The sequence below is a fragment of the Comamonas testosteroni ATCC 11996 genome, from assembly GCF_000241525.1.
Classification (GTDB): Bacteria; Pseudomonadota; Gammaproteobacteria; order Burkholderiales; family Burkholderiaceae_C; genus Comamonas; species Comamonas testosteroni.
The window spans coordinates 57672-102954 of the sequence record NZ_AHIL01000008.1; the positions used below are offsets into that span (position 1 = coordinate 57672).

The following is a 45283-nucleotide window of genomic DNA, read 5'->3' on the forward strand; positions in this document are numbered from 1 at the left end:
CCAGCGTTGCCGTGGTCTGGATCCACGAGGTGTAAGCACCGCGCTTGCCATGCGGCGCATGCTCGGCCACATAGGTGGCAGCGCCGCCGTACTCACCGCCCAGGGCCAGACCTTGCAGCATGCGCAGCGCGATCAGGATGACGGGGGCGGCCACGCCAATGCTGGCGTAGTTGGGCAAGATGCCAACGATGAAGGTGGACAGGCCCATGATCAGGATCGTCACCAGGAAGGTGTACTTGCGCCCGATCATGTCGCCCAGGCGGCCGAACACCAGCGCGCCGAAGGGGCGCACGATGAAGCCTGCCGCAAAGGCCAGCAACGCGAAAATGAAGGCCGATCCTGCATCCAGACCGCTGAAGAACTGCTTGGCGATGATGGCTGCCAGAGATCCGTACAGATAGAAGTCATACCACTCGAAAACGGTTCCGAGTGAAGACGCAAAGATGACTTTGCGCTCTTCCGGGCTCATCGGCCTTGGGGCCGATTTACCTCCCATATGTGCTGTCGCATTGATGGCCATGTTTGTCTCCTAGGTTTTGGAATTTCAGGCGCTGCCAACTCACCTGTTTGCCCAATATCAAAGCGACAACTGACCGCTAACTTACAAAAAAAAGCTTCTCAAAAATTCAAGACTGGGCATTACCCGACCCTCTCCGCACTTACCCGGATTCGTTTTTTTTTGATATGAAAAACCGGGGGCAAACACCGATATCGTAAGTAAGGAGGCGGTCAGACGGGCTTCTCAGAATGCATTGCAAGCAAGCCACCGTGCACCGGATGGCAGGCTGGAAAACTTCAAAGGAGACAACGCTGTGCGAGACCCGGTGATAGAGACAATCCAAAGCAACCCCGCCTACCAGCAACTGCGCCGCAAGCGCAACCGCCTGGGCCTGGCGCTGACCGTTCTGATGCTGATCGTGTACTACGGCTATGTCGCGCTGATCGCGTTCGACAAGGAATTCCTGGCCCGGCCCATCGGCGCGGGAGTGACCACGCTGGGCATTCCCATCGGCATGGGCGTCATCATTTTTTCCGTGATCATTACCGGCCTCTATGTGCGCCGCGCCAACAACGAGTTTGATCAGCTCACCCGCGACATCCTCAAAGGCATCAAGCAATGAAGCAGCGCATCTCTTCCCAATGGCTGGCGGGCGCTGTGGCGCTGGCCGCAACAGCTCCTGTGCTGGCCGCCGGCGGCGACGTCGGCAACGCCGCCAAGCAGGCCACCAACTGGACGGCCATCATCATGTTCACCGCCTTTGTGGTGGCAACCCTGTGGATCACCAAATGGGCTGCGGGCCGCACCAAGTCGGCCTCCGACTTCTACACCGCAGGCGGCGGCATCACCGGCTTTCAGAACGGTCTGGCGATTGCGGGCGACTATATGTCCGCCGCTTCCTTCCTCGGTATCTCTGCCTCCGTCATGGCCAGCGGCTATGACGGCCTGATCTACTCCATCGGCTTTCTGGTCGGCTGGCCGATTCTGACTTTTCTGCTGGCGGAACGCCTGCGCAATCTGGGCCGCTTCACCTTTGCCGATGTGGCCGGCTACCGTTTCGAGCAAAAGCCCTTCCGGATTTTTGCCTCCTGCGGCACGCTGGTGGTGGTGGCCTTCTACCTGATTGCCCAGATGGTCGGCGCCGGCCAGCTCATCAAGCTGCTGTTCGGTCTGGACTACTGGATCGCGGTGGTGCTGGTGGGCGCGCTGATGATGATCTATGTGCTGTTCGGCGGCATGACGGCCACCACCTGGGTGCAGATCATCAAGGCCTGCCTGCTGCTGGCTGGCGTGACCTTCATGGGCTTCATGGTGTTGTCCAAATACGGCTTCAGCCCCGAGGCACTGTTTGCCGAAGGCGTGAAGGTACGCACCCAGATCGCCGCGAACGGCGGCGCAGAGCCTTCCGTGGCAGAAAAGCTCGGCCTGGCCATCATGGGACCGGGCGGCTTCATCAAGGACCCGATCTCCGCCATCAGCTTCGGCATGGCGCTGATGTTCGGCACCCTGGGCCTGCCCCACATCCTGATGCGCTTCTTCACCGTGCCTGATGCCAAGGAAGCGCGCAAGAGCGTGTTCTGGGCCACGACCTGGATCGGCTACTTCTATGTGCTGATCTTCATCATCGGCTTCGGCGCCATCACCCTGGTGCTCACCAACCCCGAAATGGCGGACACGGCCAAGGGCGTGATCCACGGCGGCGCGGGCACGGCCAATATGGCAGCCGTTCTGGTGGCCAAGAGCGTGGGCGGCGATGTGTTCTACGGCTTCATCTCGGCCGTAGCCTTTGCCACGATTCTGGCTGTGGTCGCAGGTCTGACCCTGTCCGGCGCATCGGCCGTCTCGCACGATCTGTACGCCACCGTGATCAAGAAGGGCAAGGCCGACAGCGCCTCCGAACTGCGGGTTTCGCGCATCACCACGCTGTGCCTGGGCTTTGTCGCCGTGCTGCTGGGCATTGTGTTCGAGAAGCAGAACATCGCCTTCATGGTTTCGCTGGCCTTTGCCGTGGCGGCTTCGGCCAACTTCCCGCCGCTGCTGCTGTCCGTGCTGTGGAAAGACTGCACCACCAAGGGCGCCGTCATCGGCGGCTTCATGGGCCTGGTCTCCTCCGTGGGTCTGACCATCGTCTCGCCCTCGGTATGGGAAGGCACCTTGGGCAACCCGGCCGGCTCGGCATGGTTCCCCTACGCCTCGCCTGCACTGTTCTCCATGGCGATCGGCTTCTTTGGCGTGTGGCTGTTCTCCGTGCTCGACAAGAGCGCTCAGGCTGCCAAGGAGCGCTCCGTGTTCCCTGCGCAGCAAGTGCGTTCGGAAACCGGTCTGGGTGCTGCAGGCGCATCCGGCCACTGATGATCTGAATGGCCCGGCGTCATGCCGGGCCCTGGCAGGAATCTGCCCTCACCTCGGCCCGCAGAGACCGCCACGGTTTTCTGCGGGCCTTGTTCATTCCACGTCCAGCCCGCCGGCCTGCGCCAGCTCGAACAGCAACTCACGCGCCCACTGGTGTCCGGGAGAGCGATGGGTGCGCGCATGCCAGGCAGCCGTCTTGGTGAAGCCCGGAATCTCCAGCGGCGGCTCCAGCACCACCAGTCCCGAGTCGGGCTTGACCAGCCGCCGCGGCACGACGGCAATCAGATCGCAGCTGCGCAGGATTTCGGGCAGCACCAGAAAGCTGGTCACGGACAGCGCCACGCGCCGGCGCAGCCCCAGGCGCTCCAGTGCCTCGTCCGTCACACCATGGAAACTGCCTCCGTCATAGGACACCAGCGCATGATCCAGCGCGCAGAAGCGCTCCAGCGACAGGCCACGCCGGCGCGCATCGGGATGGCCCTGGCGCATCACGCAGACATAGCGCTCGTCGAACAGGCGGCGCGCATGCAGATCGGGGGCCGTGCGCTCCGGCGTGACCAGCGCCAGATCGATATCGCCGCGCTCCAATCGCTCGTGCAGCGGCAGATGCTGGGCCGGCACCACGGCCACACACAGACCGGGCGCGCGCTGGCGCAACACGGCCAGAAACGGCAACACCACCGCCTGCAGCGCGTAATCCGTGGCGGCAATGCGCAGCGTCATATGCGCCGTGGCCGGATCAAAGGCCTGGGGACGCAGCAGCGCTTCGGCATTGCACAGCAATTCCTTGAGCGGCCCTGCCAGTGCGAGCGCGCGCAACGTGGGGGCGATGCCGCGCTGCGTGCGCACGAACAGGGGATCGTCGAAGCTCTCGCGCAGCCGCGTAAGCATGCCGCTGACCGCGGGCTGGGTCAGCGCCAGACGCTCGGCAGCGCGCGTCACGCTGCGCTCGTCCAGCAGCGCATCCAGGGCCTTGAGCAGATTCAGATCCAGGCTCTTGATATCAGTCGGCATGATTTCACAAATCAGAAATATCGATTGGATTTATTTCAACACAGACCCCATCATTTCCCCATTCCCTTCGACAGAAGCCCTGCATGCACAGCATTCAATGGCCCGCCGACTACATGCCGGGCACCACCGAACACTTCGTCTCCAGCGAGCTCATTGCCCAGGGCCTGTATTCACCGCTTTCCGAGCCTCACTGCCCTTGATTTTTTGATAGCTGTCAGCACTTTCATTAATTGAATTTCAGATTGTTTTCATACTGAAAACTAGCAATGAAAGTCGATAGGCGCTATCAAACTATTTGCATCCTGCCCTGCCGCAGGACTGCCGACTTCTTCCATTCGCACCACCGATACTCCGCATGTCTGCACTCTTTACCCCTTTCACTCTCAAAAGCCTGACCCTGCGCAACCGCATCGCCATTCCGCCGATGTGCCAGTACAGCGCCGTGGACGGTCTCACCAATGACTGGCACCAGGTTCACTACGCCTCCATGGCGCGCGGCGGCGCGGGGCTGGTGATCGTCGAAGCCACGGGCGTGTCGCCCGAGGGCCGCATCTCGCCCGATTGCACCGGCCTGTGGAACGACGCCCAGATCGACGGCATGTCGCGCATTGCCTCCGGCATCAAGGCCGCAGGCGCCGTGCCCGGCATCCAGATCGGCCATGCCGGGCGCAAGGCCAGCGCCAACAATCCCTGGGAAGGCGACGACCATATTGCCGAAGGCGATGCCCGCGGCTGGCAGCCGATTGCGCCATCGGCCATCGCCTTTGGCGGCGGTCTGCCGCGCGTGCCCCGCGCCATGACGCTTGCGGACATCGCCCGCGTGCAGGCCGACTTTGTCGCGGCAGCCCGCCGCGCCCTTGCTGCCGGCTTTGAATGGCTGGAGCTGCACTTTGCCCACGGCTATCTGGCGCAGAGCTTTTTCTCGCCCCACAGCAACCAGCGCGACGATGCCTATGGCGGCAGCTTCAGCAACCGCGCCCGCTTTCTGCTGGAGACCGTGGCCAAGGTGCGCGAGGTCTGGCCCGAGCATCTGCCGCTGACAGCGCGTTTCGGCGTCATCGAGTACGACGGCCGCGATGAAGAAACGCTGGAGGAATCCATCGCCGTCACGCGCCAGATGCGCGAGCGCGGCCTGGACCTGCTCAATGTCAGCGTCAACTTCGTGATTCCCGATGTGAAGATCCCCTGGGGCACGCCCGCCTTCCTCGCTCCCATTGCCCAGCGCGTGAGCCGCAGCGCCGGCCTGCCCGTGGCATCGAGCTGGGGCATGGATGAACCACAGATTGCCGAGCGCATCGTGGCCGACGGCCAGGTCGATCTGGTGATGATCGGCCGCGCCCATCTGGCCAATCCGCACTACGCCTACCAGCTGGCGCAAAGCCTGGGCGTTGCCCGTCCCGACTGGACCCTGCCCGCTCCCTATGCCCACTGGCTGGAGCGCTATCGCGGCGCCGCCAAGCAGGCCGCAGCCTGAGTCGGCCGTCGCCCCCTCAACGCGCCAAAGATCTCGATCGCAAGGAGGCCGGCTGCCTGCGCTCCTGCGCCATGCAGCCGGGCACGGTTTTCACCGGCGGACCCGCCCTTGCGTGACAGGCGCCGGCTCAGGAGACGCTGGCGCGCTCCAGCACCGCCAGCACGTTGCGCGCCGCTCCCACGCCCATGTTCACATAGGCATCCGAGGTCACGCCGCCGATGTGCGGGCTGAGGATGAAACCCGGCTGATGCAGGAACGGGTGGCCGGCCGCCATGGGCTCGACGGCGAAGCTGTCCAGGCCTGCGGCGCTGACCTGGCCTTGCTGCACGGCGGCCAGCAGCGCGGCCTCGTCGATGAGTCCGCCGCGCGCGGTGTTGACCACAATCACGCCGCGCCTGCAGCACGACAGGGTTGCGGCGTTGAGCAGGTCGCGGTTGTCGTCGGTCAGCGGGCAGTGCAGCGAGATCGCATCGCTTTCGCGCCACAGCGTATCCAGGTCTACGGCCTGCACGTAGCTGGGCAGCTGGCCCGCAAAGGGATCGAAACCGATCACGCGCATGCCCAGTGCATCGGCCATCTTCGCAAAGCGCAGGCCTATGGCGCCCAGGCCGACCAGGCCCACGGTGCGCCCGGCCAGCTCCAGGCTTTTGTGCGTGGGCTTGTCCCAATGGCCGGAGTGCATGCGCGAGTCCAGCTGCACCACCGACTTGGCGCAGGCCAGCAGCAGGGCCAGAGCCTGTTCGGCCACAGCCGCCGCGTTGGCCCCGACCGCCGCCACGACCTCGATGCCGCGCTGCGCGGCCGCGGCCTTGTCTATGGTGTCCGTGCCGCTGCCGTGCTTGGAGATCACCTTGAGCGAAGGTCCGGCGTCCATGACCGCAGCCCCCACCTTGCCGTAGCGCACGATGATGGCGACGGGATCATGCCGGCGGCACAGGGCCACCAGGTCTTGCTCGGTGGGCGTCTTGCCCGCGTAGACGATGTCGTAGCCTTGCAGCAGATCCAGGGCCTGCTGCGCCAGGTCAGCGCCCGTGACGATGATGGTGCTCACAGCGTCTCTCCTTCCTTGAGCACGCCGGCCGCGCGCAGTGCGGCGGGCAGCCACTTCGAGGCCGTGTCGCCACGGGCGATGGCCTCTATGCGCGCGGCCTCGTCGGCCACTTTCCTGTCGGCCAGCGCCAGCATGGCGGGCGCCTTGGCGCGCTCGATCACGACCACGCCGTCGGCGTCGCCCACCACCAGGTCGCCTGGGTTCACCATCGCACCGCCGCAGGAGATGGGGTGATTGATGCGGCCGGGCACGAACTTGGTCGGTCCTGCGGGATTGAAGCCGGCGCTGAACACCGCAAAACCCAGCTCCAGCAGCTCCAGCTTGTCGCGGATCGCGCCATCCACGATCACGCCGCCAAGGCCTTTCTTCTTGCAGGCGCTGAGCATCAGCGTACCCATCAGGGCCGCAGTCTGGTCTCCCTTGCCGTCGATGACCAGGATATCGCCGGGCTTCGCGAGGGCGATGGCGGCGTGGATCATCAGGTTGTCTCCGGGGCGCACCTCGACGGTGAAGGCCGGGCCGGCGAGCTTCATGTCCTGGTGCACGGGTGCCACGCGTGCGTTCATGGTGCCGCGGCGGCCTGCCACGTCGGCCAGGATGGCGGCCTGAAAGCTCGAGGCCTTCTGGACGACCTCGGCGCTGACGCGCTCGAAGTCACGGATGATTTCTGAAAGTTGGCTCATGATGGTTAGGTCCGCGGTTCGGTCCGGTTGCAGAGGTGAAAGTGACGAAGGAGCACGAGTGGCAGGGCGCACCGCGTCCTGCCCGCAAGGGCACATGCCAGGGATGTGCGTCAGACATATGCCTGGCATGTGCGCCAGGCATGGCGCGGCAGGTGTACTGGTTGGGAGCTTTGTCGGCGCGGTGGCGCGGTGGAGTGATCGGCCTCAGTCCAGGCTGGCGCCCGAGTCCTTGACGATGCGGCCCCAGCGCGGCACCTCGGTGCGCAGCAGCTGGGCAAAGGCCTGGGGCGTGCCGCCCAGCACGTCGCCGCCCTCGGAGCGCAGCTTCTCGGCCACATCGGGCTGCTTCAGGGCCAGGTTGATGGCCTTGTTGAGCTGCTGCACGATGGCCTCGGGCGTGCCCGCGGGCGCCAGCACGCCGTACCAGGAGCTGGCCTCGAAGTCCTTGTAGCCGAGCTCGGCCAGCGTGGGCGTGTCGGGCAGCTGGCTGGAGCGCGCCAGCGAGGTCACGACAATGGGCCGCAGCTTGCCGTTGCGCACCTGGCCCAGCAGTGTGGGAATGGCGGACATGTACAGATCGATCTGTCCGCCCACCAGGTCCGTCATGGCCTGGCCTGCTCCCTTGTAGGGCACATGGCGCAGGCTCATGCCCGAGATCTTCTGGGCCTGCTCGCCCGCCAGATGGGCCACGGTGCCGTTACCCGAATAGCCCAGGGTGATGCCGTCGGGCCTGGCCTTGGCCGCCGTAACCAGATCGGCAAAGGTCTTGTAGGGCGTGTTGGCGGGAGCGGCCATGACGATGGGCGCCGAGGACACCAGGGCCACGGGCGCCAGGCTCTTGATCGGGTCGTAGGGCAGCTTGGCGTAGAGCCAGGGGTTGATGGCGAGATTGCTGGTCTGGCCCATGACCAGGGTGTAGCCATCGGGTGCGGCCTTGGCCGCAGCGTCCACGCCCAGGTTGCCGCCCGCGCCGGGGCGGTTGTCCACCACCACGCTCCACTTGTTCTGCTCGGCCATCTTCTGGGCCACGGTGCGCGCAATCATGTCCGTGCCGCCGCCGGGCGGGAACGGCACGATCAGGCGGATCGGCTTGGCCGGATAGGCGGGCTGCGCCAGCGCGCCAGCGAAGGGGGTGACTACGGCCACGAAGCCGAGCACGGCGGCATGCAGGGCGCGCGAAAGCGGGCGAAAGTTCATCTGTTGTCTCCTGTTGGTCGCTTTGAAGCGTGTTCTGATGCGTGCGGCCGGAATCCCCAACCGCTGGAGGCGACTTTAGGCAAACGTTTCAACCCATACAATGCTGTTTCGCACAATGAAACGCATTGCACCATGAGCAACCCCACCCAATCCGCACAGAAGACCGGCGACGGCGTCATTGCCGTCACCCGCGCACTGCAGCTGCTCGAGGCCTTTGCGCTGGGCGAATCGCATCTTTCGCTGGCCGAACTCAGCCGGCGCTGCGGCCTGCACAAGACCACGGTGCTGCGGCTGGCGCGCACGCTGGCCCGGTCGGGCTACATGGTGCAGCGCGAGGACGGGGAATGGCGGCTGGGCCCTTCCTCGGGCTGGCTGGGCGCGCGCTACCAGGCGGGCTTCGATGTGCAGAACGTGCTGGAGCCCGCGCTGCGCGAGCTCACCCAACTCAGCGGCGAAAGCGCCGCCTTCTACGTGCGCGAGGGCCATGTGCGTACCTGCCTGGTACGCGTGGAAGGGCCGCAGGCCCTGCGCCACCATGCGCGCATGGGCGAGGGCTTGCCTCTGGACAAGGGCTCGCCGGGCCGCGTCATCCTGGCGTTCTCGGGCGAGCCCGGCGAGATCTACGAGCAGATCCGCCAAAAAGGCTACCACTGCTCCATCGGCGAGCGCGAGCTGGGTGTGGCGACGGTCTCGGCGCCAGTGTTCGGCATGCACTGGCGGCTCATGGGATCAGTCTGCATCTCGGGCCCTGCATCGCGCCTGCCCGAGGCCAGACTCGAAGCCCTGGCCCGGACCGTGATCGCCGCAGCCAACAAGCTGTCCTATGCGCTGGCCGGCAACTCCGCCACGCCGGCCGCCAGCCCTGTGCGCGCCACGCAGTGGCATCCCTGAAGGCAGGGAACCGGCCCCGAGAGGATTCATTCTTGTCGGAATGAAGATTCAAAAACAATAGCTTTTACCGCTTATTGGAATTGAATTTCAGATACTTTTATATCTGAGTTACTTATCCATCAACCGGTAGAAGCTATCTTTTTATGCATTGGATGTGCTCGGGTGAGCTCAGCGCGCCCAGGCGCAGCCGCCGTCCACAACCAGGGTGGAGCCCACCACATAGTCGCCGGCGCGCGAGGCCAGGAAGATGGCCGCGCCGGCCATATCCTCGGGCTCGCCGATACGGCCCAGAGGCACGCGCCCCGCGGCCTCGTCCGCATGGTCGCGCGCGTCCTTGTTCATCTCCGAGGCGAACGGACCGGGCGCGATGGCGCTGACCACGATGCGCTCGGGCGCCAGGCGCAGGGCCATGCGCTTGGTCAGGTGGATCAGGCCGGCCTTGCTGGCCGCGTAGGAGTAGGTCTCCCAGGGGTTGACCGAGACGCCGTCAATGGAGGCAATGTTGATGACCTTGGCCAGCTGCGCGCCCGCGGCCGACTTGCGTAGCATGGGCGTGAGCGCCTGGGTCAGGAAGAAGGGCGACTTCATGTTCAGGTCCACGACCTTGTCCCAGCCGCTTTCGGGAAATTCGTCATAGGGCGCACCCCAGGCCGCGCCCGCATTGTTGACGAGGATGCCCAGCTCGCCTTCGTGCGCCGCATAGGCATCGACCAGCGACTTCACGCCGTCCATGGTGGACACGTCGGCGGGCAGCGAAACGCAGTGGCCCAGCTGCGACAGCTCGCGCGCCGTCTGGTCGCAGGCCTCGGCCTTGCGCGCCGAGATGTACACGCGCGCGCCCTGGCGCACAAAGCCTTCGGCGATCATGCGGCCGATGCCGCGCGAACCACCGGTGACAAGAGCCGTGCGGCCCTTGAGCGAAAACATCTGCTGGGTATCCATGGTGCGGTCTCCTTGATGGCCATAAAAAACCGCTCCAGCTTATGCAAGGCCTGCCACGCCCGGCGTCGCCTAGGCGCCATGGCCGATGCCAGGGAGAAAGTACCGTCCTACGCCTCGATCCCGGCTCCGGCTCCACACCTGCCGCCCTACACCTGCCGACCTACACCTGCCGCCCTACTCCAGCCCCCAGGGCACGCCGGCCGCGGCCTCCCACTGCTGCGCAAACCAGTCGTCGCCACGCAGATAGGCCTGCAGCATGGGCAGGCCGTCCAGGCCCCAGAACACATGGCCGTCCACCACCCAGGCCGGCACGCCGAATACGCCGGCCTGCTGCGCCTGCTCCGTATTGCTGCGCAGCCATTGCTTGACCTCGGCACCGTCCTCCTCATGGCGCAGCTGCTCCTTCAACTTCTCGCGCAGCTCCTGCAGGCGCTGCGCATCATTGGCCTCACGGCCGCCCTGCCAGACATGCTGCATCACCGCCTGCGCCACAAAGCGGTTGATGCTGCCTTCACGTCCATGGGCCAGCGCCAGCCGCAGCAGCGGCAACGGCTTGAACGGATGCCGGGCCGGCATCTGCAACTCCACGCCCAGCGCATGGCCGAGCCAGCTCACATGTCTGTAGGTCCACAGTCTCTTGGCCGGAATCCCGGCCGGTCCGGGGTTGGCATTGCCTTGCAGCAAGGCCCCCAGCAGCACCGGGCGGTAATCCACGTGATAGCTGAGCCCTTGCAGCGCCTTGGGCATCTGCTCCAGCGCCAGCCACGCATAGGGCGACACAAAGTCCAGATAACAGGTGATGTGCTTCATGTCGGCTCTCCTCAAAGGGTGATCAGATCTCGGCTTTGCGCGGGTCCTCGAGACCTGCACGCTGCAGCAGCTGGCTCCAGATTTGCAGACGCAGCTCGGAATCGCCCTTGGACCAGGCGCGAATCTCGTCAATGGTTCTGAAGCAGCCCTGGCAATGGCTGCGGTCCTGCGTCATGCGGCAGACGTTGATGCAGGGCGAAGCCACGGGCTGGTCGGCCTCGGCCCAGACCAGGGCCACCTCGGCCTTGGCAGCCAGTTGCGCCAGCTGCTGAGCCTGCTGTGCCTGCTGTTCCTGAAGAAGTTCGGTACTCATGCCTGCTCCACCACGTCCGACCAGGGGGCGGCAGTCAGCGCCTGCAGCTGTGCAGGCGATGCGGGAAACACACCGTGCGGATGGCCTGCTGCGGCCCACACGGTCTCGAAGCGTTGCAGCTCGGCATCCATCAAGGTGACGACCTTGGTTGCATGGGCCACGGGGCTGACGCCGCCGATCGAAAAGCCGGTGCTGGACTTGACGAAATCCGCGTCGGCGCGACCGACCTTGCCCACCAGTTGCGTCACTTTCGTTTCATCGACCCGCTTGTCGCCCGAGGTCACGACCAGCACGGCCGCGCCATCGCTCCTGCGCTTGAAGATGATGCTCTTGGCCACCTGCCCGACCAGAATGCTGAGCTGATCGGCTGCCTCCTGTGCAGTGCGGGCTGCGCCATCCAGCATCTGCGGCGCATGCGGATGACCGGCATCCTGCAAAAAGCGGCTGACGCGCTGCACGCCTTCAGGCAGCGCGTGAAGTTCTGATCCACACATACAAACTCTCGAAGAAAGAGCGCCCACCGCGCCCCGTGCATCAAGTGTACTGAGTGATGAAGGCGCTGCACGCGCAAGGCGTACAGGCAAAGCCGTAAAGCATGCCGCCGCTGCCCCAGTAATGAGCGTCTGCACCATCAGCCTGCGGAATCTGAGAATCCAGCTGCAGCACAAAGCGCATGCTCTGGCCGCAGCAGGTGCACAGCGGCTGCCAGGGCGATTGAATCCACGCAGGCTCGCCCCCCACGCGGTACAGATTCTCGCGGCCGTTGGACTGGCCCCAATCCTGGCGCTGCCAGCGTGCGGGCGTTTCTGCCAGTGCCACCTCGGTAGCGCGCAAAGGCCCGCACTCCCAATCCGGCTCCTGCAGCTGACCATCTGCGGCCGCGTTCAGGCAATGCGCCTGGCCTGCTTCATCGTGGCGGTAATGCAGCTCGCCCACGCCGCTTTCCATGCAGGACAGGCACAGCTGCAGATGCACGGTTTGGTCAGCAGGCTGATCGCTGCCAAATACCTTGCTGGCCGGCAAGCTGATCAGGTGCTGCAGCGGCTCGCCGCAATGCTGGCAGTTGCCTGCGCCCGCGCCGCCAAAGCGATAGCGTTCAGGGCTGTGCTGCAGATTCCAGCTGGGGTGCCAGTGCCGGGGAATCCAGGCAATTGCGTGATCCAGATAGCGCGCAGGGAATATCAAATGCATAGCTGCTTGCACACTATGCACCTGCGCTTCAGCCTCAAACTGCTCGACATCGCAATCCAGTTCTGCAAGAGGCGCTATCAAAGGCTTGATGAGTTCGGGCTGTTGATAGCTGGCGGCTTCCAGCACCGTGCGCTCTGCCTCGCTCATGCTGCCGCGCGCCTGGGCCGATTGCAGGGCTGCGGCCACCAGCGCCGGCCAGTCGTCGTCGGCCAGCCAGGACAACGTGTCGTGCAGCGTCACATGCCAGCGCGTATTGCCCGCCAGCAGCGCCTGCGCCAGTTGCTTGACCTCGGCCGCTGGCGCCCGCTGCAGCCAGGGCATGAGTGCGCGCGAGATCGACTCCAGCTGCACGGCCTTGACGGATTCGTCGACATCCAGTGCCGTAATGAAATCTGCTGCTGTCTGCATCTGCGGCTGCGCTTACTTGGGCGGCATCTGCGCGAGCTTGAAGCGCAGTTGCAGCAACTCGATATTCAGATCACGCAAGTCTTTCTCCACATATGCAATATGACTGGAGCTGTTCTTGGCACTGCGTGCTTCGCGCAGCTCTTTTTTCTTCATGTCGATGCGTCGCTGCAGCTGGGCCATTTCTTCCTGCATGTCCAGCCGCTCGCGCACCGGGCCATAGCCCTGCAAAAAGGCAGGCTCCACCTGCGCCGGGCAGTAGCCATACGGGTATTTGCGGCCCGTCTCGGCAAAAGCCTTGCCGCTTTCAGCCGTGCAAAAACCCCGCAGCCCCTGCTGCCAGCCCTGCTGATAGGCCCGCACATCCATCTGCACGCCGTTGTCCTTGCAGGTACGGAAATGGCGCTTGGCCCGGGTGGTGATGTCCTGCTTGCCGTCCATGGCGTCCAACTGGCCCAGATAGGCCCAGTCCGTATCCTTGCACTCTTGGGCATCCATGCCGGCGCAGCCGCCCAGCAGGGCAGCTGCCGCCAGACACAGGGCCAGCGAAAAACGTGATCTTGCTTGCATGGCGGCGATGGTAACAACGCCCGTGCCTGCCCTGCCCGTTCCGGGCCGGGTTTGGCCAGGCCCGGCCTCAACCCGCGCGCTTGGTCAGCAAGGCCTTGGCCACGCGCGACTGCGTGGGGCGGCCCAGGTGCTCGCTGATGAACTGGCCCGCATCGATCAGCTTGTCGAGGTCGATGCCGGTCTCTATGCCCATGCCCTGCAACAGATAGACCACGTCTTCGGTGGCCACATTGCCCGTGGCGCCCTTGGCATAGGGGCAGCCGCCCAGACCCGCAACCGAGGACTGGAAGTTCCAGACCCCCAGATCCAGCGCCGCCAGCGTGTTGCTCAGGGCCTGGCCGTAGGTATCGTGGAAATGGCCGGACACCTGGTCGAGATCGAAGTGCGCCAGCGTGGCTTCCAGCGCCTTTTGCACCTTGACGGGCGTGCCCACGCCGATGGTGTCGGCCACGTCCACACGCTGCACGCCGATGTTCTTCATCAGCCCGGCCAGATAGCCCACCTTCTCGGGCGCGATCTCGCCTTCGTAGGGGCAGCCCACTGTGCAGCTCATGGCGCCGCGCACGGCAATGCCGGCCTCAAGCGCCGCCTGCACCACGGGCGCAAAGCGCTCGATGCTCTCGGCAATCGAGCAGTTGATGTTGCGCTGGCTGAAAGCCTCGCTGGCCGCGCCGAACACCACGATCTCGTCAGGCTTGCCGGCCAGCGCGGCTTCAAAGCCCTTGAGATTCGGCGTGAGCACCGAATACAGCACCCCGGCTTTGCGCGCGATGCCCGCCATCACCTCGGCGTTGTCCGCCATCTGCGGCACCCATTTGGGCGACACATAGCTGGTGACCTCGATCTCCTTGAGGCCGGCGTCCTGCAGGCGCTGCACCAGCTCGATCTTGACGGCGGCAGGCACAGGCTGCTTTTCGTTCTGCAGGCCGTCGCGCGGGCCCACATCGATGATCTTGACGCGTGCGGGGTATTTCATTTCGTTCTCCTATCGCTTCTTTACCTGAACCACTGAACAATCCCCCGTCGCAAGAGACGCCCAGCAAGGGCCTGGGCGGCCCCGTCGTCCCGCAGCGTTGGCGTCGTCCCCCTTCCGAAGAGAAAGGGGGAAGCCGCTAAGCCGCCTAGGCGCAACGGCTCAGGGGGTTAATACCCTTTTCTCAGGTCGACCCGACCTGTGACGGGCTCGCCCCGGCTCATGGCAGCGACCTTGCCCACGATCTGGGCAATGCTGTCCGCTGCCAGCGTGCGGGCCGAGGTATGGGGGGTGAGGATGATTCTGGACTGCTTCCAGAACGGGTGATTCTCGGGCAGCGGCTCCTCACGGAATACATCCAGCATGGCGCCGCTGACATGGCCGGACTCGATCTGCGCAATCAGGTCGGCATCGACCACATGGCCGCCGCGCCCCACGTTGATCACATAGGCGCCGGGCTGCAGCAGCGCCAGCGTGCGGGCGTTGATGATGTCGCGGGTTTCGTCGTGCAGAGGCAGCAGATTGACCAGAATGCGCGTCTCGGACAGAAAGCGGTCCAGACTGTCCATGCCGCTGAAGCATTCGACGCCCTGCAGCTCGCGCGGCGAGCGGCTCCAGCCATTGACCGTGAAATCAAACACCGTCAGCGCCCTGGCCACGCGCTCGCCCATCTTGCCCAGGCCCATCACGCCCACGGGATAGTCCACCCGCCTTGGGTTGCGCTGGTGCTGCCACAGGCCCTGCGCCATATCGGCCTCGTACTGATCGAGGCCACGGAAGAAGCGGATCACGGCCTGGGCCACATACTCGGCCATCTGCACGGCCATGCCCGCATCTTCGAGGCGGTAGACGGGCAGCGCGGCGGGAATGCGCAGCGGCAGCAAGGCATCCACGCCCGCGCCGATGTTGAACATGGCCTTCAGGCCGGACGCCTGCTCGTCGAGGAACTGCTGGGGCGGCGCCCAGACCAGTGCGTAGTCGGCCTGGGGCGCGCCCGGCTCCCAGATGGCAATCTCCGCGCCCGGCAGCGCGTCATGCAAACCTTTGAGCCAGGGTTCCGGCCGCGTATCGTCACAGCAAAATAAGACTTTCATGGATGCCAAGCCTAACGCTTTGCCATGCCTGCTGCAGACGCGGATGGCAAATGGACCGCTATCAAAAAAGAAGCTTCTTGCGCTTTACCTGTCTTGATTTCATCATTGAAAGTGACTGAATTCATGGATGGTCCGGCGCAAGCCGCTCATTTGTTAAACAGTTCAACCCTGGCCGGATCAGGCGGCCACCTCGATGCGCAGCAGCTCGGCGCCTTCGCTGACCTGGTCGCCGGGCACATACAGCAGCTCCAGCACCACGCCATCGCCGGGGGCGGCAATCGTGTGCTCCATCTTCATGGCTTCCATCACCGCCAGCGGCTGGCCCTTGCTGACCTTGTCGCCGGCCTTGACCGTGAACGACACCACCTTGCCCGGCATGGGCGCCGTCAGGCGGCCGCCTTCATGGCCGGTATCGCCGGCGTGCGCCAGCTGGTCGACCACGGTGATCTGGGTGCTGCCCGCCTCGGTGAAGATGGACAGCTGGTCGCCCTGTGCATGGACCACAACCACCGTGCGCTTGCCGTCCAGACCCAGTTCCAGCCGCCCGTCGGCCAATGCGCGCCACTGCAGCGCGGCATCGCTGCGGCTCTCTCCCTCGCCAATGCCGAGCTGATAGGTCTGCGCCGCCTGCGTGCCGCGGCCATAGGCCAGGCCGGCCGTGAAGTCCTCGCCGCGATAGGCAAAGCCGAAGGAGCGCACATAGCGGCCCGACATGCGCCAGCCGTCGCGGCGGCTGAAGGGGTCTGCGCCTTGCGCGGCCTGCTCGCCCTGCAACTGCCAGGCCATGGCAGCAGCAACGGCGAGGTCTCGGCCCACGAAATCCTTGCCGAACAAGGCCTCGCGCTCGCGCTCGATCAGCGCGGTATCAAGCAGGGCATTGGAGAAAGCCTGGCTCTTCACCACCTGGCGCAGAAACTGCACATTGGTCGTCAGGCCCACGATATGGGTCTGGGCCAGCGCCGCGTCCAGACGCGCCAGCGCCTGGGCGCGGTCCTCGCCATGGACGATGAGCTTGGCGATCATGGAGTCGTAGAAGGGGCTGATCGCATCGCCCTCGCGCACGCCGTCGTCCACGCGCACGTCGCTGATCTCGAAGCTGCTGCACACGGGCTTGCGATAGACGGCCAGATGGCCGGTGGCGGGCAGGAAGTTGTTCTCGGGGTTCTCGGCGCAGATGCGTGCCTCGATGGCATGGCCCTGGATACGGAGTTCCGACTGCGCCTTGGGCAAAGGCAGCCCCGAAGCCACCAGCAGCTGCCACCGCACCAGGTCCTCGCCGGTGATGGCTTCGGTCACGGGGTGCTCCACCTGCAGCCGGGTGTTCATTTCCATGAAGTAGAACTTCATGGCTTCGGGCTGGTCGTAGCCGCCGGGCTGCTCGACGATGAACTCCACCGTACCCGCGCCCACATAGTTCACGGCCTTGGCGGCGGCCACGGCCGCCTCGCCCATCTTCTGGCGCAACGCGGCAGTCATGCCCGGCGCCGGCGCTTCCTCGAGCACCTTCTGGTGGCGGCGCTGCACCGAGCAGTCTCGCTCGAACAGATAGACGCAATTGCCCTGTGTATCGCCAAACACCTGAATCTCGATATGACGCGGGCGCAGCACGTACTTCTCGATCAGCACGGCATCGTTGCCAAAGCTGTTGATGGCCTCGCGCTTGCAGGACTCCAGCGAGGCTGCAAAGTCCTCGCTCTTTTCCACCAGGCGCATGCCCTTGCCGCCGCCGCCCGCGCTGGCCTTGATGAGCACCGGATAGCCGATGCGATCGGCCTCCTTGTGCAACATGGCAGGGTCCTGTCCTGCGCCGTGGTAGCCGGGCACCAGCGGCACGCCGGCCTTTTCCATCAGCTGCTTGGACTCGGCCTTGAGACCCATGGCGCGGATCGCGCTGGCGGGCGGGCCGATGAAGACCAGGCCGGCCGCTGCGCAGGCGTTGGCAAAGTCTTCGTTCTCGGAGAGAAAGCCATAGCCGGGGTGAATGGCTTCGGCCCCCGTGGCCTGGGCGGCCTCCAGAATGCGCTCCCAGCGCAGATAGCTGTCCTTGGGCGCGCTGCCGCCGATGTGCACGGCCTCGTCGCAGGCCGCGACATGCTTGGCCCGAGCATCGGCATCGGAATACACAGCCACGGTCTTCACACCCATGCGACGGGCGGTGGCGGCCACACGGCAGGCGATTTCACCGCGATTGGCAATCAGAATTTTCTTGAACATATCGTCTCCGTTTATCGGTCAAATCACCGCTCAGCGCATATCCATCAAACGCAAGCAGCTATGTTTTTTGCAATGGATCCTGCGCATCGCCAGTGCCGCGCAGGCGTCGAAAAATCGCCTTGAGAAAGCGCCAAAGCGCCCAGATCACCAGCCACATCGCAATCACCACGACCAGCAGCACGGCGGCAAACACCAGCGGATTGGTCAGCGCCAGCCAGATGGCGCCCAGCGACACTGTGTCTTCAGCCAGACTGGCTCCCACGTTGGAGAACGGTTCGGGCGAGGTGTTGATGAGGGCACGCGTGGTGGTCTTGGCCGCCTGGCTGGTCGCGGCCAGCGTTCCGCCCATCAAGGCGGCAGCCATGGCCATGGTGGTGCTGTCGGCAGCAAAGACCGAGGCCGCCAGCGCCGCCCCGGCGGGAATGCGCAGCACGCTCTGGAACAGGTCCCAGACCGAATCGACCACGGGAATCTTGTCGGCAAAGAACTCCACGAACAGCAGACCGCCGCTGATGACCAGCACCATGGGGTGCTGCAGCACATGCAGACCGCCGGGCAGCGGCATCAGACCAGTTGCACCCAGCAGGCCCACGACAAACACCACGGCATACAGGCGAAAGCCGCTGGCCCAGCCCAGAGCCGCGGCCAGCGCAAGCATCGAGGCCATGTCCATCTGCCCCACGGCTTGCCCGGCCCTGGCGGCCACATCCCCGACCTGGCCAGCAGCATCGCCCACGGCCCTGGCCGTTTCGGGGTCGATATGCAGGCCGATGCGGTGCAGCCAGTCGATGATGGTTTGCCAGATATCCATGGTGTTCATTCCTTATGTCTCGCCCGGACTCCAAAGCGCCCCGGACACAAGGTTTGTCATCTCATCCGGGCAGCCAGTTGGGTTTGCGCTTGTTGAGAAAAGCCTGCACGCCTTCCTTGCCTTCGCTGCTGGCGCGGATGGTGGCAATCGATTCCACGGTCGCCGCAATCAGCTGCTCGCTGATCTCGCGCTCGGCCATGTCCAGGACCAGGCGCTTGCAGGCCCGCACGGCGGCGGGGCCAGCGCTCAGCAAATGCTTGAGCCAGCCGTCGACCACAGCATCCAGCCCGTCGGCATCGACCACTTCGTGCACATAGCCGATGCGATGCGCCTCCTGCGCCGAAAAGCGCTCGCCCGTGAGAAAGTAACGGTGCGCGGCCCTGGCCCCCATGGCGCGGATCACATAGGGGCTGATGGTGGCGGGAATCAGGCCGATCTTGACCTCGCTGAGGCAAAAGCCCGCCGTGTCGGCCGCCACCGCCATATCGCAGCAGGCCACCAGGCCCATGCCGCCCGCATAGACATCGCCCTGCACACGCGCAATCGTGGGTTTGGGGCATTCGTAGATGACGCGCAGCATCTCGGCCAGCAAACCCGCATCGACGCGGTTTTCGTCGCGCGAGTAATCGGCCATGCGGCGCATCCAGTTCAGGTCCGCGCCCGCGCAGAATGCGGGCCCTTCGGCGGCCAGCACCACGGCGCGCACATCGGCACGCTCGCCGACCTGGAGGAAGGCGGCGGTGATCTCGGCAATCGCCGCATCGCTGAAGGCGTTGCGAATGGCGGGCTGAGCCAGCGTGACGCGGGCGATGCCGCCGTCCACGGTCAAAGTCAAAGCAGTCATGGCTTGTCTCCCAGTGAGTTAGGGCTTTGCAGTTGCGCAGCCGCCGTACCCGGCAGCTGCAGCATCAGGAATTCACGGACCTGCGGCAACCATTGCCCGATATTGGCGGCCCGGTCAAAGAACTGGTGTCCCTCCGCGCCGCTGGATGGAGCAAACACCAGTTTCAGGTTCTGGCCTGCGGCCAGATAGCTTTGCGCCATCTTGCGCACCAGCGGCGGGCGAAAGTAGCTATCGTTCTCGGCATAGATCCACAACTGGGGCACACGACTGGTGGCCGCAAAGCCGGCCACGGTCTTGAGCAGTTGCGCCTCGCCGCAAACCGCGGCTTTCTCGCGCATCTGCGGCTGTGAGCCCCGGCCGCCGGCAAAGTTGACGACGCCGCGCAAGCCCGCGGGCTGCTGCGCCGCCAGAGCCAGCGACGCAAAGCCGCCGGCAGACTTGCCCAGCAGCAGCACATGCGAGCCATCGACATAGGGCAGCTTTTGCCCGTAAGTCATGATGGCCGCCACATCGCGCGCTGCCTCCTGGGCCGCATGGGCGTAATCGGGGGCATCACAGCTGCCGTAGCGATCGGCCAGAGGGCCGTCCGATGCGCCATAGCCGCGGCGCAAGCCCGTCACCACCACATAGCCCAGCTCGGCCAGAGCGCGTGCCTGAGGACCGTAGCGATCGGTCATGGTTTCGCGCGCCTCTTTGCCGCTGGGTGTGCCATGGCTGAGCACGATCAGCCCCCAAGGACCCTGCCCATGAGGACGATAGACATGGCCTGCCAACTCGGCACTGTGCGCGGGCGAATCGCCGCTCGCTGGCACCCAGACCGGAATGCGCGCATCGAACTGCTGCACTTCGGCCCTGGCCTGCTCCATCATGGGCATGGCCAGCGCAGCCGACAGCAGGACTGGCGGCAAGCAGGTGAGGAAATGGCGACGCGACATGATTGGCAGCCTCTGCCCGCTTACATGCGGAATACGCCGAAGCGCGTGTCTTCAATCGGCGCATTGCGCGCGGCAGCCAGGCCCAGGGCCAGCACGCGGCGTGTGTCGGCGGGATCGATCACGCCGTCGTCCCACAGACGCGCCGTCGCGTAATAGGGATGGCCCTGGTCTTCATATTGCTGGCGGATGGGCGCCTTGAAGCGATCCTCTTCTTCGGCACTCCAGCTGCCTCCCTTGGCTTCGATGCCGTCGCGCTTGACGGTGGCCAGCACGCTGGCCGCCTGCTCGCCGCCCATGACGCTGATGCGCGCGTTGGGCCACATCCAGAGGAAACGGGGCGAATAGGCGCGGCCGCACATGCCGTAGTTGCCCGCGCCAAAGCTGCCGCCGATGATGATGGTGAACTTGGGCACCGCTGCCGTGGCCACGGCCGTGACCAGCTTGGCGCCGTGGCGGGCAATGCCTTCGTTCTCGTATTTGCGGCCCACCATAAAGCCCGTGATGTTCTGCAGGAACACCAACGGAGTCTTGCGCTGGCAGCACAGCTCGATGAAGTGTGCGCCCTTGACGGCCGACTCGGAAAACAGAATGCCGTTGTTGGCGATGATGCCGACCTGCATGCCCTCGATGCGCGCAAAGCCGCAGACCAGGGTGTTGCCGAAGCGGGCCTTGAACTCGTCGAACTGGCTGCCGTCCACGATGCGGGCAATGATCTCGCGCACATCGAAAGGCTTGCGCGTATCGACGGGAATCACGCCATACAGCTCTTCGCTCTCGAAGAGGGGTGCGGCCGGCGCATGGTCGGTCAGCGACTGGGGCTTGCCCTTGTTCAGGTTCGCCACCGCCTGGCGTGCCAGCGCCAGCGCATGCAGATCGTTCTCGGCCAGATGGTCGGCCACGCCCGACAGGCGCGTGTGCACATCGCCGCCGCCCAGATCCTCGGCACTGACCACCTCGCCGGTGGCAGCCTTAACCAGAGGAGGGCCGCCCAGAAAGATGGTGCCCTGGTTCTTGACGATGATGGACTCGTCGCTCATGGCCGGTACATAGGCGCCGCCTGCCGTGCACGAACCCATGACCACGGCAATCTGGGCAATGCCCTGCGCGCTCATATTGGCCTGGTTGTAGAAGATGCGGCCGAAGTGCTCGCGGTCGGGGAAGACCTCGTCCTGATTGGGCAGGTTGGCACCGCCCGAGTCCACCAGATAGATGCAGGGCAGACGGTTCTGCGCGGCCACCTCCTGAGCGCGCAGATGCTTTTTCACCGTCATCGGGTAGTAGGTTCCGCCCTTCACGGTGGCGTCGTTGCAGACGATCATGCAGTCCACGCCGCTGACGCGGCCCACGCCGACAATCACGCCGGCGCCGGGCGCATCGTTGTTGTACATATTGAGCGCGGCCAGCGGCGACAGTTCCAGAAACGGCGTGCCGGGGTCCAGCAGCCGCTGCACGCGCTCTCGCGGCAGCAGCTTGCCGCGCGCCACATGCTTGGCGCGTGCCGCCTCATTGCCGCCCAGTGCGTTCTGATCGCAGCGTGCGTGCAGCTCATTGACCAGCGCCTGCATGGCGGCAGCGTTGGCCAGGAAATCTGCCGAACGCGGATTCAGTTGTGTACCCAGAATGCTCATCGCTTGCCCTTAAAAAATGATTGCCCCTGAGCGGCTGCGCCGCTTCCCCCTAGGGGGACGACGGCCTCGCGGCGGGGCGGCCCTTGCCGGCCGTCCCGTGCTTGGCACACGCCTGTTTCATGGGTTGCGGCTCGTACTTTGCCGCTTGATAACTGATGTGAGAACTTGGTTTTTTTCTTGCTCGGACACAGCACTGCCACGGCAGTTGAAGAAAATGCCTCATGCACGCTGTTGAAACCGTTTTGCTTGTCTTGCTGCTGGGAGCGCTGACAGGCATTGTGGCCCGCTATATCCGGGCCATCCCCCTGCCTCTGATTCAGATCGCGCTGGGTGCGCTGATTGCCTGGCCGCAAGCCGGTCTGCACATCGCGTTCGACCCGGAGCTGTTCCTGCTGCTCTTCATTCCGCCACTGCTGTTCGCCGACGGCTGGCGCATCCCCAAGCGTGAATTCTTTGCGCTGGCCAAGCCGATCTTGCTGCTGGCCCTGGGCCTGGTGCTGTTCACCGTGCTGGGCCTGGGCTATCTCATCCACTGGATGATTCCCGAGATTCCGCTGACCGTGGCCTTTGCCCTGGCCGCCGTGATCTCGCCCACCGATGCCGTGGCCGTTTCGGCCATCACGCGCAATCTGGGCATGCCCGAGAAGACCATGCATGTGCTGGAGGGCGAGTCGCTGCTCAATGACGCATCGGGCCTGGTGGCGCTGAAATTTGCGATTGCAGCCACGCTGACCGGCATGTTCTCCTGGGGCGAAGTCGCCAAGGAATTCACCTGGATGGCCGTCGGCGGCCTGGGTGTGGGAGCGCTGATAGGCTGGGGCTTCAGCCATGCGCGCGGCACCATCACGCGCCGTCTGGGCGATGTCGCTGCCACGCAGATGGTGTTGCTGCTGGTGCTGCTGCCCTTTGCCGCCTATATCGTGGGCGAAAAAATCGGTGTCTCCGGCATTCTGGCTGCCGTGGCCGCCGGCATCGCCACCAATTTCGCCGACCTGGAGCGCAGCAGCTACATCAGCGAACGCCTGCAGACCGAAGGCACCTGGAGCATGGTGGAAGCTGCCTTCAACGGTGCCATTTTCCTGCTGCTGGGCCTGCAGCTGCCATCCATCATCGGCGTGCCGCTGCATCAGGCCGGCCATGACTGGTGGATTTTGGTCGGCTATGTGGCTGCCATTTCGTTTGCGCTGCTGCTGATGCGCTGGATCTGGCTGGTACTGGGTGTGCATGGCTCGCTGCTGCGCGCCCACCGCCAGGGCAAGTTGACCGAACGCCCCTCCAAGCTGCTGAACCTGGCCACCACGCTGGCCGGCATTCGCGGCGCGGTCACGCTGGCCGGCGCGCTGTCCGTGCCCATGCTGCTGAACAACGGCCAGCCCTTCCCGGGCCGCGACATGCTGGTCTTTCTTGCCACGGGCACCATTTTGTTCACGCTGGTGATCGGTGCCGTGGGCCTGCCCATCGTGCTGCGCCACCTGCCCCCGCACGAGGAGTCGCCCACCGTGCGCGAGGAGCGCCTGGCCCGCGAACAGGCCTGCATGGCCGCCATGGCCAAGCTCACGCTGAGCGAGGAGGAAATGCAGCGCCGCGACCCCGAATGGGTGGCGATGCGCCAGGAGGTCAACGGCCATCTGACCCAGGAGTACCGCAACCGCATCCAGTTGCTCGACGACGGCAGCGGCGCTGCTCAGAGCATAGAGCTGCTGCGCGAAGCACCCGAAGTCGTGCGCCAGCGCAAGCTGCGCTATGTGATGGAGATCGAGACCCGCATCGAGTGCATTCATGCCGAGCGGGACTTTTACTACGCCGAAAGACAGGCCCATCGCATCAACGACGAATCGCTGCGCAGCCTGGTCAGCGAGCTGGACATGCAGGAAATCGCCATGCGCAAGCGCCTTGCAGTCGCGCGCCGCGCCGCCGGTCTGCCCATGGCCAGCACGCACGCCAATCACTGAGTCAGAGACGCCCGGCAAGAGCCGCCTCGCGGCACGGGCGTCGTCCCCCTTGGGGGGCACCCGGCGCAGGGAAGGTGCGAAGCAGCTCAGGGGGTAGCGCATATTCAGGCCGTCTTGATCACGCGCAGATCCAGCAACTCGATCATCTCGTCGCGAATCCTGAACTTCTGGATCTTGCCCGTCACCGTCATCGGAAAGGCCTGGACAAAGCGGATATAGCGCGGCACCTTGTAGTGCGCAATCTGCCCCTTGCAGAAGTCGCGCACCTCATCCTCGCCGAGTTCCTGGCCGGGCTTGACAATGATCCACGCACACAGCTCCTCGCCATAGCGCACATCGGGCACGCCCACCACCTGCACGTCCTGCACCTTGGGGTGGCGATAGAGGAATTCCTCGATTTCACGCGGGTAGATGTTCTCGCCGCCACGGATCACCATGTCCTTGATGCGGCCCACGATATTCACATAGCCCTCGGCGTCCATGGTGGCCAGATCGCCGGTATGCATCCACTGCTCGGCATCGATGGCCTCGCGGGTTCTGGCCTCGTCTTCCCAGTAGCCGTGCATGACGGAATAACCGCGCGTGCACAGCTCGCCCGACTGACCCGGCGGCATGATCTCGCCCGTGGACGGATCCACAATCTTCACCTCCAGATGCGGCTGCACCTTGCCCACGGTGGCAACACGTTTTTCCAGAGGCGTGTCGGCATCGCTCTGGCAACTCACGGGACTGGTTTCGGTCATGCCGTAGGCGATGGTGATCTCGCTCAGATGCATGTCGCGCACCACACGCTTCATCACCTCGATGGGACAGGGCGAGCCTGCCATGATGCCGGTGCGCAGCGTGGACAGATCGAACTCGGCAAAGCGCGGATGATCGAGCTCGGCAATGAACATGGTGGGCACGCCGTGCAGGCCCGTGCATTTCTCGGCCTGCACCGCTTCCAGCACCGTGAGGGGGTCGAAGCCATCATTGGGATAGACGATGGTCGAGCCATGGGTGAAGCAGGCCAGATTGCCCAGCACCATGCCGAAGCAGTGATACAGCGGCACGGGAATGCAAAGCCGGTCCTCGGGCGTGAGGCGCATGCATTCGCCAATGAAGAAGCCGTTGTTGAGGATGTTTCGGTGCGTCAGCGTCGCCCCCTTGGGAAAGCCCGTGGTGCCGCTGGTGAACTGGATATTGATGGGATCGTGGTTGCTGAGCGTGGCCGCAATGGCATCGATGCGCTCATCCGCACTGGTTCCTTGCGCCATCAGCTGCGAAAAACGCAGCATGCCGGGCTGCTCGGCGTCCAGATCCGCCGCACCTGAGCCGGTCGCACCTGAGCCGGGAGCATCAATCCATACCACGGTGCGCAAGGCCGGCAGGCGCTTGGATTGCAGCTGGCCTGGCGCGCAGCTCGCCAGCTCTGGTGCCAGCTCGCGCAGCATGCCCAGATAGTCGCTGGTCTTGAAGCGCGGCATGGACACCAGCGCCTTGCAACCCACCTTGTTGAGTGCATATTCGACTTCGGCGGTGCGATAGGCAGGGTTGATATTGACCAGCACCAGACCCACCTGAGCCGTGGCCAGCTGCATCAGCACCCACTCGGCGTTGTTATGGCTCCAGATACCCACCCGGTCGCCCTTGACCAGCCCTTGCGACAGCAGCGCGCTGGCCAGCTGGCGCGCGGCCTGATGCAGCTGGGCATAGCTGTAGCGCAGACCCTGATGACGGCTGACCAGCGCGTCACGCGCGCCCTGGCGCTGCGCCATTGCAGCAAAAAAATCGCCAATCGTCTGCTCGATCAGCGGCACATCCGTGCCCCCCTTGGCATAGCTGGCGGTCAGCGCGTTCACTTGCGATGGCATGGTCTTATGTCTCCTTGCGTGCCGGCAGCCACCTGCGAACTGGCTGCACGGCGTCCATTCAGCACCGTTTTCTGCGCCTCAGAATAAGGGCAAGCCCTGTCCAGAAGAGGTCACAAAGGTTGCAATAATTGCCAAATGCTCACCCCCTCTCTGGTCAAGACTCCACTGCCACACCATGCCAGCTCCGTGCTCAAATCGCACCCGGCAATTACCCCCATGGCGTTTGTTCAAGCCATTGTCCGCGCCTATGAAGCAAGGCAGATGTCAGCGCTAGGTGCCCTGGAAAAGGCACAAATCCCGCCAAATCTGATTGACGATGCCGACGAGCGCATCACGGCCCTGCAGATGGAGGCTCTATCCGACGCAGCCATGCGCGAGCTGGACGATGAAGCCCTGGGCTGGTTCGAGCACCGCCTGCCCTGGGGCAGCTACGGCATGCTGGCGCGTGCCAGCATCAGCGCACCACAACTTGGCCTGGCGCTGGCGCGCTGGTGCCGCCATCACGGGCTGATTGCGCAGGACATACAGCTGCAGCTCAGCGAGCAGGCCGGCATTGCCACCCTTACCCTGCATGAAAGCCGCCCACTGGGCGCCATGCGCGAGTTCTGCATGGTATCGGTGCTGCGCAATATCCACGGCTTTGCAAGCTGGCTGATCAACGAACCGATCAGCCTGCTGCATGCCAGCTTTCCGTTTGCCGAGCCCGCGCATGCCGATGTCTACAAGGTGCTGTTCGCACCGGGCAGCATCGCTTTTGATGCCCCCGTCGCCAGTCTGCAGTTTGAAGCACGCTGGCTGCAGGCACCGCTGGCGCGCGACGAGGCGGCCCTCAACCGGATGCTGCAGCGCGCCTTGCCGATCCAGGTGCGCCCCTACCAGCGCGAGAAGACTCTGGTGCAGCGCGTGCGCCATCTGCTGGCCGCCAGCGGGGAGGAACAGCAGACGGCTGAAACGCTGTCCCGCCAGCTGCATCTGTCGCAGCGCAGCCTGCACCGCCAACTCAAGGAAGAAGGTATTTCGCTGCAGGCCCTCAAGGACGATATCCGGCGTGAACGCGCGATTGCGCTGCTGCTGCGCACCAGCCGCCCCATCAAGCGTGTGGCCCAGGCCTGCGGCTTTCTCAACGACAAGAGCTTTATCCGCGCCTTTCGCCTCTGGACAGGGCTGTCCCCTTCGGAATTTCGCAAAACCGCCGGCCAGCGTGCCGTCTGACGCAAGGAACTATCCATGCAGAAATCCTCAGAAAACTGGCAGGCAATCGCTGATGGGGTATGGGCACTCAGCTATCACTTCAGCAATGCGGGACTCAAGGTCAGCACCCGCATGACGGTGATCCGGCTGGCGGACGGCAGCCTGTTCTCGCACTCTGCCGTGCCGCTGACGCAAGTGCAGAAAGCGGCGCTTGACGCCCTGGGACCGCTGCAGCACATCGTCGCACCCAGCGCCATGCATCACTTGTTCGTGGGCAAACTGGCAAGGCTCTATCCACAGGCCCGGATCTATGGCACACAGGGCGTGCTGAGCAAGCGCCCGGACCTGCCGCTTCTGGAGCCCTTGCCACCGGACTCCGAAGCCCCTTGGACAGGCGAGCTGCAATGCCTGCCACTGGACGGCCTTCCCATGCTCGACGAGACGCTGTGGTTCCATCCGGCCAGCGGCAGCCTCATCGCCACCGACGTGCTGCAATGCTGGCAGGGACCGCTGAGCCTGCCGGTACGCATGTATCTGGGCCTGACGGGCGGGCATGAGCGCCTGACCGTGCCGCGCACCGTGCGCCTGCTGGTCAGGGACAGGGCCGCCGTGCGCAGCTGGGTGAAGCGGGTCGAAAGCTGGCCCGTGCAGCGCGTGATCCTGCTGCACAACAGCGTGATCGACGATCAGCCCATGAAGCACCTGCGCGAGGCGCTGTCGATCTGGGGCTGAGCTTTAGCGCAGGTCGTGCTCGTCGTCATCGCCGGTCGAAGCGCTGGCGGCACTCCTGCGCACGGCCTCGAACATGGCGGGCAGATCGCCCATGTCGCCGAACACGCAGGCGGCGCCAGCCTCAAGCAACTGCTCTGCCGAGGCATGGCCCTGATCGGCCGGGAAATAGCCCCAGACGGTGGCACCGGCGGCCACGCCGGCCTGCACGCCGGTCATGGTGTCCTCGATCACCAGGCATTTGGCAGGATCGGCCTTCAGCGCCTTTGCCGCTGCCAGATAGACATCCGGAAAGGGCTTGCTGCGCGGCATTTCATGGCCGCTGTAGACATGACCTTCGAAATAGGGTGCCATGCCCACCTTGGCGAGCTGCATCTCCACCTTGGCACGGTCCGCACCCGAGGCGCAGGCAATGCGGCCGTTGCACAGCGCGTGAATCTGCATGACCGCTTGCTGCGCGCCATCGATGGCCACCAGCTCGGCACGCAGCGCGGCATTGCGGCGCTCGTAGAACTCGGCCATCCAGGCATCGGTCAGCGGCTTGCCGGTATGGGCCTCGATAACGGCCGCCTGGCTGCGCACCGTCTTGCCGATGAAGTCGCGCGTGCACTGCTCCTGGCTGATGGCCCATCCGGATTCGTTGAGCATGGTGCACAGCACGCGATTGGTGATCGATTCGCTGTCCACCAGCACACCATCACAGTCGAAAAGCACAGCGTCAAAAGCAGTCATGGAAACATTACCAGCGCATCAGGGGATGCAAAAAAGGCGCCCAACGGCGCCTAGTATCAAGAAACAGAGGGCGTGATTATGCGCTCACGCCCTTTTTTAGTTCAGGGGAAGGTCACTCCGGCCAGCGGATTGATCATCCACGCACTGTTCTTGACGTAGATGGTGCTGGTCTTGCCGTCTGCAGTCATGATGCCGCTGAAGTAGAAGAAGCCCTTAGCCGCATTGGCATTCATATTGTTCAGCTGGGTCGTGAGCGAGTCACTGCTTGCCGAGGCCTCGACCAGATACTCGATGGCACCATTCTGTGCGGAGCTTTTCTCGAAGACATCCACATAGTTCATGTTCATCGGGTCGCTGCCCAGCCCCTGCGTGCCGCGGATGAACCAGCCATCAGCGCCCTTTGGTGCCAGACGGGTTCTCATCGCTGCAGCATCGGCGGCCGAGAATGAACTGCCGAGCTTGTCGACCTGATAGGTATAGGTGACGCTGTCGTTGCGCTTGGCATACAGGCTGAACAGCTCGTTGTTGATGATCTGGGGACCCAGATAGCGATAGCCTGCGGCCCCTTGCCCGTTGAGCTCCGCGGCAAAGTCTTCGGCGGTCTTGGCCACCGGCGTCACTGTCCGGTAGCTGAACTGGTCGCTGCGGCTGTTGTCCTTGACATAGACGCTGCGGATGTCGCTGACATCGCTGAACACGGCGTCGGACTTGTACATATAGCCGCTGCTGCCCTGCTGGTTCAGCTGAGCCAGAAAAGCGATGCGCGTTGGCTGCGCTGCGGGATTGACATAGCTGAACTTGCGCCCTGCATGCGCGGTATCCGTGAGATAGAAATCGCCGATCTCCGTACTGGTCGGGCTGATCGAGCCTGCCAGGGAGCTGAACAGTGCATAGCCGTCGGCCCCCATGCTGTTGGCGGCATTCAGCATCTGCGCATGGCTGGCGGCGGTCTGGCCGCCCAGCTTATAGGTTCCCGTGACGGCCTGATTGCCGGTGCCGCCACCATTGCCGCCTCCGGTATTGCCTCCGCCGCCTTCGGAGCCACCTCCTCCGCCATTGCTGCCACCGCTGCCGCCATCTCCACCGCCGCCACAGGCGGCCAGGGTGGAAATCAGCAGCAAGGCTGCAGTTCTACGGGTGATTTGCATAAGTGATGGCACGGGCCTGCTCCTCGGTCTTGATGTTGGTTGAAAATGTCCATATCCCGACACTGAGATAAAAAGCAGCGTCGTCTTACAGACATTGTCAGAAGGCTTGCGAGCAGACCACTCCCTACCGAGGAGGGGTCTTTGTTACCAAGCCCCAAAGGAAGGCTCATGCCCGATCTACTGCAAATCCTGAGCACCACTCAACAGGGCGCACAGCCCTATGCGCTGGTGGTGGATGATCACCCGCTGGTCGCGGAAGGTGCAGCCCATGTGCTGATGACCAGCGCCGGTGTGCAGCGGGTGCGCTGTGCGGCACACGGCAATGAGGCTCTGGCCATGATTGCTGCGCTGGGCGAGCCCGTCATCACCGTGATGGACTTCTGGCTGGAGGACGGCGCATCTCTGGAGTTTGTGCACAGCATCCTGGCCTTGGCTCCTGGCACACGCATTCTGGTGACCAGCGGCGACAAGCACCCGGCCATCGCCAGCAAGGCCGCAGCCGCAGGTGTGCATGGCTTTGTGCACAAAAGCAGCCCGTCTCACGAATTTCAGGCGGCAGTGCAAGCCCTGCTGAGCGGCCGCACCTGGTTTGAGGCCCTGCCTCCCATCCCGACCGCCCCACCGGCACCAACCGCGGGCAGCATCCTGCATATGAGCGCCAGAGAGCTCGGCATCACTGCGCGCCAGGCACAGGTGCTGAGCCTGTTGTTGCAGGGCAAGCCCAATCGCGCCATTGCACAGGCACTGAACCTGTCCGAATACACGGTCAAGGAACATGTCACCGCCCTGCTTCAGCGCCTGGGCGCCAACAACCGCGTGGCGCTGATCACGCGTATGCGAGGCATAGAGGTCGACTTGGACTAAGGCTGGCGAATCGCCATGCAGCGCGCCAGCACCGCATGCAGCTGGTCGGGCTGCAACGGCGTCGCCAGGGCCAGATAGCCCTGATCCTGCACCTGCTCCAGCAGCTCCTCATCGCCGCTCATCAAAGCACCGCTGGCTTGCGGACGCTGATCCAGAAGCAGCATCAGACACTCCAGCCCGCTTGCGCCATCCTTCAATCGCTGGTCGCACAACACAAAGTCTGGCCACAATCCATCGGCCAGCAGTTGCTGCGCCTCAACCAAGCTGCGCGCTCTTTGCACCTGCACACCCCAGCTCTGCAAGATCTGCACCAGCACCGGGGCCAGCTGCGCATCGTTTTCCACGACCAGGCAGTGCCCCTGCAGGGGAGCGAACCACTGCGGCTCAGTCAATATCGGCGGTGCCGGCAGCACGGACGATGCCTGCCACTGCTCGGCATCCTTCGGCCAGCGCAGCCAGAAACATGACCCCTTGCCAGGCAGCGACTGAACCCCGCATTCCACACCCAGCCGCTGCGCCGCCAGTGCCACCACGGACAGGCCCAGGCCACGCCCGCGCAATGGCGCCGGCACGCCATCCCTGGCATCGCGCTGCTGGCGTGCAGGGCTGCGATAGTGACGCATGAAGACCTGTGCGCATTCCTGCTCGCTCATGCCACACCCGCTGTCCCACACCTGTAAAAGCCAACGTCCCTGCCTGTGCCTCAGCGCCAGCAGCACTCCGCCCTGGTCGGTGTAGCGCAGCGCGTTTTGCAGCAGATTGAAAACCATCTGCCGCAGCAGTACCGCATCCGTGCACAGTGCCGGCATATGAGCTGGCTGCCTCACGCGCAGACGCAAACCGCGCTGCGCTGCCTCGCGCGCGAACAGGCGCCGGGCTTCGTCCAGCACCGCACTCATGGATACCGCCTGCCATTGCGGTGCGAAGCTGTCGCCCTCAAGTCGCGACAGATCCATCAGGTCGTTGAACATGGAGCCCAGATCGCGCGTGCAGGCCTGCATTTCCTGCAGCAGCTGCGCCAGCTCGTCATCCTGATTGCGCTGATGGGCGGCTTGCAGCATCAGGCCCATGGCATGCAGGGGTTGCCGCAGATCGTGGCTGGCGGCGGAGATAAACCAGTTCTTTTCGGCCAGCGCATTCTCTGCCTGCTCCTTGGCTTCGCGGTAGCGCTCCGCCAGTGCCTGACGCTCCAGCTCGTGCGCCATCTGCTGCTGCACGAAACGCCGCGCCCCCCAGGCGTGGCGAGCAAGTATGGCGCCGTACAGCAGCAGCAGCGGCAACAGATAAGGGCCTTTGTGCGGAAAGTAATGCAGCGTGCACAGCAACATCGGCAAGTAGATGCCCGCCATGAAGGCCGCGAACACCTGCGGCACCGGCGCCAGAAAAGTGGCGGCCGATGCCATCACGCCCAGCAGCACCAGATAGATCAGCAGGCGCAGCTCACTGTGGCTGCCACTCCAGGTAAAGGCCAGCACGCTGACCCAGAGCAAGCCGTTGATCAACGCGGCCAGCGCCAGCTGTCGCTGCCAGGCTGTCAATGCCGCCTGCAGTCGCGATGGCTCCCAGTCGCGCGCCGACCGCCACTGGCGATGCAGGCTGCGGCGAAACAGCAAAAAGCCCAGCGCCATGACGATCATCAGCCCCCACCACCAGGCCAGCCCAGCGCTGACGGCTGGGCTGTTGCGGGTACTGACCCACAGCAGCAGGGCCGGAATCAGCAATGCGGCGATTTCGGAGGAGCCACGCGAAGCCAGTGACTGCAGCAGGCGCAGACCGGCCTGCAGCCGGGTCGACTGCGCCGAATCGACTTCAGAATTGGTCGCCATCGACGTAGAACCAGCGCCCACCCTCGAGCACAAAGCGGCTGCGCTCATGCAGGCGCACGGCACGCCCCGCCAGACGATAGCGGGCGACGAATTCGACCTCTGCAGAAGCATCGCCGGTCGGCTGAAACTGCTTCACATCCAGCCCCAGCCATTTGGTGGCAGCATCGAAATCGAGCTGTGACGGGCGCTGGCTGGCATGCCAGGTGGCTTGCAAATATTCCTGGTTCTCAGACACGAAGGCCGTATAGCGCGAGCGCATCAGCGCCTCGGCATCGGGAGCTGGCCGGGCATCCCAGTGATCGATATAGCGGCCGCAGCAATCGGCATAGGCCAGCAGCCGCCCCTTGGCATTCTTGCGTCCACAGGGACAGTCCCGCTTGTTCTCGGCTTCTTTCACAACTTTGGCAGTCTTGATTGGCAATGCTGCATTGTCGACCAAGTCGAACAACGAGCAAGCCGGCTTGCGCAGTCGGTTGCCTCAGAGCACAGTAGCGGCAGTTCAAAGCTCGCTGCTCAAAGGTTTGCCTATGTTCTCCATGGCTGCTCCCTGGTGGGAGTTCGTGATTCGCGGTGTTAGCGTCTACCTGTTTCTGCTGGTGTTTCTGCGTCTGACCGGCAGGCGCCAGACCGGCCAGTACGCACCTTTCGACCTGGTGCTGCTGCTGATTCTTTCCAACGCAGTACAGAACTCCATGAATGCGGGCGACAACTCGCTGATCGGCGGCCTGATCAGTGCCACCACCTTGCTGGCCTGCCATGCACTGCTCTCCCACTTGAGCTACCGCTTTGCCGGGCTGCGCAAACTGGTCAATGGCAAACCCAAGGTCCTGATTCACCAGGGCATTGTGCAACCCAGTCTGATGACGCAGGAGCAGATCACTGCAGAAGACCTGGCGGCAGCCCTGCGCTCCAATGGCTGCCTCAACGCGCATGAGGTGGAGCGCGCCACGATCGAGACCAACGGCCAGATCACCGTGGTGCTGCGCAAGCGCAGCATGGCCGAACTCGGAGAGGCCTGAGAGCCTCAGAACGTATTTACGCTCTCAGTGCAGGCCATCCAGAAACTGCCTGATGGCCGCATTCACCGGCTCCGGGTGCGTGAGATTGGCCGCATGGCCCGCGCCAGCCACATCCACCCACTGGGCCTGGGGCAGGCCCTTGAACATGGCCCGCGCACGCTCCACGCCGATGGCCGCATCCTTGTCGCCATGAATCACCAGCGCAGGCACCTTGATTTCGGCCAGGCGCGGGCTGATGTCATCGCGCAGCGCCAGCGTCGCAAAGCTCTGCCCCAGGTTGATCGGCGAGGCCTGTTTCCATTTGGCGCGCCACTGCGCAGCCCCGGGCCAGCCCTGGCCCAGAATCGTGTGTTCCACGATGGTGGCCATGTCATCTGACAGACCATGCTCCATCCAGGCCTTGAGCAGCGCCTCGTGGTGGGGCATCTGCTCGGGGTCTTCCAGCATGGCCTGGGTGTCTATCAGCACCAGCGCGCCCACGACATCGGGGTGAATCAGCGCGCAGCGCAGCGACAGATAGCCGCCTTGCGACATGCCCACCAGCACCGCTTTTTCCACACCCAGATATTTGAGCAAAGCCGCCAGATCGTCGGCCGAGTCATAGTAGCTGAACGCTTCGCAATGCTCGGGATCGGCCGTCTGCCCATGGCCCCGCTCGTCCCAGCTGATGCAGCGATACTGCCCCTGCAAAGCCTGAATCTGCGGCTCGAACATGGTGTGGTCCATGAGCAGGCCGTGCGAGAACACAATGGCCGGGCCACGCCCTCCCGTGTCCTCGTAGTAGATATTCTGACCATTGACCTGGGCAAAAGGCATGCCGGACTCCTGCTGCAAATGGTTGAAACCCCTGGGGGAACTCCCCACACTGAGCACATCCTAAGCAGGCCTTGTGACATCGGCAACCGGCCCGTCCCCTGATGTGCCACAGCCTCGTGCGCAGCAGTTGACAACGGCGGGCTTTTGCCGCCAGGTGCAGATCAGGCCAGCGCCCGCTGGATCAATATCTTCTGCACATCGCTGGTGCCTTCGTAGATCTGGCACACGCGCACATCGCGATAGATGCGCTCCACGGGAAAGTCGCTCACCACGCCATAGCCGCCCAGGGTCTGGATGGCGGCGCTGCATACGCGCTCGGCCATCTCGCTGGCAAAGAGCTTGGCCATGGCGGCTTCCTTCAGGCAGGGAAGACCCGCATCACGCAGGCTGGCGGCATGCCATATCAGTTGCCGGGCTGCTTCGATCTGCGTGGCGCATTCGGCGAGCCTGAAGCCCACGGCCTGATGGTTGAAGATAGGCTGGCCAAAGCTCTCGCGCTCCTTGCTGTATTGCAGCGCGCATTCAAAGGCCGCACGCGCCATGCCCACGCTTTGCGCGGCAATGCCGATGCGCCCGCCTTCTAGGGCGGACAGCGCAATCCTGTAGCCCTCGCCCTCGGCCCCGATCAGGTTCGCGGCGGGAATGCGGCAGTTCTCGAAATTGATCTGCGCCGTATCGCTGCTGTGCTGGCCCAGCTTGTCCTCCAGGCGTGCCACCTGGTAGCCGGGATTGCTGGTGGGCACGATGAAGGCACTCATGCCCTTCTTGCCCGCAGCCTTGTCGGTGACGGCGATGACGATGGCTACATCACCATTCTTGCCGCTGGTGATGAACTGCTTGACGCCGTTGATGACGTAGTCCTCGCCGTCGCGCACGGCCGTCGTACGCAGCGCCGAGGCATCGCTGCCCACATGGGGCTCGGTCAGGCAGAAGGCTCCCAGCATCTGGCCCTGCGCCAGCGGACGCAGCCATTGCTCCTGCTGGCCGGCATTGCCGTACTTCATGAGGATGGCATTGACCGGGCAATTGGTCACGCTGATGACGGTACTGGTGCCGCCATCGCCAGCGGCAATTTCCTCGAGCACCAGCGCCAGGCTCACATAGTCCAGGCCCGCACCGCCGAGTTCCTCGGGCACGCAGATGCCATAGGCACCGAGCGCGGCCAGCCCCTGGTGCACGCCCTTGGGGAACTCGTGCTCCTTGTCCCAGCGCGCGGCGTGGGGTGTGATCTGCTCGCGCACAAAATCGCGCAAAGCGTCGCGGATCATTTCCTGGTCCTGATTCAGCAGCATGTTGTCTCCGATATTTATAGCTATATGCCCTTTGTTCAGCCTGGGCTAGGCGTCTAGAAGCTTGATGTATCTGCCGTCGTGGCGCAGCAGCTGACCACGGTCTTCGGGCTTGACCTGCGCCAGGGAATGCATCAGTCCCTGCACGCTTTGAGCGACCGACAGAGGTGCCGCAGCGCCGCCCATCTCGGTCTGCACCCAACCCGGGTCCAGCGCCAGCAGCGTCAGGCCCGGCCATTGGCGGCAGGCCGAGACCACGGCCATATTGAGCGCAGCCTTGCTGACACGGTAAAGCCAGGCGCTCTCGTCCGCATCGCCCAGCAGGGACATGCCGCTGGAGAAGGCGCCGATCACGCCACCAGCCTCCTGCACCATGGGCGCAATCTGCGGCAGAGCCTGCATGAAGCCCAGCACATTGCTGTGCATCACCAGGTCGAACTGCTGCTGGGTAGGCGGCACGCCTGCGTCATGACCGTCCCAGACACCGGCCACGTACAGCGCGATATCGATGCTGGCCCCGTCGAGCTGCCAGGCCAGGCCGCTGACGCTGGCAGGATCTGCCAGATCGACCTGCAGCACCCGGGCGCCCCTTGCCTGCAGCTCGACCATGTCTTCAGCCTTGCGCACGGTGGCAATCACCTGGTGGCCCTGTGCCAGATAGGCCTCGGCCAGGGCTCGCCCAATGCCGCGTGATGCACCTAGAATCAGTATCAAAGCCATAGCTGTTTGCGCCTATAGGTGTTGGGTTTCAGAACGTTTTTCATCGAGAATCCTTTCATGGCAAGCGCTGTCAGCTATCAACTTTTCTTGATCTGCTCGGCGGCAATCATGGCTCCATAGCGGGCCACCATGCTTTCCTGCGACTCTGGCTGGGCGGTCAGTCCCATCTGCGCATGGATGATCTGATTGAGCGTTGGCATGACGTTGCGCGCCACCCTGGCCTCCTCGCTCCACAGGCGCGAGCGCATCAGCGCCTTGGCGCAGTGCAGATAGGCTTCCTGCACATGGACTTCGATCACCAGCTTGGGGCGGAAATGATCGCTGGCAAACAAGGCAGTGTAATGCGCCTCGTCACGCAGCTGGGCCGTTCCATTGACACGCAGGGTTTCATCGAAGCCCGGCACAAGGAACAGCAGGCCCAGGCGCGGGTCGTCGAGCAGATTGCTCAGGCTGTCCAGCCGGTTGTTGCCGCCCGCATCGGGAATGAGCAAGGTGTTGGCGTCCGGTGCCTTGACGAAGCCAGGCTTGCCGCCTCGTGGCGAGGCATCGAACAAGGTGCCGCCCGCACCGCCCGTGGCCATGACCAGAAACGGCGACAGCGCGATGAAGCGCAGGCAGTGCCGATCCAGCTCCCACTGCTGCTTGAGCAGCGCCCGCTCGGCAGGAGGGTCGTACAACTGCAGCAGTTGTTCGCGCGAAGTGATCATGAAGCCAGGACCTCTTTGGGACGGTCGTTGCGATGAATGGCGGCGTACAGAGACAGGAATTCGTTCCAGGAAGGGTCGAAGCTCACGCTGAGCTCGCCCTCCAGCTCCGGCACATGCTGTCTGCCCAGCTGTCCGGCCAGCTGCACCGCATGGGCAGGGTCTTCCACATAGTAGGTGGCAACGCGGGCACTCATGTTTTCCACGCGCGAGAAGGCCAAAATTCCGCGCTGCTCGCGGCTGAGCTGCTCATCCAGCGCATCCTGGGCGTCACGCACGCCGTCCAGCTCTTGCTGGCTGGAGAAGCTGAAGCGCCACTCCATGAAATGCGACAGATCGGCGCGCGTGGCCACGGCATTGGCACCGTCGTGGAAGGTCAGGATGTCGGGCGGTGCATCCTCGTCGGCATCCTGTGCGCGCACTTCCAGCGACAGCCAGCGGTCGCTGTCCTCCTTGGGGAATTCATAGCTGCGGCCCAGTTGCTGGCGGATGAAGCCATCGAACAGCGGCGGGAACTCCGACAGCAGCGCGGAGCCGTAGACATCGGCCGCTGCCTCGGAGGCAAACTCGACCGGGCCCACGCGCACCGAAAAATCCCACTCGCCCAGTACATGGTCCAGCATGATGAAAGCCATGTGCTGCGCATGCTCGGCCATCTCCCTGGCAATGGGCTTCTCGAACGAGAGCTTGAGGCCGATGATGCCGCCCGCATCGTAATAGCCCACCCGGATATCGGAGCAGGCCAGCTCGAAGCCGTCCATGCGCATGCCGAAGTTGCTGCCCAGCGCACGGCTGCGAAACGCCTGCACGCTGTAATGCTCGAAACGCGGCGCCTGACGCACCAGTGCCTGGGCATTCTCGAACTGCGCCGTGTTGCCATGGGCCGAGATCACCAGACGGGAGCCGGCCTCCCCGAGCTTGCCTTCCAGCTCCAGACTCAGGCCCGGCGCATATTGGTGCAGCAGCTCATTGGAGCTTTCCACAAACTCCTGGCGATCGAGCTCCTCCAACTGGCTCAGCTGGTTGGAAAAATCGCCCCAGAAAGCATCAATCTGCTGCGGCTCCAGCGGCTTGATGGTCTCGCTCTCGTCGTGGTGAATGTCTGCGCTCATGAATGATTTCCGCAATGTGAGCTGCACACATTCAGCGCGAATGCGTGCAATCCGTTGAACATGCGTTCACTGTAGAGCAAACTGGTGACGATTCTGAGCAAATAGCGTCAGATCAGCTCAACGGCCATGGCCGTGGCCTCGCCGCCGCCGATACACAGCGTGGCCAGGCCCTTCTTCTTGCCGCGTGTCTTCAGTGCGTGCAGCAGGGTGACCAGAATGCGCGCGCCGCTGGCGCCAATCGGGTGTCCGAGAGCACAGGCGCCGCCGTTCACGTTGACCTTGTCATGCGAAACCTTGAGATCGGCCATCAGCGCCATGGGCACCACGGCAAAGGCTTCGTTGATTTCCCACAGATCCACATCCTCCACGGCCCAGCCGGCCTTCTTGAGTGCCTTTTCGGTGGCGCCCACAGGGGCGGTGGTAAACCACTCGGGAGCCTGTGCAAAGGTCGCGTGCGAGACGATGCGCGCCAGCGGCTTGCAGCCCAGCTGCTTGGCCGTGGACTCGCGCATCAGCACCATGGCGGCAGCGCCGTCGTTGATGCTGGAGCTGGAAGCGGCAGTGATGGTGCCGTCCTTCTTGAAGGCGGGCTTGAGGCTGGAGATTTTGTCCAGCTTGGCCTTGGCCGGGCCTTCATCAACGCTGACGGTCACGTCGCCCTTGCGGGTCTTGACGGTGACGGGCGTGATCTCGGCGTCAAAAGCACCGCTTTGCGCGGCGGCCTGGGCGCGCTGCACGCTGGCAATGGCAAACGCGTCCTGCGCTTCACGCGTGAACTGGTATTTGGCGGCGCAGTCCTCACCGAAGGTGCCCATGGAGCGGCCGGCCTCATAGGCGTCCTCCAGACCGTCGAGCATCATGTGATCGAAGATCTTGTCGTGTCCCATGCGATAGCCGCCACGCCCCTTCTTAAGCAGGTAGGGCGCATTGGTCATGCTCTCCATGCCGCCGGCAATCATCACATCGCGGCTGCCGGCAATGAGCTGGTCGTGCGCCAGGATGGTGGCTTCCATGCCGGCGCCGCACATCTTGGACAGGGTCACGGCGCCTGTGCTTTGCGGCAGGCCGCCCTTGAAGCCGGCCTGGCGAGCCGGAGCCTGGCCCTGGCCGGCCATCAGGCAGTTGCCGAAAAGCACTTCCTCCACCAGCTCGGGCCGGATGCCGGCACGCTCGACTGCGGCCTTGATGGCTGCGCCGCCCAGGTCATGGGCGGCCAGATCGGAAAAATCGCCCTGGAACGCGCCCATGGGGGTGCGGGCGGCGCTGACGATGACTACGGGATCCTGATGCATGGTTTGTCTCCTTCAGAAATGGATGGGTGTGATCTGCCTCTTCAAGCGAGGCTATTGGCGGGAACATCGAAACGCTGCGTGTCCAGTCCTGCGTCGCCGGCATGCAGAAAGCGGCTGCGCTCGTAGGGGAACACGTCCAGGAAATGACCGTCACGGATACGGCTCTGGTGACCGCGCCAGAACTCGGCCTCCAGCAGATCGGCGTGATGGCGCATGAAGATGTCGCGCACGGCCGGATGGCCCAGCAGAAAAGGCCCGAAGGTCTCGGGAAAGACATCCCTGGGGCCGACCGAATACCAGATGTCGCCCGACATCTCCTCTTCCTCGGTTCGCGGCTGCGGCACCTCGCGGAAGTTGCAGTCGGTCAGGTATTCGATCTCGTCATAGTCGTAGAACACCACCTTGCCGCCACGCGTGACGCCAAAGTTCTTCCACAGCATGTCGCCAGGAAAGATATTGGTGGCGACCAGGTCCTTGATGGCATTGCCGTACTCGAGAATCGCCCTCTCCATGGCGGCGCGGCGCTCCGGCTTGGTATCAGCCTCGGCCAGGCACTCCATCAGGAACAGGTTCAGCGGCACCAGGCGGCGCTCGATGTAGAGGTGGCTGATGATGACTTCCATCTGCCCGTCGCCGTCGCGGTCGCTGATCTCGATCTGCTCGGGAGCCTGGGCGTGCAGCTCGGCCAACAGTTCATCGCTGAAACGGTCTCTGGGAAAAGCCACTAGGCTGTACTCCATGGTGTCCGCCATGCGACCGCCACGGTCATGCTTCTTGACCAGCTGGTACTTGGCCTTGACCTGGGGACGTGAGACATCCTTGCTGCTGGCGATACGGTCCTTGATGAGCTTGAACACATAGGGGAAGCTGGGCAGGTCGAACACCAGCATGACCAGGCCCTTGATGCCGGGCGCAATGCGCAGCTGATCGCTGGAATGGCGAAGATGATGCAGAAAGTCGCGGTAGAACAGCGTCTTGCCCTGCTTGGCCAGACCCAGAGCGTTATAGATTTCCGCCTTGGGTTTGCGCGGCATGAGACTGCGCAGAAAGCTCACATAGGCGCTGGGCACTTCCATATCCACCATGAAGTAGGCGCGCGCAAAGCTGAACAGCGCATGCAGGTCGTCCTCGCCGAACAGGGCCGCATGCAGTATGAGCTGCTCCTGCTCTCCATGCAGGATGGGAATCGCCAGCGGCAGCTCGGTATAGCCGGTGATGATCTTGCCGACCAGGTACGCCCCCTTGTTGCGATAGAACAGGCTGGACAGCACCTGAAGCTGAAAGTTGGCCCTGAGCGTCAGGCCCGCCAGCCTCTCGCGTATGCGCTCGGCCAGCAGATGCACGTCGCGCTGCAGGTCTTCAAAGCGGCATTGCAGCTGCAACTGCTCGAACAGAGTCTGCAGCGTGCCTTCAAGCTGGGCAAGGTTGCCGGGGTAGTAGGCCCGGTAGATGGGTACGGCACCCGGCGCGGTGTTTTCCAGGTATTCGGTGCTGACGGCCGCACGTACGAAGATGAAGTCGTTCTGGAAATGGGTGCGGTGCAAAATCTTGGTCGTGACCGAGTTGAAGAAGGTCTCGGCCAGCTCCGGCTGCAGATGATCGACCATCAGGCCGATGTAATGCAGCTTGACCTGCTGCCAGACAGCCATGCTCTGCAGGCTGGCGGCATACTCCTCTTCCAGCCTCTGGATGCAGGCCCGCACCTGCCGGTCGTAGAACTCTATGCGTTCACGCTGAGCCTGCTGCTGGCCCGGCCAGTCCATGGTCTCGAAGCGCTGCTTGGCTCGGGCAGCTTCCGCACTGAACATGCGGTAATGCTGGTTGTAGCCATGCATCAGGGCCTGCGCAATGGCATAGGCCTCGGGGGCGTCCAGTCGTTGCGGAAACATGGCGGGCCAGTCGCTCCAGGTAAGTGAGCAGCACTCTCAGGCGGACAAGCGGCACAGGCCTTGGATCCGCTTGAGGGCACTGCAACTGCGCAGCGGCAGCGATCAGTCGCGCTTGCGCGCAGCGACCTTCTCGACAGCCTTGTTGTAGACATCCTCCAGGCCGCCCACACCAGGTACGGTCATTTCGAGGTTGGTGATGTGGCCGTTGTTGAGGCTGTAGCACCAGCCGTGCAGAGTCACCTTCTGGCCGCGGGCCCAGGCATCCTGCATCACGGTGGACTGGGCCACGTTGACCACCTGCTCGATGGCGTTGAGCTCGCACAGCACATCGTGGCGGAACTGGGTGGAGATGCCTTCCAGCAGCTTGATGTGCTTGTCGCGCACGTCGCGCACGTGGCGGGTCCAGTTATCCACCAGGCCCAGGCGCAGATTGTTCAGCGCCGCATACACGCCACCGCAGCCATAGTGACCCACCACCATCAGGTGCTCGATCTTCAGATGATCGACCGAGTACTGGATGGTGGACAGGCAGTTCAGATCGCTGGGCACCACCACGTTGGCCACGTTGCGGTGCACGAACACCTCGCCAGGCTCCAGACCCGTGATCTGGTTGGCTGGCACGCGGCTGTCCGAGCAGCCGATCCACATGTATTTGGGTTTTTGCTGCGCCATCAGTCCGGTAAAGAAACCAGGACGATCACGCTCCATCTGGTCTGCCCATTCGCGGTTGTGGACAAACAGTTCTTCGATGGAGGTCGTTGTCATGAAGCTATCCTTCTTTTTGTGGTTGAAAGAACGGCGCAGCTCCTGCTTTTTCAGCAGGTTTCAGCAAACAGCTCGCGGCCTATGAGCATGCGGCGAATTTCGCTGGTGCCAGCGCCAATCTCATAGAGTTTCGCATCTCGCCACAGACGACCAAGCGGATACTCGTTGATATACCCATTGCCGCCATAGATTTGCACGCCCTCGCCGGCCATCCAGGTGGCCTTCTCGGCGCACCACAAGATCACGCTGGCGCAGTCCTTGCGAACCTGGCGCACATGATCGGTTCCCAGAAGATCCAGGTTTTTAGCGACCGTATAGGCAAAAGAGCGGCCTGCTTGCAGCACGGTGTACATGTCTGCCACCTTGCCCTGAACCAGCTGAAACTCGCCAATGCTCTGGCCGAACTGCTTGCGGTCGTGGATATAGGGGACGACATTGTCCATGACGGACTGCATGATGCCCAGCGGACCGCCGGTCAGCACCGCACGCTCATAGTCCAGGCCGCTCATCAATACCTTGGCGCCCATGTTCAGGCCGCCAAGAATATTTTCAGCCGGCACCTCCACGTCCTGGAACACCAGCTCGCCCGTATGGCTGCCGCGCATGCCCAGCTTGTCGAGCTTTTGCGCGATCGAGAAGCCCTTCATGCCCTTCTCGATCAGAAAGGCCGTCACGCCGCGCGCACCCATCTCCGGCTCGGTCTTGGCATAGACCACCAGGGTGTCGGCATCGGGCCCGTTGGTGATCCACATCTTGCTGCCATTGAGCAGGTAGTAGCCACCCTTGTCCTCGGCCTTGAGCTTCATGCTGATGACGTCCGAGCCGGCACCGGGCTCGCTCATGGCCAGCGCGCCCACATGCTCGCCAGTGATGAGCTTGGGCAGGTATTTGGCCTTCTGCGCCTCGCTGCCGTTGCGATTGATCTGATTCACGCACAGATTGCTGTGCGCGCCATAGGACAGGCCCACCGAGGCACTGGCGCGCGAGATTTCCTCCATGGCCACCATATGCGCCAGATAGCCCATGTCGGCGCCGCCATACTGCTCGGATACGGTGATGCCGAGCACGCCCAGTTCGCCAAACTTGCGCCACACGTCCATAGGGAACTGGTCGCTTCGGTCGATCTCTGCTGCACGCGGAGCAATCTCGCTCTGGGCAAATTCACGCACCGCGTCGCGCAGCGCATCGATGTCTTCACCGAGCTGGAAGTTCAGTCCTGGCAGATTGGCAAGGCTCATGGTTGTCTCCTGTAGATATGGGTCTGATGAATCGTCTTGTCAGTGCTGTATGCCTTCACGGTTCTGCACACACATCAAAGTGCAGCCCATTGTGGCAATCAGTTTCTCTTTTCCCTGGTCAATGGCAAATGCCTTGCCTTCGGATACGGTGATGGTGCGCCCGGGCTTGATGACCCGGCCCTCCATGCGAAAGCGCTGGCCCTTGGCCGGGGCGAGCAGGTTGATCTTGAATTCGATGGTGAGCACTGCCGCATCGGCCGGCATCAGCGTCAGCCCCGCATAGCCACAGGCCGAGTCGAGAGCAGTGGAGACCATGCCCGCGTGCAAAAAACCATGCTGCTGCGTCAGGCCCGGAGCCCAGTCCAGACAGATATCGACAACGCCTGGCTCCACCAGGGTCAGCTCCGCGCCAATCGTGGCCATGGCGCCTTGCTTCGCAAAGCTCTGCTTCACCCGATGAACAAAATCCAGAGACTCGGCGGCACCAGCAACAGACATGGCAACTCTCCAGCAAAGCTTTGCAATTGACGTTTACGTAAACGTCAATTATGCGCCATTTTTTGCTCTCGCTCCTCTTCAATAGCGTGCGGGCCTCTTTTTCCTGCTCTCGCACCTCATCCAGAGTCACCTGCAGATCGGCCATCTGCGCTTCGAGCTGCTTGCGGTGGATAGCCAGCACATCGAGAAACTTGCGCAACTGCACGCCCGTATCGCGCGGGCTGTCATACATGTCGATGATTTCCTTGGCCTCCGACAGCGACAGTCCCAGGCGCTTGGCCCGCAGCGTCAGGCGCAGACGTGCGCGGTCTCTCGATGAATACACGCGATTGCGACCGCCTGCGCCGGAGCGCTCCGGCTGCAGCAAGCCCATGTCTTCATAAAAACGGATGGCCCGGGTCGTGAGATCGAACTCTTTGGCAAGGTCACTGATGGTGTAGATGGTCGACATGATTCTGTGGGGTTGTAAGTCTTGCATCTCACAGGTGACTGCACGAGGCAGGCCGGTCTCTAAAATGCTTTGACAAAACTGACGTTTACGTTAACGTCAATGCTAAACGAAATACCGCCTCATGACCTCAAGCCAAGAATCCGCACTTCATTACCCCCTCGGCGATACCTTGCCCGGTCCCGCCCAGACTCTGGAAGTGGCACCCGGCCTCAAGTGGATCCGCATGACCCTGCCGTTTGCCCTCGATCACATCAACCTCTGGCTGCTGCGTGATCGCCAGACCGATCGGCATGGCCTGGTACGCGAGGGCTGGACCGTCATCGACTGCTGCGTCAATCGCACCGAGGCGCGCGAGCAATGGGAACAGATCTTCGCCTCTGCGCTTGAAGGCCTGCCTATTTTGCGTGTCATCGTCACCCATATGCACCCCGACCATATCGGTTTGGCCGGCTGGCTCTGCCATCAATGGAATGCGCCCTTGTGGATCAGTGCCACCGATTACAACGTCGCCCGCGTCGCCATGAAAGACAGAGACGGCTTTGGCGGCGAATCCGGTGCGGACTTCTACAGCCTGCACGGACAAAGAGATGAGGAATTTCTGCTCCATGTGCGCGGCCGCGGCAGCTACTACTCTTCCCTGGTAGCCCCCATCCCCGACATCTATCACCGCATCATGGATGGCGACGAGATAGACATCAACGGCCGCACATGGCAATGCATTGCCGGCTATGGTCACGCGCCGGAGCACATGGCGCTTTACTGCCCCGAGCTCGAGACACTGATCAGCGGCGACATGGTGCTGCCCCGTATTTCCGCCAATGTCAGCGTGCATTCTTCCGAGCCCGAAGCCAACCCGCTGCAGCTGTTTCTCACATCTCTGAAACGCTACTTCGCTCTACCTCAGAACACCTTTGTTCTGCCCTCGCATGGCAAACCATTCACGGGATTGCATACCCGTGTCCAGCAACTGCTGGACCATCATCATGAACGCCTGAACGACATCATGCAGGCCTCCCGGCAACAGGGGCTGAGCGCTGCAGACATCCTTCCCATCCTCTTCAAACGCCAGCTGGACACCCACCAGATGACTTTTGCCATGGGCGAAGCTCTGGCCCATCTGCATTACCTCTGGTTCAGCCGGCAACTGACGCGGCGGCTGGATGAAAACGGCATCCTGCGCTTCTACGCTCCCAATATGCAGAAATAAAAAGAGAGCGCCAGGCGCTCTCTTTTTATGGGTTTCCGGTATTTTTGCAGCTGCAATGCTTTAGCAGTCTACGGCAGGCGCTCCTCATTTAGAAGCA

The 45283-nt window shown here is 63.4% G+C and carries 43 protein-coding genes and 1 pseudogene (1 of these 44 running past the window's edge); 10 read left to right on the plus strand and 34 right to left on the minus strand.

What is annotated here, in order from left to right:
* Window positions 1-520: the 5' portion of an MFS transporter gene (locus CTATCC11996_RS03390; RefSeq protein ID WP_003073082.1), read on the minus strand. It extends 1163 nt beyond the left edge of the window; only the first 520 of its 1683 coding nucleotides appear in the window; it begins with the start codon at window positions 518-520; the stop codon falls past the left edge of the window.
* 292 nt (window positions 521-812) lie between these two features.
* Here CTATCC11996_RS03390 and CTATCC11996_RS03395 point away from each other — a divergent pair, with 292 nt between their 5' ends.
* Both CTATCC11996_RS03395 and CTATCC11996_RS03400 read left to right on the plus strand, forming a co-directional pair.
* The gene (locus CTATCC11996_RS03395; RefSeq protein ID WP_003061686.1) at window positions 813-1121 is read left to right on the plus strand and encodes a DUF485 domain-containing protein; all 309 of its coding nucleotides are present in this window, start codon (window positions 813-815) and stop codon (window positions 1119-1121) included.
* The gene (locus CTATCC11996_RS03400) at window positions 1118-2851 is read left to right on the plus strand and encodes a cation acetate symporter (RefSeq protein ID WP_003073085.1); all 1734 of its coding nucleotides are present in this window, start codon (window positions 1118-1120) and stop codon (window positions 2849-2851) included. Before CTATCC11996_RS03395 ends, CTATCC11996_RS03400 begins: the two co-directional genes overlap by 4 nt.
* Before the next feature lie 93 nt (window positions 2852-2944).
* Here the strand turns inward: CTATCC11996_RS03400 and CTATCC11996_RS03405 are convergent, their stop codons facing one another.
* Window positions 2945-3865 carry a LysR family transcriptional regulator gene (locus CTATCC11996_RS03405; RefSeq protein WP_003073087.1) on the minus strand — a complete coding sequence of 307 codons (921 nt, stop codon included), beginning with the start codon at window positions 3863-3865 and terminating at the stop codon, window positions 2945-2947.
* A gap of 355 nt (window positions 3866-4220) precedes the next feature.
* Between CTATCC11996_RS03405 and CTATCC11996_RS03410 the strand changes: the two genes are divergently transcribed.
* Window positions 4221-5339 carry an NADH:flavin oxidoreductase/NADH oxidase gene (locus tag CTATCC11996_RS03410; RefSeq protein ID WP_003073090.1) on the plus strand — a complete coding sequence of 373 codons (1119 nt, stop codon included), beginning with the start codon at window positions 4221-4223 and terminating at the stop codon, window positions 5337-5339.
* Window positions 5340-5466: 127 nt separating this feature from the next.
* Here CTATCC11996_RS03410 and CTATCC11996_RS03415 read toward each other — a convergent pair whose 3' ends face one another.
* The 3 genes from CTATCC11996_RS03415 to CTATCC11996_RS03425 all read right to left on the minus strand — a co-directional run bounded on the left by CTATCC11996_RS03415 (window position 5467) and on the right by CTATCC11996_RS03425 (window position 8270).
* Window positions 5467-6390, minus strand: a complete 924-nt coding sequence (locus CTATCC11996_RS03415; protein ID WP_003073092.1) for an NAD(P)-dependent oxidoreductase — start codon at window positions 6388-6390, stop codon at window positions 5467-5469.
* The gene (locus CTATCC11996_RS03420; protein ID WP_003073094.1) at window positions 6387-7073 is read right to left on the minus strand and encodes an RraA family protein; all 687 of its coding nucleotides are present in this window, start codon (window positions 7071-7073) and stop codon (window positions 6387-6389) included. The genes CTATCC11996_RS03415 and CTATCC11996_RS03420 overlap by 4 nt, the downstream gene beginning before the upstream one ends.
* A 204-nt stretch (window positions 7074-7277) precedes the next feature.
* Window positions 7278-8270: a Bug family tripartite tricarboxylate transporter substrate binding protein gene (locus tag CTATCC11996_RS03425; protein WP_003073097.1), complete on the minus strand. Its 993-nt coding sequence runs from the start codon at window positions 8268-8270 to the stop codon at window positions 7278-7280.
* Window positions 8271-8402: 132 nt separating this feature from the next.
* Between CTATCC11996_RS03425 and CTATCC11996_RS03430 the strand changes: the two genes are divergently transcribed.
* Window positions 8403-9161 (plus strand): IclR family transcriptional regulator, encoded by a 759-nt coding sequence (locus CTATCC11996_RS03430; protein ID WP_003073099.1) that lies wholly within the window; start codon window positions 8403-8405, stop codon window positions 9159-9161.
* 168 nt (window positions 9162-9329) lie between these two features.
* Here the strand turns inward: CTATCC11996_RS03430 and CTATCC11996_RS03435 are convergent, their stop codons facing one another.
* From CTATCC11996_RS03435 to CTATCC11996_RS03495, 13 genes are all read right to left on the minus strand, one after another.
* A complete protein-coding gene (locus tag CTATCC11996_RS03435; RefSeq protein WP_003073101.1) occupies window positions 9330-10103 on the minus strand; it encodes a glucose 1-dehydrogenase in 774 nt (257 codons plus the stop codon).
* A 174-nt stretch (window positions 10104-10277) separates the two neighbouring features.
* Entirely contained in the window at window positions 10278-10913 is a 636-nt protein-coding gene (locus CTATCC11996_RS03440) for a DsbA family protein (RefSeq protein ID WP_003073102.1), read from the minus strand.
* Window positions 10914-10935: 22 nt separating this feature from the next.
* Window positions 10936-11226: a DUF1289 domain-containing protein gene (locus CTATCC11996_RS03445; protein ID WP_003073105.1), complete on the minus strand. Its 291-nt coding sequence runs from the start codon at window positions 11224-11226 to the stop codon at window positions 10936-10938.
* Complete coding sequence (locus CTATCC11996_RS03450; protein ID WP_003073107.1) at window positions 11223-11720, minus strand: YbaK/EbsC family protein; 498 nt, start codon at window positions 11718-11720, stop codon at window positions 11223-11225. Before CTATCC11996_RS03450 ends, CTATCC11996_RS03445 begins: the two co-directional genes overlap by 4 nt.
* A gap of 40 nt (window positions 11721-11760) precedes the next feature.
* Window positions 11761-12825 (minus strand): hypothetical protein, encoded by a 1065-nt coding sequence (locus tag CTATCC11996_RS24575; RefSeq protein WP_003073110.1) that lies wholly within the window; start codon window positions 12823-12825, stop codon window positions 11761-11763.
* Between the two features lie 12 nt (window positions 12826-12837).
* Entirely contained in the window at window positions 12838-13392 is a 555-nt protein-coding gene (locus CTATCC11996_RS03460; RefSeq protein WP_003073111.1) for a DUF2799 domain-containing protein, read from the minus strand.
* Window positions 13393-13459: 67 nt separating this feature from the next.
* Window positions 13460-14368: a hydroxymethylglutaryl-CoA lyase gene (locus CTATCC11996_RS03465; protein WP_003073112.1), complete on the minus strand. Its 909-nt coding sequence runs from the start codon at window positions 14366-14368 to the stop codon at window positions 13460-13462.
* A 167-nt stretch (window positions 14369-14535) separates the two neighbouring features.
* Window positions 14536-15459, minus strand: coding sequence for a 2-hydroxyacid dehydrogenase (locus tag CTATCC11996_RS03470; RefSeq protein WP_034348154.1), 924 nt, complete (start codon window positions 15457-15459; stop codon window positions 14536-14538).
* A 177-nt stretch (window positions 15460-15636) separates the two neighbouring features.
* Window positions 15637-17673 carry an acetyl/propionyl/methylcrotonyl-CoA carboxylase subunit alpha gene (locus tag CTATCC11996_RS03475; protein WP_003073116.1) on the minus strand — a complete coding sequence of 679 codons (2037 nt, stop codon included), beginning with the start codon at window positions 17671-17673 and terminating at the stop codon, window positions 15637-15639.
* Between the two features lie 58 nt (window positions 17674-17731).
* Entirely contained in the window at window positions 17732-18484 is a 753-nt protein-coding gene (locus tag CTATCC11996_RS03480) for a DUF4126 domain-containing protein (RefSeq protein WP_003073119.1), read from the minus strand.
* A 61-nt stretch (window positions 18485-18545) separates the two neighbouring features.
* Entirely contained in the window at window positions 18546-19328 is a 783-nt protein-coding gene (locus CTATCC11996_RS03485) for an enoyl-CoA hydratase/isomerase family protein (RefSeq protein ID WP_003059063.1), read from the minus strand.
* Entirely contained in the window at window positions 19325-20263 is a 939-nt protein-coding gene (locus CTATCC11996_RS03490; RefSeq protein ID WP_003073122.1) for an alpha/beta hydrolase family protein, read from the minus strand. The genes CTATCC11996_RS03485 and CTATCC11996_RS03490 overlap by 4 nt, the downstream gene beginning before the upstream one ends.
* 20 nt (window positions 20264-20283) lie before the next feature.
* Window positions 20284-21891 carry a carboxyl transferase domain-containing protein gene (locus CTATCC11996_RS03495; protein WP_003073125.1) on the minus strand — a complete coding sequence of 536 codons (1608 nt, stop codon included), beginning with the start codon at window positions 21889-21891 and terminating at the stop codon, window positions 20284-20286.
* 221 nt (window positions 21892-22112) lie between these two features.
* On the opposite strand from CTATCC11996_RS03495, the gene CTATCC11996_RS03500 reads away from it, so the two are divergent.
* Window positions 22113-23843, plus strand: coding sequence for a Na+/H+ antiporter (locus CTATCC11996_RS03500; RefSeq protein ID WP_003073127.1), 1731 nt, complete (start codon window positions 22113-22115; stop codon window positions 23841-23843).
* A 104-nt stretch (window positions 23844-23947) separates the two neighbouring features.
* Here the strand turns inward: CTATCC11996_RS03500 and CTATCC11996_RS03505 are convergent, their stop codons facing one another.
* Window positions 23948-25696, minus strand: a complete 1749-nt coding sequence (locus CTATCC11996_RS03505; protein ID WP_003073130.1) for an AMP-binding protein — start codon at window positions 25694-25696, stop codon at window positions 23948-23950.
* A 135-nt stretch (window positions 25697-25831) separates the two neighbouring features.
* On the opposite strand from CTATCC11996_RS03505, the gene CTATCC11996_RS03510 reads away from it, so the two are divergent.
* Entirely contained in the window at window positions 25832-26908 is a 1077-nt protein-coding gene (locus CTATCC11996_RS03510; RefSeq protein WP_003073133.1) for an AraC family transcriptional regulator, read from the plus strand.
* A 15-nt stretch (window positions 26909-26923) separates the two neighbouring features.
* On the plus strand, window positions 26924-27619 hold the full coding sequence (locus CTATCC11996_RS03515; protein ID WP_003073136.1) for a DUF4336 domain-containing protein: 696 nt from the start codon (window positions 26924-26926) through the stop codon (window positions 27617-27619).
* Window positions 27620-27622: 3 nt separating this feature from the next.
* On the opposite strand, the gene CTATCC11996_RS03520 is transcribed toward CTATCC11996_RS03515, so the two are convergent.
* Both CTATCC11996_RS03520 and CTATCC11996_RS03525 read right to left on the minus strand, forming a co-directional pair.
* The gene (locus CTATCC11996_RS03520) at window positions 27623-28348 is read right to left on the minus strand and encodes an HAD family hydrolase (protein WP_003073139.1); all 726 of its coding nucleotides are present in this window, start codon (window positions 28346-28348) and stop codon (window positions 27623-27625) included.
* A 101-nt stretch (window positions 28349-28449) separates the two neighbouring features.
* On the minus strand, window positions 28450-29508 hold the full coding sequence (locus CTATCC11996_RS03525; RefSeq protein WP_034348157.1) for a hypothetical protein: 1059 nt from the start codon (window positions 29506-29508) through the stop codon (window positions 28450-28452).
* A gap of 156 nt (window positions 29509-29664) precedes the next feature.
* Between CTATCC11996_RS03525 and CTATCC11996_RS03530 the strand changes: the two genes are divergently transcribed.
* Entirely contained in the window at window positions 29665-30360 is a 696-nt protein-coding gene (locus tag CTATCC11996_RS03530; RefSeq protein WP_003073141.1) for a response regulator transcription factor, read from the plus strand.
* Here the strand turns inward: CTATCC11996_RS03530 and CTATCC11996_RS03535 are convergent.
* Together CTATCC11996_RS03535 and CTATCC11996_RS03540 are read right to left on the minus strand one after the other, a co-directional pair.
* The gene (locus tag CTATCC11996_RS03535; protein ID WP_003073143.1) at window positions 30357-32186 is read right to left on the minus strand and encodes a hybrid sensor histidine kinase/response regulator; all 1830 of its coding nucleotides are present in this window, start codon (window positions 32184-32186) and stop codon (window positions 30357-30359) included. The two genes, CTATCC11996_RS03530 and CTATCC11996_RS03535, sit on opposite strands and share 4 nt — an antisense overlap.
* The gene (locus tag CTATCC11996_RS03540) at window positions 32170-32583 is read right to left on the minus strand and encodes a YchJ family protein (RefSeq protein ID WP_034348166.1); all 414 of its coding nucleotides are present in this window, start codon (window positions 32581-32583) and stop codon (window positions 32170-32172) included. The genes CTATCC11996_RS03535 and CTATCC11996_RS03540 overlap by 17 nt, the downstream gene beginning before the upstream one ends.
* Window positions 32584-32713: 130 nt before the next feature.
* On the opposite strand from CTATCC11996_RS03540, the gene CTATCC11996_RS03545 reads away from it, so the two are divergent.
* Window positions 32714-33205, plus strand: a complete 492-nt coding sequence (locus CTATCC11996_RS03545; protein WP_003073147.1) for a DUF421 domain-containing protein — start codon at window positions 32714-32716, stop codon at window positions 33203-33205.
* Window positions 33206-33229: 24 nt separating this feature from the next.
* Here the strand turns inward: CTATCC11996_RS03545 and CTATCC11996_RS03550 are convergent, their stop codons facing one another.
* The 11 genes and pseudogenes from CTATCC11996_RS03550 to CTATCC11996_RS24750 all read right to left on the minus strand — a co-directional run.
* Window positions 33230-34021, minus strand: a complete 792-nt coding sequence (locus CTATCC11996_RS03550) for an alpha/beta fold hydrolase (protein WP_003073149.1) — start codon at window positions 34019-34021, stop codon at window positions 33230-33232.
* A gap of 161 nt (window positions 34022-34182) precedes the next feature.
* Window positions 34183-35313, minus strand: coding sequence for an acyl-CoA dehydrogenase family protein (locus CTATCC11996_RS03555; protein ID WP_003073151.1), 1131 nt, complete (start codon window positions 35311-35313; stop codon window positions 34183-34185).
* A 45-nt stretch (window positions 35314-35358) separates the two neighbouring features.
* Window positions 35359-36030 (minus strand): SDR family oxidoreductase, encoded by a 672-nt coding sequence (locus tag CTATCC11996_RS03560; protein WP_003073154.1) that lies wholly within the window; start codon window positions 36028-36030, stop codon window positions 35359-35361.
* 77 nt (window positions 36031-36107) lie between these two features.
* On the minus strand, window positions 36108-36737 hold the full coding sequence (locus CTATCC11996_RS03565; protein ID WP_003073156.1) for an MSMEG_1061 family FMN-dependent PPOX-type flavoprotein: 630 nt from the start codon (window positions 36735-36737) through the stop codon (window positions 36108-36110).
* Window positions 36734-37846: a hypothetical protein gene (locus CTATCC11996_RS03570; protein ID WP_003073159.1), complete on the minus strand. Its 1113-nt coding sequence runs from the start codon at window positions 37844-37846 to the stop codon at window positions 36734-36736. The genes CTATCC11996_RS03565 and CTATCC11996_RS03570 overlap by 4 nt, the downstream gene beginning before the upstream one ends.
* A gap of 107 nt (window positions 37847-37953) precedes the next feature.
* On the minus strand, window positions 37954-39138 hold the full coding sequence (locus tag CTATCC11996_RS03575; RefSeq protein WP_003073161.1) for an acetyl-CoA C-acyltransferase: 1185 nt from the start codon (window positions 39136-39138) through the stop codon (window positions 37954-37956).
* A 41-nt stretch (window positions 39139-39179) separates the two neighbouring features.
* Window positions 39180-41027 (minus strand): bifunctional isocitrate dehydrogenase kinase/phosphatase, encoded by a 1848-nt coding sequence (aceK, locus tag CTATCC11996_RS03580; RefSeq protein ID WP_003073162.1) that lies wholly within the window; start codon window positions 41025-41027, stop codon window positions 39180-39182.
* Window positions 41028-41129: 102 nt separating this feature from the next.
* Window positions 41130-41792: a carbonate dehydratase gene (can, locus tag CTATCC11996_RS03585; RefSeq protein WP_003059108.1), complete on the minus strand. Its 663-nt coding sequence runs from the start codon at window positions 41790-41792 to the stop codon at window positions 41130-41132.
* 50 nt (window positions 41793-41842) lie between these two features.
* The gene (locus CTATCC11996_RS03590; RefSeq protein WP_003073164.1) at window positions 41843-43030 is read right to left on the minus strand and encodes an isovaleryl-CoA dehydrogenase; all 1188 of its coding nucleotides are present in this window, start codon (window positions 43028-43030) and stop codon (window positions 41843-41845) included.
* Window positions 43031-43069: 39 nt separating this feature from the next.
* Window positions 43070-43528, minus strand: coding sequence for a PaaI family thioesterase (locus CTATCC11996_RS03595; RefSeq protein WP_003073166.1), 459 nt, complete (start codon window positions 43526-43528; stop codon window positions 43070-43072).
* A gap of 61 nt (window positions 43529-43589) precedes the next feature.
* Window positions 43590-43979, minus strand: a pseudogene (locus tag CTATCC11996_RS24750) (MerR family transcriptional regulator); the annotation flags it as partial.
* A 121-nt stretch (window positions 43980-44100) separates the two neighbouring features.
* Here CTATCC11996_RS24750 and CTATCC11996_RS03600 point away from each other — a divergent pair.
* On the plus strand, window positions 44101-45186 hold the full coding sequence (locus CTATCC11996_RS03600) for an MBL fold metallo-hydrolase (RefSeq protein ID WP_003073168.1): 1086 nt from the start codon (window positions 44101-44103) through the stop codon (window positions 45184-45186).
* Window positions 45187-45283 lie beyond the last annotated feature (97 nt).

Excerpts from the sequence above, each read along its gene's own strand:
- CTATCC11996_RS03445 (WP_003073105.1), bottom strand. The coding sequence starts at position 11,226 with ATGAGTACCGAACTTCTTCAGGAACAGCAGGCACAGCAGGCTCAGCAG.
- CTATCC11996_RS03460 (WP_003073111.1), bottom strand. The coding sequence starts at position 13,392 with ATGCAAGCAAGATCACGTTTTTCGCTGGCCCTGTGTCTGGCGGCAGCT.
- CTATCC11996_RS03595 (WP_003073166.1), bottom strand. The coding sequence starts at position 43,528 with ATGTCTGTTGCTGGTGCCGCCGAGTCTCTGGATTTTGTTCATCGGGTG.
- CTATCC11996_RS03475 (WP_003073116.1), bottom strand. The coding sequence starts at position 17,673 with ATGTTCAAGAAAATTCTGATTGCCAATCGCGGTGAAATCGCCTGCCGT.
- CTATCC11996_RS03560 (WP_003073154.1), bottom strand. The coding sequence starts at position 36,030 with ATGGCTTTGATACTGATTCTAGGTGCATCACGCGGCATTGGGCGAGCC.
- CTATCC11996_RS03440 (WP_003073102.1), bottom strand. The coding sequence starts at position 10,913 with ATGAAGCACATCACCTGTTATCTGGACTTTGTGTCGCCCTATGCGTGG.
- CTATCC11996_RS03530 (WP_003073141.1), top strand. The coding sequence starts at position 29,665 with ATGCCCGATCTACTGCAAATCCTGAGCACCACTCAACAGGGCGCACAG.
- CTATCC11996_RS24575 (WP_003073110.1), bottom strand. The coding sequence starts at position 12,825 with ATGCAGACAGCAGCAGATTTCATTACGGCACTGGATGTCGACGAATCC.
- aceK (WP_003073162.1), bottom strand. The coding sequence starts at position 41,027 with ATGTTTCCGCAACGACTGGACGCCCCCGAGGCCTATGCCATTGCGCAG.
- CTATCC11996_RS03465 (WP_003073112.1), bottom strand. The coding sequence starts at position 14,368 with ATGAAATACCCCGCACGCGTCAAGATCATCGATGTGGGCCCGCGCGAC.
- CTATCC11996_RS03590 (WP_003073164.1), bottom strand. The coding sequence starts at position 43,030 with ATGAGCCTTGCCAATCTGCCAGGACTGAACTTCCAGCTCGGTGAAGAC.
- CTATCC11996_RS03520 (WP_003073139.1), bottom strand. The coding sequence starts at position 28,348 with ATGACTGCTTTTGACGCTGTGCTTTTCGACTGTGATGGTGTGCTGGTG.
- CTATCC11996_RS03405 (WP_003073087.1), bottom strand. The coding sequence starts at position 3,865 with ATGCCGACTGATATCAAGAGCCTGGATCTGAATCTGCTCAAGGCCCTG.
- CTATCC11996_RS03410 (WP_003073090.1), top strand. The coding sequence starts at position 4,221 with ATGTCTGCACTCTTTACCCCTTTCACTCTCAAAAGCCTGACCCTGCGC.
- CTATCC11996_RS03430 (WP_003073099.1), top strand. The coding sequence starts at position 8,403 with ATGAGCAACCCCACCCAATCCGCACAGAAGACCGGCGACGGCGTCATT.
- CTATCC11996_RS03510 (WP_003073133.1), top strand. The coding sequence starts at position 25,832 with ATGCTCACCCCCTCTCTGGTCAAGACTCCACTGCCACACCATGCCAGC.
- CTATCC11996_RS03505 (WP_003073130.1), bottom strand. The coding sequence starts at position 25,696 with ATGCCATCGCAAGTGAACGCGCTGACCGCCAGCTATGCCAAGGGGGGC.
- CTATCC11996_RS03535 (WP_003073143.1), bottom strand. The coding sequence starts at position 32,186 with ATGGCGACCAATTCTGAAGTCGATTCGGCGCAGTCGACCCGGCTGCAG.
- CTATCC11996_RS03570 (WP_003073159.1), bottom strand. The coding sequence starts at position 37,846 with ATGAGCGCAGACATTCACCACGACGAGAGCGAGACCATCAAGCCGCTG.
- CTATCC11996_RS03495 (WP_003073125.1), bottom strand. The coding sequence starts at position 21,891 with ATGAGCATTCTGGGTACACAACTGAATCCGCGTTCGGCAGATTTCCTG.
- CTATCC11996_RS03490 (WP_003073122.1), bottom strand. The coding sequence starts at position 20,263 with ATGTCGCGTCGCCATTTCCTCACCTGCTTGCCGCCAGTCCTGCTGTCG.
- CTATCC11996_RS03575 (WP_003073161.1), bottom strand. The coding sequence starts at position 39,138 with ATGCATCAGGATCCCGTAGTCATCGTCAGCGCCGCCCGCACCCCCATG.
- CTATCC11996_RS03470 (WP_034348154.1), bottom strand. The coding sequence starts at position 15,459 with ATGAAAGTCTTATTTTGCTGTGACGATACGCGGCCGGAACCCTGGCTC.
- CTATCC11996_RS03420 (WP_003073094.1), bottom strand. The coding sequence starts at position 7,073 with ATGAGCCAACTTTCAGAAATCATCCGTGACTTCGAGCGCGTCAGCGCC.
- CTATCC11996_RS03425 (WP_003073097.1), bottom strand. The coding sequence starts at position 8,270 with ATGAACTTTCGCCCGCTTTCGCGCGCCCTGCATGCCGCCGTGCTCGGC.
- CTATCC11996_RS03565 (WP_003073156.1), bottom strand. The coding sequence starts at position 36,737 with ATGATCACTTCGCGCGAACAACTGCTGCAGTTGTACGACCCTCCTGCC.
- CTATCC11996_RS03450 (WP_003073107.1), bottom strand. The coding sequence starts at position 11,720 with ATGTGTGGATCAGAACTTCACGCGCTGCCTGAAGGCGTGCAGCGCGTC.
- can (WP_003059108.1), bottom strand. The coding sequence starts at position 41,792 with ATGACAACGACCTCCATCGAAGAACTGTTTGTCCACAACCGCGAATGG.
- CTATCC11996_RS03485 (WP_003059063.1), bottom strand. The coding sequence starts at position 19,328 with ATGACTGCTTTGACTTTGACCGTGGACGGCGGCATCGCCCGCGTCACG.
- CTATCC11996_RS03545 (WP_003073147.1), top strand. The coding sequence starts at position 32,714 with ATGTTCTCCATGGCTGCTCCCTGGTGGGAGTTCGTGATTCGCGGTGTT.
- CTATCC11996_RS03435 (WP_003073101.1), bottom strand. The coding sequence starts at position 10,103 with ATGGATACCCAGCAGATGTTTTCGCTCAAGGGCCGCACGGCTCTTGTC.
- CTATCC11996_RS03500 (WP_003073127.1), top strand. The coding sequence starts at position 22,113 with ATGCACGCTGTTGAAACCGTTTTGCTTGTCTTGCTGCTGGGAGCGCTG.
- CTATCC11996_RS03600 (WP_003073168.1), top strand. The coding sequence starts at position 44,101 with ATGACCTCAAGCCAAGAATCCGCACTTCATTACCCCCTCGGCGATACC.
- CTATCC11996_RS03515 (WP_003073136.1), top strand. The coding sequence starts at position 26,924 with ATGCAGAAATCCTCAGAAAACTGGCAGGCAATCGCTGATGGGGTATGG.
- CTATCC11996_RS03480 (WP_003073119.1), bottom strand. The coding sequence starts at position 18,484 with ATGGATATCTGGCAAACCATCATCGACTGGCTGCACCGCATCGGCCTG.
- CTATCC11996_RS03550 (WP_003073149.1), bottom strand. The coding sequence starts at position 34,021 with ATGCCTTTTGCCCAGGTCAATGGTCAGAATATCTACTACGAGGACACG.
- CTATCC11996_RS03400 (WP_003073085.1), top strand. The coding sequence starts at position 1,118 with ATGAAGCAGCGCATCTCTTCCCAATGGCTGGCGGGCGCTGTGGCGCTG.
- CTATCC11996_RS03555 (WP_003073151.1), bottom strand. The coding sequence starts at position 35,313 with ATGCTGCTGAATCAGGACCAGGAAATGATCCGCGACGCTTTGCGCGAT.